We start from the raw sequence: 57671 nt of genomic DNA on the forward strand, positions 1-57671 counted from the left end.
TACCGCGCTGGCTTGTGGGATGGCCACGATTGTTGAAGGTCTGCTGGCCGGTTTTGTGCATATGAAACTGGGCAATCGCCGCATTATTACCCCGGGTAAAGCCCTGCTGACCGGAATTGTGGCTGAGATGATGCAGATGGTGATTATTCTGCTCATCGCCAGACCCTGGGAAAACGCTTTGGCTCTGGTTCAGGTTATTGCTTTGCCGATGATTCTGGCCAATAGTGCTGGCATAGCTATTTTCGTGGTGATTATCCGCTCTGTGGTTATTGAAGAGGATAGGATTGAAGCGAGCCAGGCCCAAAAGCTCCTGGGTATTACGGATCAGATGCTGATTCATCTCCAAACCGGGTTGACTGAAGCTTCGGCCACCGAGATATCCAAGCTGCTTTTGAAAACCACGGGGGTATCCGCTGTTTCCATTACCGATCATGAGAAGATTCTTTCTCATGTGGGAATTGGGGATGACCATCATCTTCCCGGTCACGCCGTATTGACGGAAGCGACCAAGCGGGTTTTGCAGAGCGGCAAAATGTCCATTCCCAAATCCATTGATGAAATTCACTGCCCGGAAAAAGGCTGCCCTCTGGCGGTGGCGATCATCGTGCCGCTGAAAAAAGCGGGTGAGGTGGTCGGGGTGCTTAAATTCTACTTTTCCAACCCCAAGCAGATAAAGCCGGTTGATGAAGAGGTGGCCCAGGGGCTGGGCAGGCTTTTGTCCCACCAGCTGGAAGTGGTCTCCGCCCGCAATCAGGCTCAATTGATCCGCGAAGCGGAAATTAAAGCCCTGCAAGCCCAAATCAATCCGCATTTTCTCTTTAATTCCTTAAATACGATCGTTTCCTTGATCCGGAGCCAGCCGGATTCGGCGCGCAAGCTGCTGATTCAGCTTGGGCATTTCTTCCGTCAGAATCTCAACGCTTCTCTCCATGAGTTTGTCACGCTCAGACAAGAGTTTGCTCACGCCCGGGCCTATCTGGATATCGAGCAGGCTCGCTTTGGCCAGCGTTTAAGCGTGAAAACCGAACTTAACCCTCAGCTTGAGGAGGTGCCCCTGCCGCCCCTTACCCTGCAGCCCTTGATCGAGAACGGGATCAGGCATGGTCTTAAGGGCTTGGAACGAATCGGGGAGCTCATTATCAGTGTTCGGGAAGAGGACGGATATGCGCTGATCGCTATTCGGGATAATGGGATTGGCATCTCTCCGGAACGAGTCGGGGAGCTTCTGCACAGCCGGATTCAATCTCAGGAGGGAACGGGATTGGCTTTATACAATGTCAACCAGCGGCTGATTCATCATTTTGGAGAGGAAGCGGGCCTGCATATCGAAAGCGAATTGGAAAAAGGGACTTGTATCTGGTTCAAAGTCCCAATACACAAAGCCTTAGATTTAGAAATGAAAACGCTTAATCAATATTAGGTAAAAGTACTATATTTTGCTCATAAGCATTACTAAGATCATTGTTTCTTAAATTTAACAGGAGCGCCAAGGCTAGGGGAAGCTATTCGTCTGGTTTGAGTAGAATCAAATTAACTATCAAATTAACTATGCTCTGAAGGATATTAAGAAATTGCAAAATATTCTTATAATGGCTATAATTAAGATGTTGCTTAAAGAGAGTACAACAATAGCTGGTGACTATTTTAGCAATATAAAAATGAGGAGTGAGAGAAATGGAATGGCTGACCCTAAGTATTGATGGGCGCGAAGTCAGCGTACCTAAAGGAACGACGGTGCTGGAAGCTTGCCGAATGCATGATATCACGATTCCTACCTTGTGCCACGACCCGGAGCTTACCCCTGCCGGAGCCTGCCGCCTGTGTGTCGTTCAGATTGAAGGCATGCGCAATCTGCCGCCATCCTGTGTTACCCAAGCAACCCAGGGCATGGTGGTTCATACTCAAAATGAGAAAGTAAGAAAAGCGCGCAAAACTATTTTAGAGCTGTTGGTGGCCAATCACCCCTTGGACTGTATGACCTGCCAGAAAATGGGCGATTGCTCTTTGGCTGAGTATGCCTATGAGTACGGGGTAAAGGGTGAAATATACCGGGGAGAGAGGCGGCGGCTTCCCATCGAAGATTCCAATCCTTATATTTTGCGGGATCTGAATAAATGCATCCTGTGCGGAAAATGTGTTGCCACATGTGGAGCTGTGGCAGAAAGAAGTGTCATCGGGTTTGCCAATCGTGGTTTTCATGCCAAAGTGGCTACCGTTATGGATACCGACCTGAAGGATTCCACTTGTGTCTACTGTAACCGCTGTGTGGCCGTTTGTCCGGTTGGAGCTTTAATTGATAAAAACACCCTTGGTAAAGGCAGAGCCTGGGAGGTCCGGAAAGAAGAAGTCATCTGCACCTTCTGTGAAGCAGGTTGTAAGTTCGAAATCAATTCCAAAGACGGCAAAGTCATCGCAGTTACTGCCAAATCAGCATCCAGTGGACGGCCTCTCTGTCTCAAAGGGCGGATTGGTTCTGATTTCCGTTATAACCCCGAGCGCAAAGAAAAACCCTTTGTCAATAAGGATGGAGAGTTTGTCCAAATTACCTGGGCGGAATTCCTGGGACTGGGGGATATTGCCGAGAAGCTTGCCTTGCTGGCGGAGTAACAGGCTGGTTGTTTGATACTGTTGACAGCATGATAGCATCTTTTGCAGACGGCGACTGGCGGATGTCAGAAGCCGTCTTGTTGTTCATACACCATATGGCTAATACTTTATCTATCCTGGGAGATCGGACTAGATGCTAAAGCTAACGGCCTGCATCTGCAGACCGTTTAGTTTTTCCGCTACTTGCCTCTGTGCTTAGCTTTGGCTTTAAGAGGTCGAAGTTGACAACACAAGGGGGGAGAAAGCTTGAGCAATTTGCCCTGGAGAACATGGTCATAAGGCAAACTATCCCAGACATATAGTATTAGAAAGGGAATGCCTTGGAGGTGAGGAGGGTGCTGTCCCCCAGCCTGGAAGATTACTTGGAAGAAATCTACCGGTTTTCTATGGAGAATAGTGTGGTAAGAGTAACGGATATCAGCAAGAAGCTGGGCGTATCTCTGCCCTCGGTGTCCAAGGCTCTGCATAAACTCAATAATCAGGGTTATATCAATTATCACCGCTATGGCGAAATTGTCCTTACCGAGCAGGGATGTCTGAAAGGCAATTACTTAGTGGAGAGAAACCAAATGCTGCAAGAGTTTCTGGCCCTGATTCAAAGCCAATGCGATATTCCCGCTGAAACCGAAGCCATCGAGCACTATATATCGGATTCAACGATCCAATCCTTACGCCGGCTGGTTACTTTTTTTAAGGAAAACCCAGCTTGTTATGAAGCTTTCCTCCGCTTTGAGTATGAACAAAATTAAACATAGACTTGAATAACGGTCAGGCTTTTGCTGAACGTTTCTTTTTTGTACAAAAATAGATAATAATTACTAAAAAATAATCCGATAAAAATTGTATAAATTCAACAATTGGATTATAATGTGAATATTGGTATTATACCCAGGGTTTAAGTCGAATTTTGATGATATGAGGAGGAATGAGATGAAGAAACGATTGTTGATCATGGTGCTTTGGCTGATAACAGCAGGCACCTTGCTGGCTTGCTCCCCTCAAACAGAGAATGCTCAGTTTGTTGAGGAGTCACAAACCCGGTTAATACCCGGTACATACCGCGCTGAGTTCGACCAGCCTGACAGCCGGGGCTGGACGCCATTTTTGGTTATGGAAATAAATGACGAAGGAAAAATAGCGGAGGTCAATTTTGATTACATATCTACGGAGGGAACCTTCAAAACCCAGGATGCCGACTATAACCAACGGATGACGGCTGCCAACGGACTAGGCCCCCAAACATATTGCCCGCGCTTTGCCAAGAATCTGATCATCTATCAGGATCCGGCTCAGGTAGACGGAATCACCGGCGCCACCTCCTCCTCCCAGGAGTTTAAACAGTTGGCCCAGGCAGCTTATGCTGCGGCGGAAAAGGGCAGCCAAGGAACGGTCTATCTCTCCCATATACCAGAAGGCGATCAGGGGAGCGGGGAGGGAGATTCATGAAAGCCATTGCTAATCTTAAGGTCAGTACCAAGCTGGTGATGAGTTTCTGCTTGCTGGCCTTGATCACCTTTGCGGTGGGAGGGCTGGGGGTCTTTAACACACTGCGCCTCCAGGAAATGGATCAGGAACTGTACACCTATCAGACCTTGCCTTTGCTGGAGCTGCGGGTAATTCACGGCTCATTCGAAGAAAACAGGGCGTACATCAGAGACATTATCCTGGAAGAAGATCCTGCTCAGATCGAAACCCACTTAAAAGCTATTGAGCAAAACCGGCAAATAATTGACCAGGCGCTGGCAACCTTTGGGCAAAGCCTGCGCACCGAAGAGGAGACGCTGCAGTTTACCTATCTGGACAATGTCCTGGAAAATTTCGATTACCATCTGGACCAAGTGATGGAACTTTGCCGCCATGGCAACAAAACCTTTGCTTATACCGTATTAGCTCAGGATGGCCCGAAACTCTCGGCCAATTTCAGCGCAGCCATCGATAACCTGTCGCTGATTAAGGAACAAACCGGCCATGAGGTGGCGGCTGCCAATAAAGCAAGAGCAGAATCCGCCTTCTGGCAGACGATAATTTTTGTGCTGGGGGCTGGAGTCCTGGCTGTGGTACTGGGTGTCACCATTTCCAGACTGATCAGTACCCCGCTGTCCGCTTTGGCCAAGGCGGCCAATGAGATCGCTTCAGGCAATTTGGTCAGTCAAATTCCGGCCAAGTACCGAACAGCCAAGGATGAGATCGGGCAGTTGGGTATGGTATTTCAGACGATGACTGAGAATATCCGGAATTTAATTCACCAGGTTCATGAATCGGCCGGAATGGTAGCCGCATCTTCCGAGGAGTTAAGCGCCGGCGCCGGACATGCTGCCGAGGCCGGCTCCCAGGTTGCCCATGCGGTCAGCGCAACTGCCGATGGCGCGCAAGTACAGGTTACCGCTTTATCTGAGACCATGGCAACCGTGGAAAATATGGCCAAAGTAATAGAGCAAATCGCGGCCAACAGCACCAGCGCCACGCTGATCGCTGAAAAAGCAGCCCAGGCGGCAGTTCAGGGCAGCAGCAAAATCGACACAGTGGTCGTCAAAATGGCGGACATTAAACAAAGTGTTGAACAGTCCGCTTTGGTCGTCTCAGAACTAGGGACCAGATCCAAGGAAATCGACCAGATTGTGTCAACCATTTCCGGATTGGCGGCTCAAACCAATCTTCTGGCGCTCAATGCCGCTATTGAGGCGGCCAGGGCTGGTGAAGAAGGGCGCGGGTTCTCTGTTGTCGCCGAGGAAGTCCGCAAATTGGCCGAGCAATCCCAACAGGCTGCCAAACAGATTGCTGTTCTGATCCAATCCATCCAGATGGATACGCAAAGGGCCATGACTGCTATGACGGAAGGGACTTCCGAAGTGCAGGCCGGCTATGCTGCTGTCAATGAGGCCGGTGGGGTTTTTGCTAATATTGCTGCCTTGGTTCGCACAGCATCCGATCAGATCATGGAGATATCGGCCGGTGTGGAAGGAATGTCTATGGACAGCCATAGTATGGTTAATTCAGTCAGCAAGGTAGAGGAAATCAGCCGGCAGACCTCCGACCAAACCCAGATGGTGTCGGCAGCTACCCAGGAGCAGTCCTCTGCCCTGACGGAAATTGCCTCGTCAAGCGGAGCCTTGGCTCAGTTGGCGGATCAGCTGCAGCAGGCAGTAAGCCGTTTTAAAATAACCTGATTCATAACCACTCACCTTACGGGGCGTTTTCTGTATAACTGCAGGAAACGCCCCTTTGCTGTTCCGGGGAATGGTGACAGCGGCTTTATTACTTAAACAGCATGGTTTCTTTACTAGCCAAGTCACACTTTATTTCCATCTTTAATACTGTATTAAAAAACATACTTCAAACCTGAAAAAAGGAATCGATTTAAAAGTTAACCCAGTCTAACAGTGAAGGGAGAGTTATGACTCATGGATACACAATCACTAGTTCCCTTATCCACCCTTAAGCAGGGGGAGAAGGCTTATGTAGTCGATCTTGAACTAAACGGCCTGTTGAGACGGAGAGTATTGGATTTGGGTATCGTTCCCGGAACCTCCCTCCAATGTGTCGGGACCGCCCCCGCCGGAGATCCCATCGCTTACTTAGTTCGCGGAACAGTGATTGCTCTCAGGAGTGAGGATGCCAGGTCGATCCGGGTCAATTCAACTTTAGTATAAAGAAAACCCAAGCAAGCGTGCGGTTAGTATGGAAAGTGTTGGAGAGTGAGTGCAATGAATTTAAAAATTGGGGATCAAGCTGCTCCCCTAATGCAAAAGGGAAGAATTCGGAGAGAAAGCTTTGGTATAAGCAGTGCAGCCGACCAGTGGATTATTGCTTTAGCAGGAAACCCCAATGTGGGTAAAAGTACAGTATTCAATGCTTTGACCGGCCTGCGCCAACACACCGGCAACTGGCCGGGCAAAACAGTGAACAATGCTCAAGGTTACTTTACTTATCACAATCAAAGCTTTATGCTCGTTGATTTACCGGGTACTTATTCCCTCCTGGCCCATAGTGTCGAAGAAGAGATTGCCCGGGACTTTATTTGCTTTGGTCAACCGGACGCCACCGTGGTGGTTTTGGATGCCACCTCCTTGGAGCGCAATCTTAATCTTGCCCTGCAGATTATGGAGATTACGCCCCGGATCATTGTCTGTGTCAACTTAATGGATGAGGCTCGCAAAAGAGGCATTGTCATTGATTTTGCTGCCCTGCAAAAGGAGCTTGGTGTGCCGGTGGTTGCCACGGCGGCCAGACATAACCAGGGGCTTGAGGAACTGCAACGAGCCATTTTTGATATTGCCGTGGGCAATCAAGCTACTCAGCCCAAACAAATTGTTTATTCTGAGGATGTGGAGAGGGCCATTCAGCTGCTCCAGCCCCAGATCGAAAAGGTGGGTATGGGCACTATCCTCAGCCCGCGCTGGCTCGCCCTCCGGCTTTTGGACAGTGATCCTGCCTTTATCGAAGAGATCGGCCGTTTCGTTGCCATGAATGGGGATCAAGAGATTGACCTGCAAAGGGAGGAGGGGAAGGTAGCGCTATGAGCAGTATTACTCCGGATCCGTTATTGAAGCTTTATCGGGATACGGAAACAATTCGCGAGGATCTTGGTCATTCCATCACGGATCGCGTGGTTACCGATATTTTTGCTTATTCGGAAAAACTCGCCAATCGGGTGGTCTGCCGGGAACAAGAGCAGGCAAGACGGTGGCGGGAGGGCGTTGATAAGATCGTGATCTCCAGAGCCTTTGGCTACCCCATCATGCTGGGCATCCTCGGGCTGATTTTTTGGATTACGATCGTGGGGGCGAATGTCCCTTCCCAGCTCCTGGCTACAACGCTTTTTGCCTTTCAGGATACCCTTACCCAGGGTTTTAATGCCTTAGGTGCGCCGGCTTGGCTTCATGGTGTTTTGGTATTGGGGATGTATCGGACACTGGCATGGGTCATTGCAGTGATGCTGCCGCCCATGGCCATCTTCTTTCCTCTGTTTACCCTGTTGGAGGATCTGGGATATCTCCCCAGGGTGGCCTTTAATCTGGACCATATGTTCAAGAAAGCTAAGGCTTGCGGCAAGCAGTGCTTAACCATGTGCATGGGCTTTGGCTGCAATGCGGCGGGTGTAGTATCCACCCGGATTATTGATTCCCCCAGGGAGAGATTGATCGCTATTCTAACCAACAATTTCGTGCCCTGCAATGGACGTTTTCCCACCCTGATTGCTATTGCCTCGATTTTTATCGCCGGTATGGCGGCTTTTTCCCAGTCCCTCTTAGCGGCAGGTTCGGTCATATTTATGGTGCTCTTCGGCATTTTGGTCACCTTTGGCGTGTCCTGGGGATTGTCCATGACCCTTTTAAAAGGGGAACCCTCCTCGATGGTCCTGGAGCTGCCCCCTTACCGCCGGCCCAAGGTCCGTTCTGTTCTGTATCGCTCCATGCTGGATCGCACCTTATTCGTCTTACGCCGGGCGGTCATCGTAGCGGCACCGGCCGGAGCAGCCACCTGGGTTCTGGCTAATGTATGGGTGGGAGAGGCGAGCATTCTTACCCATATTGCAGCCTTCCTTGATCCCGCAGCTAAGGCTATAGGGTTGGATGGATTTATTCTTATGGCGTTTATCTTAGGTATACCGGCCAATGAAATCGTGATCCCCGTTCTCCTGATGAGTTATTTGGCGACGGGACAATTAACGGATTTCAGTACCCTGGCGGAGTTGAAAGAAGTGCTCTTAGCCAATGGCTGGACTTGGCTGACCGCTCTGAACACCATGCTGTTCTCCCTCTTGCATTGGCCTTGTGCCACCACTCTCCTCAGTATGTATAAAGAGACCGGAAGCAAAAAGTGGACGGCTCTGGGCTTCCTTCTTCCCACGGCGATCGCCTTTATCATATGCTTTATGGTAGCCCAGACGGTTTACGCATTAGGGTGGGTATAGAGAAGTTTACTCAGTTATAGAAAATGTAAGGACAGATCCTTTGCTGCTGAAAGCAGCTAAGATCTGTCCTTGATTGTGATGAAAACATCATTGTGAAGGGTCAATCAACTCCAGACGCCCCAGTACATCGTATACCTTAAGGGCAATGTAAAGATTGGTTCGGTCGTAAGCTTTTTGGAAACTGGTATTGGTCAGCTCCTCAACTCTCTTTAAGCGGTAGCGCAGGGTATTGATGTGAAGAAACAACCGCTCGGCGGTTTCATTGATATTTAAATTAGCGTCAAAATAGCAGCGCAAGGTGTCCAGCAGCATGCTGTTGTTCACTTTATCGTGAAGGATCAGTGCGTTTAAGTATTTTTTATATAAGGATTTAAGCTGCTCCAGGCTATTGCTGAAGATCAGACTGTAGACACCTAAATCATAGATATGTCTGACTTGGTTGCCATTCCCGGTCAGCTCGGAGAGATGGATAGCATAGAGGGCCTCCTGGTAACTCAGGTGCAGTTTATCGATGAGGTATTTATTGCCAATGCCAAAGGTGGCCTTAAAATTAAATTTTTTGCGTACATCTTCATGATAACGGGTGATATTGTCCAGGGACTTTTTCCAGCCGCTGTCCACATCGAGAATTTTCACATCATAGTGGGTGGGGCAGATGTGAACCAGGTACTTATTATCCCAAACGGTGCAGAAAATATCCAGCTTGTTGAGCTTGAGCCAATCTCTGGTGTAGGCCAGGAGGGCTTGTTTTTCTATTTCCGTCAATATGCGGTCGGTCAGCATAATACAAACATAATACAGATTATTTAAGTCATAATTAAGGAGGAATGAATTTTGTTTGAGAAGCTCTTTGATATTGATATTGCACAAGAGAATATCGGCAATAAAGTTATTGGTATACACATTGTTAAGCTTTTCCATGGAATGGGCCAGGTTAAAATAGGTTTTAACAGCCAAGGAAGCCTTTTCTAAACTGGGGATCAATTCGTGGCATTCTTCTGAATGGGCCGGTTCGACGAAGATAAAACCATCCTTTTCACTGGTTCCCACTTTATAGCATAAAGTGAGCAGCTCTTCATCCCACAGATAAGGGCTGTCTCCATCCCAGTTTAAGATGATACTGAAAAAACTCTGGGGAAGTTGCTCCTGGTCCGAACCCAGACTATAGATCGTTCCTTTGTAATCCGAGATGATGACATTCCGCCCGGTGGATTCGCGCAAGTAGCTCAGGACATGCTCCAAATTATTCATTTCAAGAACTGAATGGGTCAAAGACACTTTGACCTCATCGGTATGAGCCATTTTTATGCTCCTTTGCAAATGAAAGATATGAAGTGATGTGTTGGGTAGACCGGCGCTGTCCTTAGAAAATATAAGTTTAGTATGTATTAGTATAGCTGCTTGTGCTTGTAATTACAATTGTATATTTGTCTGAAAAAAACCCGGCTATGTTTGTCTAATGCTACGAAGGAGAGCCATCCGGAAAGATAGAATGATTTGGCACAAGAAAGTATTGAACTTTCCCATGCTGGAAGAAAGGAGGATTGGAGTGGGCACAGGAAAAGAAGGACCTGCAGCACAATTTAAACTGGCTTTTTTGTTAGGATGCCTGCTATTTGTCTTCATCGCCGTAATGGGCTGTGACGGACAACAAGCGGCAAGTCAAACAAAGCCCCAGGGAGGTGCGGGAGAAGGCGGTCAAGCGGCCCTGGTGAACACTGGTGAGCAGGCCGATAATACTCATTCGAAAATGGGCCTGCAATGCGAACAATGTCATGAGCAAGGTGTGGAAAACCCGGTAAAACAGGAGCAATGCCTGAGTTGTCATAAAAGTATGGCAGAGGTTGCCCTGCTGACCAAGGAAAAGGAACCGAACCCCCATGGCCCTCACCACTATGACACAGCTGACTGCACCACATGTCATGCCATTCATGCCAAATCACAAATGATGTGTTCAACCTGTCATGATTTCCCCTGGATCAATGAACTGGATGAAGAGCTATGGACTAAACTCTAATTCTATTTTGAGAGGAGCTAACCCCATGACCCAAAAAGCAGTTGATAGAAGACAATTTTTAAAAACGATGGCTTTAGCCGGTGTATCCATTGCCGGTGTGGGAACCCTGGCCGGTTGTTCAGCAGGAGCAGCGAATCCGGCACCTCAGCCCGCCCAAGCCGGTCCGGAATGGAAGGAAGAGACCGATGTGGTTGTCATCGGCAGCGGTTTTGCAGGTCTGGCAGCTGCCCTGGAAGTCCTTGAGGCAGGTTCACAGGTCATTATTTTGGAAAAGATGCCTGTGAGCGGAGGGAACTCAGCTATTAATGGCGGAGATATGTGCTGTGCCAATACGAAGATGCAAAAAGCCGCAGGCGTTGAGGATTCGGTCGAACTTATGGTAGCGGACATGCTAAAGGCCGGCGGCAATATCAATCATGTGGATAAGGCCACCCTTGTCGCAGAAAAATCCAACGAAGCCTTGGAATGGTGTCAGAATTATCTGGGCATGAAATTCAGAGAAAAACTGAATTACCATGGCGGCCATTCTGTATTAAGAGCTCATCAATCGGAAGAGGCTTCCGGCTCAGGGTACATTAAGGCTATGCTGGCGAAGTTAGAAGGAAAAGGTATATCCGTTTCGAATAATAGAAAATTCGTCCGCTTCATTGAAAATGATGAGAAACGGATCATCGGCGTGGAAGTGTTGGATGGTTATAAATATGGCAACGAGAGCAGTGGGACACCGCTGCTGATCAAAGCCAGGAAGGCCGTCATTATCGCTTCCGGCGGATTCTCCCAGGACATCAGGATGCGTACCATTCACGATCCCAGAATCACTGACAAATTCTCCAGCACCAACCACCTGGGTGCTACGGGGGAAGCCCTGAGAGAGGCGCTGAAGCATGAAGCCATGGATGTGCATATGGATTGGATTCAGCTTGGGCCCTGGACCAGCCCTGACGAAAAGGGATTTGGCTATGTGCCCCAGTTCGTCGAACGGCTGGTTGGCTTTGCTCCCATGATCGACGTCAAAACCGGCAAGCGGTTTATTATGGAATCGGGGAACCGGAAGGTCAGAGCGGATGCGATCATTGCTTTGGGTGAACCCGGTATTCATGTGGCTGACGAATATGCTGTGAAGCTGCAGATTCTGCCCCAAATTCTCGAAGGAGCGATGGGGAACGGCTCCATTAAGAAATACGATACTCTCGAAGAAGTGGCCAAAGCCTACAATGTTCCGGTGGAACCCTTCCTGGCTGAAATCAAGCGTTGGAACTCCTTTGTCCTCAAGGGCAAAGATGATGATTTCAATTGCATGATTATGGAGGGAGCTAAACCCACTGAACAAGGACCCTTCTATGTTACCCGCATGTGGCCGAAGGTTCACCATACCATGGGCGGGCTTATGACCAATCTGCAAACCCAGGTGATCAATCAGGATTTTGAACCGATCAAAGGGCTTTATGCCGCCGGTGAAGTCACAGGAGGTATCCATGGTGCGGTGCGTCTGGGTGGAGTAGCGTGTACAGACTGCATTGTCAATGGCCGCATTAGCGGACAGGAAGCGGCCAAAGCCGAGGCCTGGGGTTAGAATTCAATTCAAGAGAGCGACTAAAAACAGGTGAGTAATTAGAAGATGAATAATTAGAAGAATAAAGGGCTGTATTCTATTTGCTGGAATATAGCTCTTTTCAATTTATACTGGATTAGTTTGAGAGCCTGACCGGATTGTGATACAATAGCCTCAAAGGTGTGCCTATGTATAAGGAGGAAGTCCAGTTGGCTGGTTTTTTTACTAAACTAAAAGAAGGATTGACGAAAACTCGGGATCAGTTTGTTACTAAAGTCGAAGAGATTTTAACGGGAAGACGGAAAATCGATGAAGAGCTCTATGAAGAGCTGGAGGAAGTATTGATTCGCTCCGATGTGGGGGTAAATACTTCCTTTGAGCTGGTTGAAGGGTTGCGTAAAGAGGTAAAGAAAAGAAAATTACAGGAGGCGGAAGAGCTAAAGATTGTTCTCCAAGAGCTGATTGCTGAACTGCTGGGAGAAGAAGAATCCATGAACTTTGCGGAACATGGTCCCAGCATCTTTTTGGTGGTGGGTGTCAATGGTGTGGGCAAGACCACGACCATCGGCAAGTTAGCTCATTATTTCCAAGGGGAAGGAAAGAAAGTTATCCTGGCTGCCGGAGATACCTTTCGGGCAGCGGCCATCGATCAGCTTGAGGTCTGGGGACAGCGGGCCGGTGTGGAAGTCATAAAACAAAAGGAAGGTGCCGATCCTGCGGCGGTAGCCTATGATGCTCTTCAGGCAGCGAAGTCCCGGGGTGCCGATCTGGTCATTATGGATACGGCCGGCCGACTACATAATAAGGTCAACTTAATGGAAGAGCTGCGCAAAGTAAAGCGGGTCATTGAACGGGAAATTCCCGGGGCACCTCATGAGGTTCTCCTCGTCCTTGATGCCACAACAGGACAGAATGCTCTCCAGCAAGCCAAGCTTTTTCAGGAAGTGGCCGGGGTGACGGGAATTGTGCTCACGAAACTGGATGGTACAGCCAAGGGCGGAGTGGTCCTGGGGATTCAGGGAGAAATTAATATCCCGGTGAAATGGATCGGCGTAGGGGAAGGGATGGAGGATTTGCGTCCATTTATTCCCCAGGATTTTGCCAGTGCTCTTTTTGATCAGACTCAGGATGATGAGGAGGAAGAAATCTGAATACCTTCGCATTGATCGGTGGAACAGGACTAGAGGCGGTTGCTCTGCTGGATCTCCGTACAGAAAGCATCGCTACCCCTTATGGAAAGGTAACGGTGGAGATCGGGCGTTTTGAGGCCCACGATGAGCCCATTGTCTTCATGAGCCGTCATGGCAAAGGGCATACGGTGCCCCCTCATTTGGTCAATTATCGGGCCAATATCTGGGCTTTAAAAGAACTTGGTGTCCGGAAAATCATTGCCACGGCTGCTGTGGGTTCCCTTTCCTCCCGACTCCAATTGGGAGATATTGTGCTCTTGGATCAATTTCTGGACTTTACCAAGAGCCGTCCTCAGACCTTTTATGAAGGGGGAGGACAGGGCGTACTCCATGTGGATATGACAGAACCCTATTGCCGGTCTGTACAAGCGGTGATTCGTGAAGCCGGAGAGTCCATAGGGGTGCCTTTGCAGGGCGGGGCTGCCTATGTATGTACAGAGGGGCCGCGCTTTGAGACTCCGGCTGAAATCAGGATGTACCAAATTCTCGGCGGAGAATGTGTGGGGATGACCAGCGTGCCCGAAGTGGTTTTGGCCAGGGAATGCGGTATGTGCTATGCTACGATCGCCATGGTTACCAATGAAGCGGCAGGAATAGCCGATCACCCCCTAACCCATCAGGAAGTCGTTGAAAGCTTGCAAGCTGCCGGAAAGAAGGCAGCCGGTTTAATACAAGAAACATTTCGGATACTTCGCCACGAACAGGATTGTCGGTGTCAAATGGCTAATGCAGAGGTCGGTAAGTTTTAGAAAGGCGGTACGAAGGTGAAAGCATTAGAGTGGATGGGAGATTCCTTAAAAATATTGGATCAGACCCGTTTACCTGTAGAAATTAAGTATAGAATGGCCACAACCTATGAGGAAGTGGCGGAGGCCATTGAAAAAATGGAAGTTCGGGGGGCACCGGCTATCGGCGCCGCAGCAGCTTACGGATACGCCCTGGGAGCAATAGGCTACTCAGGCGAGCTGGCAGGCTTGTCGGCTCATATGGAAAAAGTTCAGCACCGTTTGGCGGAGACCCGCCCCACAGCAGTCAATCTCTTTTGGGCATTGCGCCGTATGGAGGATCGGCTGCGGGATCAGCATGAGGCGAAGGAACTGGCGGAGATTCGCCAAGCCTTGGTGGCAGAGGCCGAAAATATAGCTGAGGACGATCGCCGTGTCAATCGTCTCATCGGGGAACATGGCAACGCAATTGTGACCGCGGAAGCCAATATTCTTACCCACTGCAACGCAGGTGCCTTAGCTACTGTGGAGTATGGCACTGCCCTTGGGGTAATACGCGCCGCCCAGCAGGCGGGCAAGAAAGTTCATGTTTACGCCGGTGAGACCCGTCCCTTCTTGCAAGGGGCCCGGTTGACAGCTCTGGAATTGATGAATGATCACATTCCCGTGACCCTCATCGCGGATAATATGGCTGGATTCTTAATGCAACAGGGAAATATTGATTTGGTCATCGTGGGTGCGGATCGTATCGCAGCCAACGGAGATACGGCCAATAAAATCGGTACATACTCCCTGGCTGTCTTAGCTCATGCTCATGGCATACCTTTCTACGTGGCTGCCCCTACCTCCACCATTGACTTGAAGGTTCCCAGTGGACAAGATATCCCTATTGAAGAAAGGAATCCTAAGGAATTAAGGGAGGTCTTTGGGGTTCAGGTAGCCCCGCCGGAAGTCCCCGTGTATAATCCTGCTTTTGATGTGACTCCCGCCAAATTGATTACGGGAATTATTACGGAAAAGGGTATCGTAACCTCACCTTACTCTGTGAATTTACTAAAGATGATGGTGCGCTCTTGATGCTCAAAGAGAAAATCCTGGAGATCGGCCAAAAAATAGCTCAGAGCGGCATGGTCGCCGGTACTTGGGGGAATATCTCCGCGTGGGATTCTGACCGCAATGGGTACTGGATTACTCCCAGCGGCATGGATTACTTCTCCTTGAAGGAAGAGGATCTGGTACTGCTGAGTATGGATAATACTGTGCTGGAGGGAAAGCGCAAGCCGTCTTCAGAGCTGCTGCTCCATGGGGAGATCTATAAGCAGCGGCCTGATGTTCAAGGAATCGTCCACACCCATTCTCCATTTGCTACAGCCCATGCCGTATCCCGCCTTCCCCTCCCGGGGATTGTGGAGGATTTGGTGATGATTGCCGGAGGTCAGGTGGCGGTGGCCCGCTATGAGTTACCCGGCACGCTGGAGCTTGCCCTTAGTGCTGTGCAGGCACTGGAAGACAAGAATGCTGTCTTTCTCGCTAACCATGGCTTGGTCGGGGTTGGCTTCTCCTTGGCTGAAGCATTTAAAGTGTGTCAAGTCGTAGAGAAAAGTGCTCAGATTCATATCATGTCCCGGCTCTTGGGTGAACCGGCGGCACTAAGCCCTGAAGACATTCAAATCATGCGCCGCGCTTATCAGGAAAGCTACGGACAACGAGCTTAGTGCTATTAGACCTCCAAATGGATTGGGGGTCTAAATCATTGGTTGTAAGGAGTGATAGTTGTGTCCAAGATTCTTATTCGCGCTATGGTATTGCCCATGACCGGGCCGGAGGATTTCTACCCCGAGGGAGAAATAGGGATTGAAAATGATCGGATTCTCTTTGTCGGGGAGAAAGGTTCTGCTCCGGACAGCTTTATTCCTGATCAGATCATCGATCTGCCTGAGGATGTGGTTATGCCTGGCTTGATTAATACTCATACCCATGCGGCTATGACCATGTTGAGAAGTTATGCCGATGATCTGCCCTTGATGCCTTGGCTGCAGACGAAGATTTGGCCTTTTGAGGATAAAATGTCCGATGAAGATATCTACTGGGGAACCTTGCTGGCTTTGGGGGAAATGATCCAATCCGGAACCACGACGATGCTGGATATGTATGCTTCTATGGATCAGGTGGCGAAAGCCGTTTTAGAGGCGGGAACCCGGGGGGTTTTATCAAGGGGCTTGATAGGCAACGCTCCTAATGGAGAAAGAGCTTTTGCCGAGAACATAGACTTGGTCAAGAATTATCATGGTGCAGGTCAGGGGCGGATTCAGGTTATGTTTGGCCCCCATGCTCCGTATACTTGTTCCGGTGAGTTTCTGCAGCGGGTTAAGCAGGAAGCGGACCGTCTGGGAGTAGGAATTCATATCCATGTGGCGGAGACGGAAGATGAGATCAAAACCATCAAAGAGCAATATGGCAAGACCCCGGTTCAATGGCTGGAGGAACTGGGCTTATTCGGAGGGCATGTGGTGGCCGCCCATTGTGTGCACCTGACTGAGGAAGATCAGGAGATTATGGCCCAAAACAAGGTTTTTATCGCCCACAATCCCGAGAGCAATATGAAATTAAACAGCGGCACGGCGCCGATTCCCGAACTCCGTTCACGGGGTGTTGTGGTTGGCTTGGGTACGGATGGCACTTCCAGCAATAATAATCTGGATATGTTCGGGGAGATGCGCTCAGCGGCCTTTCAGCAAAAGCTCGTCAAAGGAGCCACGGCTCTGCCCGCTTATGAGGTGCTGCAGATGGCTACAGTGGATGGGGCACGGACTCTGGGACTTCACGATGTGGGTGTGCTGGCACCGGGTTATAAGGCGGATTTGATCTCCATCAATTTTGATCAGCCTCATTTTTACCCGAGATTCTCCATTCCTGCCCATTTGGTCTATGTCGCCCACGCCGGCGATGTGCGTACAGTCATGGTCGATGGCAAAATTCTCATGCAGGAACGTCAGCTCATGACCATAGATATCAAACGGGTTTGCCGAGAGGTGGAAAAGCGGGCCAAAGGGATAGCACAAGGCTTATAGACTTTTTAAATTCTATAAAATATAATTTTTCCTTCATTAATATATGTGAATATAGGTGCAGTGTTCTTAAAACAGGAAATGCAAGTGTCGTATCAAGTGTTATATAAAGAATTGCTGTTTGAAAAATTACCTTTAAAAATTAAGTCCTTTAAAAATTACAAGTGCAGGAAAGTAAAATTACTTGACAAACTGATGAATATGCCCTAAAATAGCGCAGTAAAGTAAAAATCCTTTACGGGAGGCTTTTTGCATTGGAACGATTTGCAAAAATGGCATTACTGGCGGATTTTTATGGTCCTCTTTTAACTTCCAAGCAGGGGAGGATCTGGGATCTCCATTATGAACAGGATTTTTCCCTGGTGGAGATTGCTGATCTTGAGAAGATCAGCCGGCAAGCAGTGTATGACTTGTTGAAGAGGACGGAAAAGATCCTGCAAGGGTATGAGGATAAGCTGGGACTGATTCGCCGCTTTGCCGACGAGCAGCATAAATTATCCGAAGTTCACCAATTAGTGCAGGAATTCGAGCATAAGGATTTTTCCAACGAGAAAGCCTGGGAACGGCATCAATCCATAAGTCAAAAAATTGATGAAATATATCGGGATATTGAAGCTTCTTAGGTTGAGTCCGGAAAGTGAGGGCTGGTATGTTTCAAGGTCTAAGTGAAAAATTACAAGAAACATTCAAGCGGTTAAAGAGTAAAGGCAAGCTCACTGAGGCGGATGTCAATGAAGCGATGCGGGAAGTCCGTATGGCCTTATTGGAAGCTGATGTGAACTTTAAAGTGGTTAAGGATTTTGTCGCCAAAGTCAAGGAGCGTTCCATTGGACAGGAGGTTCTCGAATCTCTTTCCCCTGGACAGCAGGTGATTAAAATTGTTAATGAGGAAATGGTCGCCTTAATGGGCGGCGTTTCCAGCAAGATAAATATTTCCTCGAAGCCTCCTACAGTCATTATGCTGGTGGGCCTGCAAGGAGCCGGTAAGACAACCCACGGTGCCAAGCTGGCTAATATGCTGAAGAAGCAAGGCAAACATCCCCTCTTGGTCGCCTGCGATATTTATCGTCCGGCAGCCATCAAACAGCTGGAAGTCCTCGGAGAACAGATCAAGGTGCCTGTGTTTTCCTTAGGCCAGGAGAACCCGGTAAAGATCGCCGCTGCCAGTCTTCAGCATGCCAACAGCCAAGGCTTGGATGTGGTTATCATCGATACGGCAGGCCGCCTGCATATCAATGAAGAGCTGATGGGAGAACTTAGAGAGATTAAGTCCTCAGTGAAACCCCATGAAATCCTGCTGGTGGTCGATGCCATGACCGGGCAGGATGCCGTGAATGTAGCGGAAAGCTTCCATAACGAGCTGGGGGTTGATGGCATCATCCTGACCAAGCTGGATGGAGATACCCGGGGCGGGGCTGCCCTCTCCGTGAAGGCCGTAACCGGCTGCCCGATTAAATTTGCCGGTGTCGGAGAAAAGATGGATGCTATTGAGCCCTTTTTTCCGGAACGGATGGCCTCCCGTATTTTAGGAATGGGAGATGTCCTGACCCTGATTGAAAAGGCCCAGGAGGCCTTCGACGAAAAGCAGGCCCGGGAAATGGAGCAGAAGCTGCGCAAGCAGGAATTTACCCTGGATGATTTCCTGGATCAGATGCAGCAGCTTAAAAAGATGGGGCCCTTGAATTCTCTGCTGGAAATGATCCCCGGTGTTGGCAAGCAGATGAAAGATGTTCAGGTCGATGAAAAAGATATGGCCCATGTTGAAGCCATTATTCATTCCATGACCGCTGAAGAGCGCAGAAAGCCCGCCTTGATCAAGGATTCCAGAAAGCGTCGCATCGCCAAAGGCAGCGGGACCAGCATTCAGGAAGTGGGGCGTTTGCTGAAGCAGTTCGAGCAGATGCAAAAGATGATGAAACAATTTGCCGGTGGTTCAGGTATGGGGATGATGGGCAAGGGCAAAAAAGGTAAAAAAGGGAAAAAAATGGGCTTGCCCTTCCCTTTTAAATAATTTTCTAATTTTGCTTATCATTCTCAGGAGTGATAAGTATCCTGGTGAGGAGGTGAAAAACATGGCAACAAAAATTCGTCTTCGCCGCATGGGCGCTAAGAAGAATCCCTTCTATCGTTTAGTCGTTGCGGATTCCAATGCTCCACGCGATGGTCGTTTCATTGAGGAAATTGGCTTCTATGATCCTACGAAACAACCGGAAGTCCTGAACATTGATGAAGAAAAAGCAATGAAATGGTTAGCAACTGGTGCTCAACCTTCAGATACAGCGAAGTCTCTTCTTCGCAAGGCTGGGGTTCTGGCTAAGTACCATGAGTCCAAGAAGTAATTGGATTATTGGGGGTGCTCCTGTGAAGGAACTCGTAGAGGTCCTTGCGAAAGCTTTAGTCGATCACCCGGAGCAAGTTCTGGTTGCTCAATCGGAAACGGAGAAATCCGTTCACCTGCAGCTCACCGTTGCTCCGGAGGATATGGGCAAAGTGATTGGTAAGCAGGGAAGAATTGCTAACGCTATACGTACGTTAGTAAAAGCTGCTGCAGTCAAAGATGGCCGCAGAGTGCATGTTGACATTGATCAGTGATGTGTTGAGAAGGGCTTTAAGCCCTTTTTGACGTTAGGTGCTTGTAAGTGTCCGGGCTTGCATGCTTGCTTGGTGGGATCCATAAGGAGGGGAATGACGCCTTGTTTGGGCGGTATCGTTTAAGCTTTGCTCGGGTTGTGTAGCTTTACGCACAACGGTCTCTCCATAGCTCCGGGGCTGGTTCACTCGCTTTCTTAACAGCTACGCCAAACCTCAGGGTAATACCTGATGTGAACCGTGGCTGCGCTACGTTAAGAAAGCGACGTTCACCTAACCGCCCCTCCGCTAAATCCGTTCCCTTTTGTACGTAAAGCTACACTTCACGGGTCTGCTTTAGTTTTCCTTTGAGGTTTGGTTTAAGCCTTCTCTCAAGCAATTTGCCCAAGCGATTTATCAACCGATTCGCCGACCATGCCGCAAACGGCGTCGGCAAGACTAACAAAATGGCTAGGAGAAGGGCCTATAACACCTGCTCAGGCTGGAAAGCAGACTAAGCTAAGAGGCCTACAGCGCCTTGCCCACTCAATCCCGAGAAGCAGCCCAAGGATTTTGATTTACGGCAGGGAAGCGACTTTAAGCGAGCGGAAACAAAACTTCGCGAAAAGCCCACAGCGGAGAAAAGTTGGAAACAGGACGTTTCCAACCGGCTATGAGGCAGGAGCCGATTTAGCCGGGTACTTTTCGGATCGGAGGGCTTGAGCGTTAGTTTTGTCCGCGCAGCTTTCGGAGCGAACGGCGTAAATCAAAATCCTGGAGAGATCAGGCTTGCAGGTCGGTTTAAAGTATACTTTCCTCAAAAAAGGAGCAATGTTCTATGGATGAGGTCTTAATCGGTGAAGTCATAAAGCCCCATGGAGTCCAGGGGGAAATCAAAGTCTATCCCATTACAGATAATCCCAAGCGGTTCCGGAAGCTTAAGGAAGTGATCCTGGTGCAGAATCAGGAACAGCGTCGCCTTAAGGTTCTTCATGCCAATGTCCATCAATCGGAAGTGTATCTGACTTTGGAAGGGATTAATACCAGAGATAAGGCGGAAGCCATCAGAGGATGGGCTGTTAAGGCGGATCGGGACCAGGTCCCGCCGCTTAAGGAAGGCTGGTATTACTTCGAACTGGAGGGCATGCAGGTCTATGAAGGAGATGTGCTACTGGGGACTTTGGCTCAGGTGATACAGACGGGGGCCAATGATGTCTATCTGGTCAAGGGGGATAAAGGGGAGATCTGTGTGCCGGCTTTAAAGACAGTGGTGAAGCATGTGGATGTAGCCGGGAAGCGGATGGATGTGGAGCTGCCCCCTGGACTCATCGATGGTGAAGAACTAAGATGATGAAGTTCACTGTATTAACCCTGTTTCCGGAGATGTTTGCCCCCGTTCATGAGAGTATTTTAAAACGGGCTCAAGCAGCACAGCTCATCGAGGTAAGTTTAATTAATTTCCGGGATTACGCTGCCAGCAAGCATAAGAATGTGGATGATGTTCCTTATGGGGGAGGAGCGGGCATGGTACTCAAACCTGAGCCCCTCTTTGCGGCACTGCGGGACTTGCCGCCCAGCCCTGGCCGGCGGCGGATTGTGCTGCTTTCTCCTCAAGGGGAAGTGTTTCAACAGTGGAAGGCCGAAGAATGGAGCCGCTGGGATGAACTGGTCTTTATTTGCGGTCACTATGAGGGATTTGATGAACGCATTCGCAGCCTTGCTGATGAAGAAGTGTCTTTAGGGGATTTTGTTCTTACCGGAGGAGAGCTGGCAGCCATGGTGATGATGGATGCCGTAGCTCGTTTATTGCCCGGTGTTCTGGGAGAAAAAGCCTCCGCTGAGGAAGATTCTCATAGCGGAGGGCTTTTGGAATACCCTCACTATACCCGTCCCCCTGTATTTGAGGGGATGGAGGTACCGGATGTTCTTTTATCCGGCCATCACCGGCGTATTGAAGAGTGGCGCAGAAAGGAATCCCTGCGCCGTACTTTCTTAAAGCGTCCTGATTTGTTCGCTAAGGTTGAATTTCGAGCGGGCGATTTCAATTTATTGGAAGAACTGATTCAAGAACATCCTGAGCTGGCACAAGAGCGCTCACGCTGGGAACATTTAAGGCCTAAGCCCAAAAAACGCCGATAAGGAGGAGCCATTATGGGGGATCTGTATGTGGCATTGCTTCATGCACCGGTCTACAATAAAAATATGGAAACCATCGCCACCTCCATCACCAATCTGGACATTCACGATATCGCTCGCAGCACTACCACATACGGAGTGAAACGCTACTATATTGTCCATCCTGCTGAAGCCCAAAGAGCCTTGGCTCAACGGATAATGGGCTACTGGCAGGAAGGCTTTGGTGCCGAATATAATCCCAATCGCCAGGAAGCCTTTGCCCGGGTTAAATTAGCCAGTGAGCTTGCCGAGGTTGAAGAGGAGATTTTTAAGGAGCAAGGGAGAAGGCCTTTGAAGATAGCCACGGATGCCCGGAGATATCCCAATACCTTAGGCTATGCCGCCGTACGGGATAAAATCGAAAATGGGGAAGAGCCGTTGCTGCTGCTCTTTGGCACAGGTTGGGGCCTGCTCAGGGAGGTTATGGAAGAGTGCGATATCATTCTGGAACCGATCTATGGGCCCGGAGAATGGAATCATCTTTCCGTCCGCTCGGCAGCGGCCATTATTTTAGATCGCTTAAGAGGGCATTAAGCGAACTGACCAGCCTCGGAGCTATGGAGTGAGTGTTGTATGAAAACTACACGACCCGGACATTTTTTTAATTTTTAAAGTTGCACTCAGCTTATTGTTTGTGATACAATATCACGGTAAAACGGATGGTCCGCTCACTGTGAAAAGCTTGGTGATGAAACACCAGCTCAGTGTATGAACATCTAGGCAAGGAAGGGGGGAATCAATAATGGATTTTATTCGCATGATTGAAGAAGAACAAATGAAAAAAGATCTTCCTGCCTTCCGTCCTGGAGATACCGTACGTGTCCACGTTAAGGTTGTCGAGGGTACCCGGGAACGTATTCAGGCTTTCGAAGGGGTTGTCATCAAGATGAAAGGCGGTGGTCTGCGCCGGACTTTCACCGTGCGTCGGGTAACTTATGGTGTAGGAGTAGAGCGGACTTTCCCGCTGCATTCTCCTCGCATTGACCGCATTGAGGTAATACGCCGCGGTATCGTACGCCGTGCCAAACTCTACTACCTACGTGAACTTTCAGGTAAAGCAGCGCGGATTCGCGACCGTCGCTAGCAATAAGATGGGCTGGAGCTATCCGGCCCTTTTATTATATACAAAATCCCTTTCGCTTTTTTTGCACGGTCAGAAAGTATAACGACCTTGCATACTTTCATCCGGCATAAGTGCAACCAACGACTTCACCTTCCTGGATGGGTGATTAAAAAGCAAACAAGTGCGATAGCCTTGTCTTCGGGTGAAGTCGGGTTTTCTTTGTCTTGAAAAATGCTGTATGCTCCTCAAAATTTCTGCTCATACTAGTGTAGCGACACGCTCACGTTTCGCTTAATGATTTGTCTGAATTTCCATCTGCCGCGTTGTCGTAATCGGCGTAGCACCACTATGCCTCACTTCTTCGCCTTGCAGACTGAAAATTCATCCTGGGTCATTCAGCTGAAAGTGAACGCGCCACTACACTCGTGTAGAGTTTGAAACAGGGAGGAGAAATACGGTGAAGCATAAGACAAGAATCGGATGGTTAATCTGGGTCCTGGCAGCAGTGGTCGTTTGTGCTGCTCTTTTACGTTTGTTTGTACTTCAGCCCTATACTATTTCTTCAAATTCCATGGAGCCGACTTTGGTTCCAGGGGATAGAATTCTCGTGAATCGTTTTGCTTACCAATACGGAACCCCCACCCGAGGCGATATTGTGGTTTTTGCTTATCCGAAAGATACCAGCCGCACCTTTGTCAAACGGGTTATTGCTGTGGATGGTGAGACTGTTGAGCTTAAAGGCAATCAGGTTTATGTCAACGGCTCGCTGATTCAGGAGCCTTATCTGAAGCAAGGGGATTATTCACCCTTTGAACCTGAAACCATCCCTGCTGAAAATATTTTTGTTTTGGGCGACAACCGTCGGGAGAGCGGCGATTCAAGAGAATGGGGGGTTCTGCCCAGAAGTTATATCATTGGGAAAGCATGGTTTGTTTATAGTCCCTTCCAGAGAATTAAGTTCTTTTGGTAAAGGGTAGATAAGAAGGTGTTTCGTTGAATATTCAGTGGTTTCCTGGCCATATGGCCAAAGCAAAGCGGTTGTTGTTGGAACAGCTGCGTTGGGTGGATGTGGTCATCGAATTAGGGGATGCCCGTTTACCGGAAAGCAGCAGAAACCCTCTGCTGCAGGAGATGTTGGGGGATAAGCCGAAAATAATTATCCTGAACAAGGTGGATTTGGCTGATCCTTACTGGACAGAGATCTGGACACGTAAACTTCGTCAAGCCAATCCCGTCTTGGCGGTAAGCGCAACCAACGGTGCCGGAGTAGGCAAAATTGTTCCCGAAGTCGAGCGGCTCATGGCCCATAAGATAGAAAAATGGACGGCCAAAGGAATTCGTGCCCGCAGCATCCGGGTGATGATCGTGGGTATACCTAATTGTGGAAAATCCTCCCTGGTGAATAATCTTATTGGAAGTGCAAAAGCTAAGACAGGCAATAAACCGGGGGTGACCCGGGGCAATCAGTGGATTCGCATTCATGAGCGAGTAGAGTTGCTGGATACACCGGGGTTGCTCTGGCCAAAGTTTGAAGATCCTGAAGTGGGCAAAAAGCTGGGGGCCGTAGGTGCTATCCGGGATGAAGTGCTCAATCTTGAAGAACTGTCCCTCTGGGTACTGGAGCAGCTCAAGGAAAATTATCCGGAGGCTTTAACCCGGTATACTGAAGATGTTCAAAACCTGGATCTGGAGGGTATTGGACGAAAGAGAGGCTGCCTGGTTAAAGGGGGACAAGTGGATATCTTGAAAGCAGCTCAGATCTTCCTAAGGGAATTCCGGGCAGGTTCTTTAGGGAAATTCACTTTGGATCATACAGTGAAATAGCTTATAATAATCTTAAATGAGAGTTGATTTAAATTTCAGGTTTGTTTTGTGAATCGTCAGGATTCCAGTAAAAGAGAGAGTAGGAAAGAGGAGCATACGTTGAAAGGAATATCTCGAATGAGTATCCGTGAGGTGAGCGAGGTTCTTAATACTGAACCTTCGGAGGAATTTCTTAAAGCCTGTGCTCAGGACGAGCGCCTTGGGATACAGAATCTGATTGTTCGCTATTATAAGGAATGGGAAGCCCGCCTGGTGGAAGCAGAACGCATCGAAGCCCTGTTAAGGGAAGAAAAACAACTGTGGCTCAACGGGTATCTACATATTGCCGGAATTGATGAAGCGGGGAGGGGGCCTTTGGCAGGTCCCGTCGTGGCGGCTACCTGTATTCTTCCCGCCAAATTTAATTTACCCGGGCTTAACGATTCCAAAAAATTGACGGAGAGCAAACGGGAAAAACTGTTCCAACAGATCAAAGAGCAGGCTATCGGCTATGCTGTCGGCAGTGCGGAACCTGCTGAGATCGATGGTTTGAATATACTTCAGGCTACCAAATTGGCCATGAAGAGAGCCGTAGAGGGCTTAAAAGTGCGTCCCCATTTTTTACTGATTGATGCTTTGGAATTACCCAGTCTCAAGATACCCCAAAAAGGCATCATCGATGGCGATGCTTTAAGTGCCAGTATCGCAGCCGCATCCATTTTGGCCAAGGTCTCCAGGGATCATTTAATGGGTGAACTGGACAAACTTTATCCTGAGTATGGATTTGCTAAGAACAAGGGTTATGGTACCCGGGAACATCTGATGGCTCTGCGCCGTTGTGGCGTGAGTCCGATTCATCGCCGAAGCTTTGCTCCAGTTCAACAGCAACTGGATATTGTTTGAAAATATTTATAATTGGCATTCAAGATATTAGACATACATAATTGTTGACTATTCATAAACAAATATGGCACAATGGGTTTGGTTTATGGGAAACACAATTTTTTTTATGAAGGGAGGTAGGAAGATGTCTGATAATTTTGCTGCTGTGGGGATTGCTCTTGTGGTGGCAATTGCCATCAACTTAATTATGATGTTGATGCCAAAACTCTTAGCTCCGAAAAAACCGGTTCCTGAAAAGTTAACACCCTATGAAGGTGGTAACCAAACCATTGGACGTACTTGGTTAGGCTTCAAAAGCAATTATTTTCTTTATGCCCTTGTTTTTACGGCCTTTGACGTAGAAACGGTATTCCTGTTTCCGTGGGCGTTGTCGTTCCGCCAACTGGGAACCTTCGCTTTTATTGAAATGTTCGTATTCATTGTCATTCTTTTAGTTGGTTTCTGGTATGCTTGGAAGGAAGGTGCATTAGAGTGGATGTAGCAAAAGAGAAAGAACTCCGCGAAGCCGAAGCTCTTATGGAAAAAAATGTGCTGCTCACCAGTATTGATAAAGTTCTCAACTGGGGTCGGGGGCATTCTTTTTGGCCGGTAACCTTCGGTTTAGCTTGCTGTGCTATCGAAATGATGGCTGCAGGTGGTCCGCGTGTTGACATCTCTCGTTTTGGGTATGAGGTCTTCCGGGCGTCACCTCGCCATGCCGATGTCATGATTGTCGCTGGAACATGTACTCGCAAAATGGCTCCTCTGCTGCGGATGATTTACGACCAGATGCCTGAGCCGAAATGGGTTATTGCTATGGGCAGCTGTGCCAGTGCAGGCGGCCCTTTTGCGGATTCCTATTCCATGTTGACAGGTGTGGACAAAATAGTCCCCGTCGATGTCTATATTCCCGGCTGCCCTCCACGGCCGGAATCCTTAGTATATGGGTTGCTTCAACTTCAACATAAAGTGAATCACCCAGATAAGGTGAGGTTATTGAAACATGGGAAATAATGAATTATTAAAAAAACGTGTGGATGAGTTAGCATCCCGCGTCAGCGGAACTGTTGAAGAGATTCTTGACACCTTAGTGCTTACCGTCAAGGCGCCTTATATTACGGAAACTTTGACTGCGGTTAAAAGCTTCGGAGAAGTGCCTTGTGACTTTCTCCACGACATTGGGGGCGTGGATAAGCTGGATCATTTCCAAGTGGTCTATCAATTGACAAGCTTGCGCGGACCCCAAAAGCTGAGAGTCAAAGCGATTGTCGACCGCGACAACCCGGTGATTGATTCCGTAACCCGTATTTGGGCAGGTGCCGATTTCATGGAACGGGAAGCCTATGATATGTTTGGTATTCAATTCAAAGGACATCCCAATCTGAAACGGATTTATATGTGGGATGACTTCGAAGGGTTCCCGCTGCGCAAAGATTATGTCACAGAGCCTGCAGAAGTTCGAAATGTTATGCGTGTGCGCAGGGAAGATGATTAAGGGGGTAGAGCCATGACTGATTTATACAATGAAGGAACGGAAGAACTCCTTTTAAACATGGGCCCTCAACATCCGAGTATGCACGGCGTATTTCGTATGGTGGTTCGTCTACAAGGAGAAACAGTAACCGGAATTGAACCCAAAATCGGCTATCTGCACCGCGGATTGGAAAAGATCGCAGAAAGCCGTACCTATCCGCAATTTATTCCTTATACCGATCGTTTGGATTATCTTGCTTCACCTCATAATAATCTGGCTTATGTCCAAACTGTGGAAAAATTGATGGGCCTGGAGATTCCCGAGAGAGCGGAATACCTTAGAATTATCTTAGCTGAACTGGCCCGCTTCGCCAGCCACCAAGTGTTCATTGCCAGCGCCGCCTTGGATATGGCAGGATGGACGGCTTGGGGATATCCTTTCCGGGATCGGGAGAGAATTCTTGATCTGTTTGAAATGATGTCAGGCAGCCGTTTGACCGTGAATTGCATGCGCATCGGCGGCGTCAGCGCAGAACCTCCCGCAGAATTCTGGCCTGCTTTGGAATCCTTCCTGGACGATATGCCCGAGAAATTGGAAGAGTATTTCAATATCTATATGGGCAATGAGATTGCTCAGGCGCGGATGAAGAAGGTAGGGATCCTCTCCAAAGAGGTTGCGGAAAACCTTTGCATCACAGGTCCGGCTTTACGGGCCTCCGGCGTTCAGTATGACGTTCGGAAAGCTGAGCCTTACGGGATTTATGATCGTTTTGATTTTGAAGTTCCTGTGCTTTACGGCTGTGATACCTATGATCGCAATCTGATCCGTTTCATGGAGATGAACGAAAGCCTTAAGATCATTCGTCAAGCGGTGAGGGATATCCCTGAGGGCCCGATTATGGCGAAGGTGCCTAAAATTATTAAACCACCGGCCGGTGAAGTGTATCATCGTGTGGAAAACCCCAAAGGCGAACTCGGTTTCTATATCGTCAGCAACGGAACGCCGAAACCTGAGCGGGTTAAGATTCGGGCCGGTGCCTTCGTCAATCTTCAATGCTTAAATGAAATCGGTGTGGGCACCTATATCCAGGATCTTATCGCAAGCTTTGCATCCTTGGATGCAGTGCTCGGTGAAGTGGATAAGTAATACTCTCAATGAGGGGAGAAGAAGATGGAAGCTATACGTGCGTTAAATGAGTTGCCAAAAAATATTGCGGCTGCCATCCGCGGGTTGTTTGCGGATCCGTATTCGCTTTGGGCAGACTTGACCATGACCTTAATCGGGATGATCCTGATCATCGTGGTTATCGTCATTTCAGCACTTTTACTGATTGTTCTCGAACGTAAAATTGCCGGTTGGGGATCTCAGCGTCCCGGCCCAAACCGCTTAGGTCCACGGGGATGGTTTCAAACGATTGCCGATGCGCTGAAGCTGCTGGGTAAAGAAGACCTTACCCCTGCCAACGCAGATCGGATTATGTTTAAGATTGCTCCTATGTTTATTTTCGGTATTCCCATTTTGACCTTGACCATCATTCCATTTGGTTATGCTATGACCGTCATCGATCTGGAACTGGGTGTGTTTTTCTATCTGGGAATTACCTCCGTCTCCACCCTTGCTTTGTTAATGGCAGGCTGGAGCTCCAACAATAAGTATTCCTTGCTGGGTGGTATGCGCGCCGTTGCGCAGATGATCAGTTACGAAATACCCTTGATTTTCTCACTTCTTGGGGTTGTCATGCTGACTCAGACCTTTAACTTGACGAAAATCGTGGAAGCACAGGCGGCATTGCCCTTTATTTTCTTGCAGCCTATAGCATTTATTATCTTTTTGATATGCGGACAAGCGGAAGTCAACAGGGCGCCCTTCGACCTTTTAGAAGCTGACCAGGAAATCATCGCCGGACCCTTTACGGAGTACACGGGATTGCGCTGGGGATTGTTCTACCTTGGTGAGTACGCTAATCTTGTCGCCATGTGTGCCTTGGCAACTACCGTATTCTTAGGCGGCTGGCAAGGGCCTGGTGTTTTACCGGGCTGGGCTTGGTTCTGGTTAAAAGTAGGTCTCTTGATCTTTATCTCCATGTGGGTGCGCTGGACGTTCCCGCGGATTCGGATTGACCACTTGATGCATTTGGCCTGGAAGGTCTTGTTACCGCTCGCGCTTCTCAACATCTTGTTGACGGGTCTGGGGATTTATATCTATCAGCTCGTGATTGGAGGGTGACAGAGTGTTAGGTAAAGGATTATTAACGGGAATGGGCATCGTGCTCAAGAAGATGCTCGGACCAAATATCACAGAGTTCTATCCTGAGGTTATGCCGAATCTTCCCAAGACCGTTCGCAGCTCCATGGGACTGGAGCCGGATAAGTGCATCTCCTGCACATTATGCGCTTTGGCCTGTCCGAACAAGGTCATTACCTTAACCAGTGAAAAGGATGAGAACAATAAAAAAGTTCTCAAGACCTATCACATGGATGTAGGGCGTTGCTTGTTCTGCGGCCTCTGCACGGAAGCATGTCCTACGAATGCGCTGACCGTGACCCAGGAGTTTGAGAACTCCGTCTTCTATCCTGAAGATTTATATTGGGATATGATTGAGCGTTCGAAGCGTAATGGGAAGGAGGGCAACGAATGAGTACTATGGCGACCATTGTGTTCTTCATTTTCGCCATAATCGCCGTGGCTTCAGCATGGGGAGTTGTTACCTCGAAAAACATTGTCCACAGTGCGTTTTTCCTGGCTCTTTCCTTTGCCGGGGTTGCCGTCCTGTATGTCCTCTTAAATGCTGAGTATCTTGCAGCAGTTCAACTTCTCGTTTATGCAGGCGCAATTTCGATTATGGTGATCTTTGCAGTCATGCTGACCTTAAGGGGCGATGTGGCTGAAAGCAGCCCTGTCACCAAAAAATGGACCCAAGGGGCTTTAGTAAGCGCTCTTGTCTTCATTGTTTTGGCCTTGGTTATTCTGACCAATAGTGACTGGCGGATTCTTGCCATGCCTGCACTTGCTGGAGGGACCACAGTAGAACTCTCCAAACTGCTCTTGTCATGGTATATGGTGCCCTTTGAAGCGGCGGCCATCCTGATTACTGTAGCCTTGATTGGGGCAGTGATTATCGCGAAAGGAGGGCATGAAAGCAAATGAGTATAAGCGTTGGGCTTGGATCCTATCTTTTGGTTGGAGCGATGCTTTTTTGCCTGGGGCTCTACGGAGTTTTCGTGAAGCGAAATATCATTGCCATTCTCATGTCCATTGAATTGATGCTTAACGCAGTGAATATTAACTTCATTGCTTTTAGCCGCTTTGCCCCCTGGGCTAATCCCGGGACAAATCCCCTCATTGGACAGGTAGCGGCCATCTTCGTGATCGTAGTTGCCGCAGCGGAAATTGCCGTGGGATTGGCCTTGGTTATCGCCATCTATCGCAATCGCCGTACCACGAATGTGGATGAATTCAACTGGTTGAAATGGTAGAGAGTCTATGGAGAGGTAGGTGTTCAAGGAAATGAATGATCTTTTTCAATGGGCATGGTTGATTCCCTTTTTGCCCTTCCTGTCGTTTCTACTCATCGCCTTAGTCACAAAGCGATCCAAAAGACTGTCCTCCACCATTTCTATTTTGGCGATTCTTACTTCGTTTGGATTGTCCATAGCTATCGGTCTTGGTGTTATTCAGTCTGGCTCGCAAATCGTTGAAAACCCCGTGCTGACCACTGTGAACTGGCTCAGCATCGGCGGACTTCATATTGACTTTGGTACACTCATTGATCCTATGAGTGCGATGATGTTATTTGTCGTGACCTTGGTGGCATCCATGGTGCAGATTTACTCCATCGGATATATGCATGGAGACCCCGGTTTTTCACGTTATTATGCCTTTCAATCCTTATTCGCAGCATCCATGCTGGGCATGGTCTTAGCAACAAACCTTCTGCAATTGTTTATCTTCTGGGAACTGGTGGGACTTTGCTCTTATCTGCTCATCGGCTTCTGGTTCTTTAAGGTATCCGCACGGGAAGCGGCCAAAAAGGCCTTCATTACCACCCGCGTCGGAGACTTTGGTTTGCTCTTGGGGATTTTATTCCTCTACAATACCTTTGGTACTTTGGATTTCTATGGTCCTGGTTCCTTATCGGTGCAAATGGCGACCAGCTTCCATGATTTTGCCCTGATCGGCGGCGTAAGCTATCTTACCATCATGGCAATTTTGGTCTTCATCGGACCCGTTGGGAAATCCGGTCAGTTCCCCTTGCACGTTTGGCTTCCGGATGCCATGGAAGGTCCTACCCCCGTCAGTGCCTTGATCCACGCCGCTACCATGGTTGTGGCCGGGGTTTATCTGGTGGCGCGGATGTTCTTCCTCTTTGATAACGCATCTCCTTTTGCTCTGCAGCTGGTGGCAGGAATGGGTGCCTTTACAGCCATTTTTGCGGCCACCATAGCTATTGCGCAGGACGATATCAAACGCATCCTGGCTTATTCGACCTTAAGCCAATTGGGCTATATGATGTTTGCTCTGGGCGTTGGTTCCTTAACCGCTTCCATGTTCCACCTGATGACCCATGCCTTCTTTAAGGCCTTAATGTTCTTGGGAGCAGGTTCTGTCATCCATGCCCTGCATCACAAGCAAAACATTTGGGATATGGGTGGACTCTGGAAGAAGATGCCGATTACCGGCACCACTTTCTTCATTGGGGTCTTGGCTATTGCCGGTATTCCGCCCTTTGCCGGATTCTTCTCCAAAGACGAGATCTTGTTGGCGGCCTACCATGGTCACCCCATTATCTTTGCGGTAGGCTTGTTTACGGCCTTCCTGACCGCCTTTTATATGAGCCGTCTCTTCTTTGTGGCCTTCATGGGCGAAGAGAAACCGGAGAATCATCCTCACGAATCTCCTTGGGTTATGACCCTGCCCCTAATCATCTTAGCCTTCTTCAGTGTTGTCGGCGGCTGGGTTGCCTTGCCTGAGCATAACTTCGGATATTTCGTGCATTATGGTGAATTCCATCATGAAAGCATTAACTGGATGATTGCGACCATTTCAATCATTGCCGGAGTTCTGGGCATTGGCTTGGCCTACATCACTTATGTGACCCGGGCGATCAAGGCTGAGAATGTGGTGGCCCGTTTCCCTGGTGTCTATAAACTGCTTAAAAACAAGTACTATATCGACGAAATTTATCTCTGGTTCATTCATAAGGTTATGGATGGCATTGTGGCCAAAGTCCTTTACTGGTTTGACCTCTATATTGTGGACGGTATTGTTAATGGTCTGGCAGCCCTTACCCGGGGTTCAGGCCGCGCCTTGCGCCGTACCACCACAGGCCAGATGCAAACCTATGCTTTGGTATTCTTCGTTGCCATTGTGGTTATCTATCTTGTCTTCGCCCTGGGCGAAGGACAGCTTTCGGCGCTTAATCCCGCAGCTATGCTAGGAGGTGTTAAGTAATGTCGCCATTGGCACTTCAGCCTGAAGTAGGCTCCTTTATTCTGCCATTCGCACTGTTGGCACCGATTCTAGCAGCATTTATCATTGTTTTCCTTCCCAAAGAAGAAGGAAAAACGATCAAACTGGTGGCAGCACTGGGAACACTTACTTCCTTGTTGCTCTCTCTCTATGTATTCTTTGCCTATGACCGCTCTTTAGCAGGGATGCAGTTTAATCTCACGATTCCGCTGATTCCGGATATCGGTGTTAATCTGGCTTTCGGGGTGGACGGTATCAGCATTCCGATGCTCCTGCTCACGAACCTCATCGCCTTTACTGCCGTGTATTCTTCCTGGAACATCGAGAATCGTGTCAAAGAGTTCTTCGTGTTGCTCTTAATCCTGATTGCCGGGGTTATGGGAACCTTCATTGCCCGGGACCTGTTTATCTTCTTCCTGTTCTATGAAATCGTGGTTATTCCTATTTATATCATGGTTATCATCTGGGGAAGCACCAAACGGGTGACCAAAGAGTATGCAGGGATGAAGCTGACCATCTACCTGCTGCTGGGCTCCGCTTTATTGCTGGTGGCTATGGTTTCCCTGTGGGTCAATGCTACCAATCAGCTGGCGGCCATGGGCCAGGGACCGACCTTTATGTTCGATGAATTGGCAAGGCTTCAATATGACGAGACCTTCCAGATCATTTGCTTCGGTCTGTTGGCGGTAGGTTTTGGTTCACTGATTTCTATGTTCCCCTTCCATTCCTGGTCTCCCGATGGTTATGCCGGCGCTCCCACAGCGGTCAGCATGATCCATGCCGGAGTCCTGAAGAAGATCGGGGGCTATGGTTTAATTCGCCTGGGGCTTATGGTGTTCCCCTTGGGAGCAAAATTCTGGGCACCGGTGATTGCCGTCCTGGCGGTTGTTAACGTTCTCTATGCAGCCTTCATCGCTTTAGCCCAAAAAGACCTTAAGTATGTGGTCGGATATTCTTCCGTCAGCCATATGGGTTATGTTCTGATTGCCGTAGCGGCACTTAATATAACCAGCATCAATGGTGCAGTAGCCATGATGTTTGCCCACGGTGTGATGTCGGCTCTCTTCTTCTCCATGATTGGCTTTATCTATGAGAAGACCCATACCCGCAATATTGCGGAGCTGGGCGGACTGGCTCACCAGATGCCCCGTCTGGCCGTAGGCTTCTTGCTGGCAGGTATGGCCGGCCTGGGATTGCCCGGTACAGTGAACTTTATCGGTGAATTCACCATCTTCATTGGCACGGTTAAGGTATTGCCGGTCCATGCGGTGGTTGGTATCGCCGGGATTATCTTTACAGCTGTGTATTCCCTCCGACTCATTGCCAATGTCCTCTTTGGACCTCGCCGTAAGGAATGGGATCATCTGAAAGACCTGCGCGGTCCTGAGCTTGTTCCTTTGGTTGTCCTGGTCTTTGTCATCATCATAACGGGTGTCTTCCCGAACACCGTGCTGCAATTGATCGACACCGGGGTCCAATCTTCAGGGTTAGCTAAGGTGCTTGAAGCTGTGACTCAGGCGAAGATGGGAGGGTTGTTCTAATGATGAGTTTCGAATTATCTTTACTCTCAACGGAAATCATTATGGCAGTCCTTGGCCTTGGCTTATTCGCAGTAGGTCTCATCCTTCCCCGCGGGTCGAGACAAGGAATGTTCCCTCTTACCTTATTCGCCCTTTTGGGAACCCTTGCTTACGCTGTCTATGATTTCTTCTATGGTGGAAATGCGGCATTCCTGCAAGGAATGTATATGCACGACCAATTTGCAGGCTTTTTCAAGATTCTTTTCCTCGTTGCGGCACTCCTGGTAGTGCTTTCCACGAAAAACTATGTGGCTAAATTCCAGGCTTACCGCGGTGAGTTTTACCCCCTGCTCCTCTTGGCCGCTTTGGGCATGATGCTGATGGCTGGTGCCGGGGATCTTCTCACGATGTATGTAGGCTTAGAGTTGATGACCATCACCTTCTATATTCTCGTCGCTTACCATCCCAATGATCCCAAATCCTCAGAGGCGGGCATTAAGTATTTGGTGCTGGGAGCCGCCTCTTCAGCAGTTCTGCTCTACGGTATCAGCCTGATCTATGGACTCACCGGCTCCACTCAGATGTTTACTGTGGCCATGTCCTTAGGTGCTGAGGCGAATACAGTGACTATCCTGGCTACCGTGATGATGCTGGCTGGATTTGGCTTTAAAATCAGTTTGGTTCCTTTCCATATGTGGGCACCGGATATTTATGAAGGGGCTCCTGCTCCCATCACCGCATTCTTGGCCACAGCCTCCAAAGCCGCCGGTTTTGCGGCCTTGGTCAGATTCTATGTCCTGATGATGTACAATCATTCCATGGCTGAAGCCGGACTCATCCTGCTTCTGGTATTGGCCGCTATAACGATGATCATCGGTAACCTGATGGCCTTCCCCCAAAAGAATATCCAACGCTTGATGGCTTATTCGGGGATTGCTCAGGCAGGCTACATCATCGTTGGCGTCATCGCAGTCTCCATTGCCAGCTCGGTATCCCAATGGGGAGTCGATCCGGTCAGTGCTTTTGTGGATGGGATCAAAGGGGTATTGTTCTACCTGATGATTTATGTCTTTGCTAACCTGGGGGCCTTCGCGGTCATTACCCATGTGGCCCAGAGCCAGGGCAGCACTGAGATCAAGGATTACGCAGGTTTGGCAAAACGTTCCCCGCTGGCCGCCGCAGTTCTTACCTTATCCGTTCTTTCTTTGGCTGGGATTCCGCCCTTGGCAGGATTTGTGGGTAAATTCTACCTTTTCTCGGCAGTCATCAACCAAGGACATGTCTGGATAGCGGTGATAGGTTTTGTGATGAGTATGATTTCCGTCTATTACTATTTATCCATTGTTAAGATCATGTATCTGGGCGATGGGGAAGGATTACCTGAAGTGCCTGTTCATGGTGCGGCCAAATTTGGCATGATATTCTCCATGATTGTCACGATTGTTTTAGGTATTTACCCCACACCTTTGGCTCAAATGGCGCTTACCGCCGCTTCGAGCCTGGTAAAATAGAATACCATAATGTCTTTTAAGAGAGTCTCAGCTTATGCTGAGGCTCTTTTCGTAAGGAACTGCTCTGCTCTGGAAAGTTCCGGAAGCTTAGTCTCCAGGATTTTGCTTTACACCGGTCGCTCCATAAGCTGCGCGGACAAAACTAACGCTCAAGCTCTCCGCTCCGAAAGGTGCCCGCCCAAATCGCTCCTGCTCAATGGGCGCTTGGAAACGTCCTGTTTCCAACCTTTCTCCGCTGCATGCTTTTCGCGAAGTTTTGTTTCCGCTCGCTTAAAGTCGCTTCCCTTGTGTAAATCAAAATCCTTGGGCCTGTTTTTCGGATCTGAGCGAGTGAGGCGTTGTAGGAGATGTGTGGGAGGCCGCCTTATCTGAGCTGCTTTTTGTATCCTTAACGACACCCCTTGGACTACTCGAAGAAAGCACCAAGAAAGCTGAACAGCAGAGCTGAAGAAGACCCGCAAACTTGACTTTGAAAAAAGTCCCATAAGACGTAGCTTTGCGCACAAAAGAGAACGGCTTTAGCGGAAGGGCGGTCGGGTTAACGAAGCTATCTTAACGTAGCGGAGCCACGGTTAACATGTAGAAAGCAGCGGGGTTTGGCGCAGCTGTTAAGATAGCGAGTGAACCAGCCCTGGAGCTATGGAGTGAACGTTGTGCGTAAAGCTACGCGACCCAGGCAAAAGGCAACATGAGCGGTCGCCGTACTGTACAACAGATTCTTGCTGGGATAAAGGGACCTAATATGTTAAAATACCTAAAAACTTAGAGATCCAAGAAAATCAAAGGAGAGCTGCTTATGAGTGAACATCGGCAAGCATTGGGAAGATATGGGGAAGAACTTGCTGTCAAGCATATTAGGCAGGCTGGACTTACTGTACTGGAATGCAATTATCGCTGTCCTTTAGGAGAAATGGATATCATTGCCCGAGAAGGAGAGACGATTATATTTATTGAAGTCAGGACTCGTTCCACGGGAAGCCGGGGGTGGGGAGAAGAAAGCATTACGGCTAAGAAGCGGGAGCGGCTTTATCGCATAGCCACTCATTATTTAAAGTTCAGGAATTATAAAGAATGGCCTTCTTTACGTTTTGATTTAATTGCTATACGTTGCCAGAACCAGGAAGGCAAGCAGCCGGATATCATCTGGATTCGCGGTATCTAGTACTCTGTAACCTGATTACATTTCTGGCTGTTAAACTTTCCTATGACTGGGTTGTCGTCAATCACAATGCGAACGGTGGCGGGTATTTTGAAACGGGGAAGATGTGTTATTGATAGAGGTATGATAAAATGCAGATAGGACAAGATTGGAGGGAGGACGGCTATGAATGCGATTTTAGTAATTGATGATGAAGAACGTATACGTCATTTGGTTCGCATGTATTTGGAACGGGAAGGCTATGAGGTGGATGAAGCAGGCAATGGGCGGGAAGCTCTGGAAAAGTTTCAGAAACAGGACTATGCTCTGCTGATCGTCGATTTAATGATGCCTGAGATAGATGGCTGGAAAGTATGCCGGGATGTGAGAGAGAGATCCGATATCCCGATCATAATGCTCACAGCCCGAGGGGAAGAGTTTGATCGTGTGTTAGGTTTTGAATTGGGCGCAGATGATTATCTCGTGAAACCATTTAGCACCAAGGAGCTGGTAGCGCGGGTAAAAGCGCTTTTAAGGCGTTCCCGGGGGAATACGGCCATAAGTTCTTCAGACTTACTCTTCGGTCCCCTTAAAATTGAGAAGGATAAACATCGGGTGTCCATCGATGATGAACAAATTCCTTTTACGCCAAGGGAATTTGAGCTCCTTTACTTTTTAGCCAAAAACCCCAGCCGGGTGTTTTCCAGAGAACAGCTGATGGAAACCGTATGGGGCTATGATTTCTATGGTGATGCCCGCACAGTGGATACTCATGTCAAGAAGATTCGTGAAAAGCTGGCTGACCCTAAAGTAAGGAGCATGCTTGCTACGGTATGGGGAGTGGGCTATAAATTCGATCCCGAAGCAGTCAATGAATAGTACGCGCTCGAAAAGAGGAGAAAAAATTGAACTTTGACCTGCGTCCGCGAAGTATAAGTATGAAATTATGGGCTGCTATAACCGCTTTAATTCTCGCGGTTTTGGGCGGATTAGGGGTAACCATCACCTTGCTTTTTGGTGACTTTTACTTCCAGCAAACTTTGGATACTTTGGGGAAAGAAGTGGAGGAAATATCCCATTACCTCGGAGAGCAGCCTAATTGGTCGCAGCGCTTATTTGCCATTGATGAAATCCGTCTGTCCTCGGATACGCAAATGGTTGTCATTGACCGTTACAGCGAGATTATCGCCATTAAGGGCGGGAATGTGGCGGCAAGCTTCGGAACCAATGATCGTATCGGTTGGGGTGATGTTTCGGGGGAGATGAGCTGGCTGATCCGCTCCTTATACCCTTCGGATTTTTTGTCAAGGACGGATATTGCCGAGGTCCTGGCCGGAAAGGTGATAACGATTAAAGCGATTCCCAGGAATAAAACGGGACAAGCGATGCTCATTGCTGCAGCCCCTTTAGGCAATCCCAGTGAAGCTATTGTCGTTTTGGGAACGTCACCGGCCCCTGTTCAGGATAGTATTAATGCCTTTCGCCGGATGACTTTATATGTATCTCTGGCAGCTGTGGTTTTGGCCACTTTGGTAAGCTTAGTCTTTGCCAGACAAGTGACACGGCCCTTAGCCTTGATGCAGAAAGGTGCCAGCCAAATGGCCAATGGAGACTTTCAGCCTATTACCGGAGTGAGAAGCCGGGATGAGTTAGGCGAACTTGCCGATGTCCTGAACTCCATGGGAGAAAGCCTTAAAAATCACATGACTTGGCTGTCTGAGGAGAGGAATCTTCTGCTGGGCATTGTCGAAGGAATCAGTGACGGCGTCATTATGCTGGATGGGGAAGGGGAGATTCTCTACACCAATGAACCGGCTAAAGCTCTGTGGCAGGGCTCGGGATCGGAAGAAGAGTCTTCAGAGCGTAAAGAAACTCTGATGGCCTTTTTACGAGAATCCATGGAGGGTGTTGAGATCGATAAAAAGATCCATTTCAACTTAGATACCCAAGTGCTTCAAGTGGCTATGGCGACAACCCAATTTGAAGACGGCAAACAGGGCTATGTTGCCGTACTGCGGGATATTACCGCATCCTTAAGGGCAGAAAAAGAGCGGCGGGATTTTATGGCCAGTGTCACTCATGAATTACGCACCCCCCTTCACTTGATTCAAGGCTATTTGGAAGCTATCCAAGATGGAGTGATCGCTAAAGAGGAGCAGACGGAACACATCGATCTGGTACTGGAGGAAGCGAAGCGCTTAGCTAAATTGGTCATGGAACTTCAAGAGCTGGACCGTTTTGAGAGTTGGAAGAATTTTGAGAAAAAAGAAATTGATTTGGCCGGCTTTATCCAGGAATTGGGCTACCGTTTCCAGGGACGAGCCGATGAGTTAGGAATCCATTTGCAAATGGATAACGGTAAAGGAGTTATCCATGCCAATCGGGATCGTTTGCTTCAAGTCTTTATCAATCTCATCGAAAATGCCTTCCGCCACACTCCTGAGGGCAAAAGTGTCTACATTAGGATCATTGACAGTGAAGAGCATATTCAATTTAATGTAGAGGATCAGGGAGAGGGAATTCCTCCTCAAGCCCTGCCCCATATTTTTGATCGATTCTATCGGGTGGATAAATCCCGTTCAAGGAAGGAAGGGGGGATGGGATTAGGCCTATCCATTGTCATGCTGATCGTCGAGGCTCATAACGGGGAGATTAAAGTCGAAAGTGAAGTAGGCAAGGGAACAACCTTTAAGGTGATTCTACCCAAGTAAGAGAACGATGAGGGAGGGTAGTTTCTATGCGTATAGAGCAGCTTCAGCATATTATCGAAGTAAATAATAAGAAATCCATCTCGGAAGCGGCGAAAACTTTCTTTATGAGCCAGCCACAGCTTAGCCACTCTATGAAAAACCTGGAGGATGAGCTGGGCTATAAACTGTTCCGCCGCAATCGGGGAGGCTTGATTCCGACCTGCCAAGGGAAAGAAGTTGTGGGTTTGGCCCGTGAAATCATCAATACTATTGAAGAACTTAAGTCTCTGGCAAGTGGTGAAGCCAATCTGACCGGCAATCTCAGTCTGACTCTTGCCCCAGGAGCTTTCAACTCCTTTGCCGGTCTTTTGCTCACTCGTTTCAATGAAAAGTACCCTAATGTTAATCTAATGATTACTGAGGATATAGGCATTGCCATCGTGGATAAGGTAGCTATGGGAGCATGTTTAATGGGAGTGCCGGTGTGGACCAGCAACGATGACGATACCATGCGCAAGCTCCTCGACAGTAATGACCTGGCCTATGAGGAAATTATTGAGGATGATTTATGCCTGGTTATTGGCAAGCGACATCCTTTGGCCGCTAAAGAGAGCATAGAATTAGCTGATTTAGAAGGAATGACCTTTGTGGATTATTGTGGCAGGTATCGCAATTTGCTGCGCAATTGCGGAATTGATACGGCTAAGAGGGAGTTCCTGATTGTCTACAACCGTGAGGTCATGAAAACAATCATTGCCAAAAATCAGGGAATCGCCGTTTTTCCGCGTTTCTTCTTGCATAATGATTTATTTTTTGAACAAGAATTACTTAGCTATCGTGCCATCGAAAAGATAACCGATAAAGTTAAAATGAAAATGTACCTTATCTATTCCAGAACTGAACCTTTGTCTCATTCTGCGAAGCAGCTGAAGAAGATGCTCAGCGAGATAATTGCCGGCAACCCTAGTTAAAGGGGAGGTTTTATTCATGCGGGTAGAACAACTTGATCAAATCGTAAAAATTCATGAACATGGCTCCCTTTCCAAGGCGGCCAGTGCGCTTTTTATCAGCCAACCTTCATTAAGCGTATCCGTCAGTCGGCTGGAGGAAGAATTGGGACTGAAGATCTTTGAACGCAGTAATACAGGAGTTGCACCTACGGAACAAGGGGAAGCTGCCTTGGCGCTGGCAAGAACTATTCTGACCTTAAGTGAAAAGATCAAGGGCATGATGGACGGGAGAAAAGTTCTGATCCGTAATCTTCAGATGGCGATACCAGGAGCCTTTGCCAATGCTATAGCCCCCGATCTGCTGGTGAAATTTCATGAGATCTATCCAGAGGTTAATCTGCATATCCATGAGGCTCCCTATTATGAAATCGTCGAGAACATGGATCGGGGAGCCTATTCCATAGGCGTTATACCCTGTGGACAAGATGGCAAAAAGGATTTACTCAAGCAGCTGAATGACGTGGAGATCGAATGGGAGATCATCTCCGGTGGTCAGGCTAAATTATTGCTTTTCTTAAGCAGCAAAAATCCTTTGGCAGATAAAGAGCGGATCAGCTTCTCCGATATTAAGTCCATGAAGATGATTTCCTATAAAGAAAACTATATCCAAACTTCGCGAAATTTAAGATGTCCTCTGCATAAGCCGATTATTGTTGAGGATATTGAATTGCTGAAAAGGCTGATCAGCGCTGACTTCGGGTTTTCTATTTTTCCGGAGATATTGGCTTACAACGATCTATACATGAGCAGTGGAAGGATTAAGGCTATACCCATGCATGAGTTAAGTGAGCAGTGGGATATCTTTATCTTATACTCTCATCACGAATCCTTGTCATTTATCGAAAGAGAATTGCTGGCATTAGTTAAAGAACTGATTCGGGACAACCTGATCAGTCAGATAGAATAAGAGGTATAACCTAATAGTAAATATGCTATATATGCACAAGTAAGTGCATATATTTTTTTTCACATACCTGACATAACAAAACCTATATTATGCAAAGGGAAAACAATATCCTACAATAAGAGCAACCAATTGGTTCATCAACATTATTTATGTCAAAGGTCGGAAGGAAACAAAAAGGAGGGATTGTGAAAGTACGGTCTTTCTTCTTTGCGTGCGCTCTAATATTGTAGGTAATAAAATGTTCGATAGTTGTTGCGAAAAACTAGCTGCGGTAATGGAAATGATTCTAAGTATTAAAGGAGAGTGGAAATTATGGAGCCTGTTGCTGGTGCTGACAAAGTTACTGCTAGTAACAAAATAATATTACCTAATGATAAAAAAGTTTATATCCATTGCTTGATTGGTTTGGCTATTATGGCTATTTTTTGGTTTATGGCGCCGATTGAACCGATTACGCCAGTGGGGATGAAGGTCGTTGGCGCTTTTTTGGGCATGGTGTATTTGTGGTCAGCAGTCGGCAGTCTGTGGCCAAGCTTGCTGGGCCTGACCCTGATTGCTTTATCCGGCTATGGCGGGCAAGGCGCTGTCGGCTTTAAAGCCGTTTTCCTCAATGCTTTTGGCGCGGACACGGTTTTGCTGACATTGTTTGCGATGGTCTTGTTTGGCGCTATGGACGAAGCGGGCTGCACCAAATACATTGCGCGCTGGCTGCTGACCCGGAAGATTATCAATGGCCGTCCCTATGCTTTTATGGGTGTAGTCTGGTTTACCTGCTATGTCATTTCTACCTTGGTATCGCCGATCACCGGTTTGATCCTGATGTGGCCGATCACCTTGCGCATTATGGACACCCTGAAGATAGAACGCGGTGATAAAATCTGGCCCTTTTTCTTTGTGGGAATGTTTGCCGTGATGACTTTGGGCCAGCCCTTCTTCCCCTTTATGGGCGCTCAATTGATTGTGGTAAGTGCGTATGGCAGTATGACCGGTGTTCCCGCTGATTTGACACCGGTGCCTTATGTATCTTATATGGCGTTAAACTTTATTATGACGATGCTGCTTATGGTCACGTATATTATCATTTTGAAATTTATCCTGCGCCCGGATGTCAACAAGCTTAAGGGTGTCGATGCTGATCAGCTGGCCAGAGAACAGCCTCTGCCGCCGATGGTTTGGCCCCAGAAGACGATGATGATTATGATACCGTTGTACCTCATTATGCTGCTGGTGCCGAGCTTCCTGGATAAAAGCAATCCGGTGGTAAACCTTTTGGCAACTTTAGGGCCTTTGGGCGTGACAATTGTCTGGATTATCTTTTTTTGCATCATTCGCTACCAAGGCAAAGAAGTATTGAATTTTAAAGAGGTTTCCTATAAACAGTTTAATTGGGGCATTTTCTTCATGATTGCTGCCGCAGTTTACGGTGCAAATGCCTTGTCCAATGACGCTACAGGCGTTAAAGATTTCTTGCTGAACGCGCTGAACCCGATACTGGGCGGACAGTCAGAGATGGGCTTTGTAGCCATCATGTTTACAGTGGCTTTGATCCTTACCAACTTTGCCAACAACGCGGCTATGGCAGTGGTACTGATGCCGGTAGTGCTGGCTTTCTGCGACCAGATGGGCCTGAATCCGATGCCGGTGGCCATGGGCGTGACCATGATGGTCTTCGTGGCTATGCTGACCCCTGCCGCTTCTCCTCATGCCGGCATGATGCATGGGCGTACGGATATCTATAAAACCGGTGAGATTCTGCGCTTGGGCTTCCCGATCTGCCTTGTCACTCTGGTATATTACATCTTCATTGGTTATCCTTTGGCCAAGATGCTGTTTTAAACCAAGGTTGGAGCATGTACGGGCGGAATACCCTGGAAGAAATCGACTAAAAAATAACTCAATTGGTATAAGGAGTGTTGCATAATGAATCCGATCAAAAGTGAGCAGATTCCCCATATTATCCATAGACAAAAGGATTTGGAAGAAGCTTTTCTGGCTGAATTCTCAGCGGGTCACTATACGCTGGAGAATCCGCTGGTTAAGCTCAACCCTTATGATATTTGCCCCTTAACGGCCATGGTCTTATTTGAAACACCCGTAGCCACCGAGGCAACCATAATCGTTCGTGGCAAAGAGCACCCCGGAGATATCCGGCATACCTTCCCCGCCGATAAAAAACATATTCTGCCGGTTTATGGTCTCTATGCCGATTACGAAAATAAGCTCGAAATCGTCCTGGCCAATGGGCAGAAGAACACCATAACCCTTAAGACTGAGCCCCTTCATCCCGATGTCCCGGTGGCCACCTCGATCAAGACCACCCCGGAATACATGGGCAGCAACCTGATGTTTCTGACGGCAGCGATGAAGGCTATGCCTGTAGGCTATGACTATGCCGGAGAAGTTCGCTGGTATGCCACAAGGAACTTTGCCTTTGATCTCAAGCGTATGCCCAATGGACATATTCTCATTGGTACGGAGCGTTTGGTCAAATTGCCCTATTTCACCACAGGTCTTTATGAAATGGCCTTTAGTGGGAAGATCTGCAAAGAATACCGTCTATCCGGCGGATACCACCATGATCAATTTGTCATGGAAGATGGCAACATTCTGGTGCTTACTTTTGATTTCTACTCAGGTACGGTTGAAGATATGTGCGTGCTCCTGGATGCCAAAACGGGAGAAATTCTCAAGTCATGGGACTATAAAAAGGTCCTGCCCCAGGATGTAGCCGGTTCCGGAAGCCAGGATGCCCACGATTGGTTTCATAATAATGCCGTTTGGTACGATAAGAAGACACACAGCTTAAGCTTCTCCGGTCGTCACCAGGATGTGGTGATCAACCTTGATTATGATACAGGTGAGTTAAACTGGATCATTGGGGATCCTGAAGGATGGCCCCAGGACATGGTGGACAAATATTTCTTTACCCCGGTTGGGGAAGGGGAATTTGACTGGCAGTATGAGCAGCATGCTTGCGTCGTTTTACCTGATGGGGATATCATGCTCTTTGATAACGGCCACTTCAGAGCGAAGAAAAAAGAGAACTACTTGCCGAACGGCCAGAATTTCAGCCGTGGTGTGAGGTACCGTATTGATACCGAAAAGATGACCATAGAACAAGTATGGCAATATGGAAAAGAGCGGGGCGCGGAGTTCTTCTCTCCCTACATTTGCAATGTGGAGTATTACAATGAAGGCCATTACCTGGTTCACTCCGGCGGCATCGGCTATGAAAACGGTGAAACCTGCGAAGGTATGGCAGTTATGAAAGTCCTGCAACCGGAGTTTAAGGATAGTGTGTTTACCTTCAATTCCATTACCTGTGAGCTTAAAGATGACGTGCTGATGTATGAGTTGCAAGTACCGGCCAATTGTTACCGGGCTGAAAAATTGCCCCTCTACTATGCCCACGAAACGGCTGAATTAGGTGCGGGCGAAATACTGGGCAATTTAATTGAGACCCAGGAGACAAAGATGAAGATCAAGGCTGTGGAGACAGGTGAAAGAGTGCCGGATCATTATGAGGCATCCATCACAGAAGAAGAGGATCGGGTTCTCTTTAACGCCATCTTCGAGGCCGGGGAAATGGCTCAGCTGCTTTTGGTGGATGGAGACGGCGGGGTAAAGAGATATCCTGTCAATACTGTGCCTCAGGCCTTCCAAGCCATGTGTGTAGGGACGTTCCAGAAAGCTGACCCCCGCAATATCGATGTTTATATCAACAAGACCGGATTATCCGGAAAATATCAAGTAAAGCTCATCGCAGAAGAAAAACTCTATGAGACCGGAGTGTCTATTACAGCTTAAGTATAATAGGCAAAGAGATAGGCAAAAAACAAACGGCTGGAGAGCAGGGGATGACCCTATTCTTCAGCCGTCTGCAATTTCCGCTTGTCATGGGGTTGACGAGTGAGCCAGATGATGTCTTAAAAACAAAGAGGAAGAGTGAAGGAATCAGTGGGCACCAGGGCGGTCCAAAGCCCGGTACTGAAGGGCTTCAGCAAGATGGCGGGGCAGGATAGAGTCCTCACTATCCAAATCGGCGATGGTGCGGGCAACCCTGAGAATCCTGTCGTGACTGCGGGCGCTAAGGTGTTGACGATCGAACACATTGCGCAAAAGCTGTTCACCTGTAGAGTCGAGGCGGCAAAAAGCTGATGTTTCCTCAGCGCTCATTTCCGCATTGGTTCGGCTTTCTCCCAGGCGGGTCCATTGGTATTGGCGGGCCTTAAGAACACGTTTTTGAACATCTGCTGAGGTTTCGCTTTCCGGATAGCGGTGAAGTTCACCAAACTCCACCCGGGGAACTTCAATATGAAGATCAAGGCGGTCAAGCAAGGGGCCGGATATCCGGCCGCGGTAATGACTGATTTGCCATGGTGTACAGGTACAGACCCGCACCGAATCTCCGTTCCAGCCGCAGAGACATGGATTCATACTGCAGACGAGGCTCAAACGTGCCGGGTACCTGACACTGCCCCGCTGGCGGGTTAAGGTAAGTTCCCGGTCTTCCAGGGGTTGACGCAGAGATTCCAGGACTCCCCGGGAAAACTCCGGCAATTCATCCAGAAAGAGCACGCCATGATTGGCAAGAATGAGTTCACCGGGCTTAAGATCATGCCCGCCACCGAGAATTCCGCTTACAGTTGCCGAATGGTGGGGCTGCCGAAAGGGTCTCTTCTGGATAAGCTGCCCGTTATGGCCGAGCAAGCCGGCGATGCTGTAAATCTTGGTGACTTCCAGGCTTTCAGAGCGGGTTAAAGGAGGCAGAATGCCTGCATAGGCTTTGGCAAGCATGGTTTTACCAGAGCCGGGGGGACCTATGAGCAGAAGGTTGTGCCCACCGGCAGCGGCGATTTCTAAGGCTCGTTTGGCTTGCTGCTGTCCCCGAATACTGCTTAAATCGATAGGATGATCCGCAGTTACTTCTGGTGAGGAGGGTTTTGCCTGGGGATTGCCGAAGAGTTGATCCGTTTCCAAAGAATGGACCAGCTGGGCCAGATACGCTGCGGAGCCGCTTTTAATCTCTTCAATGAGGTTAGCTTCAGGAAGGTTTTCTGGAGGAACGATTAGATCATAGTCACTGTGCGGGGCTAAGGATACGGCCATGGCGAGAATTCCGGGGACCGGCCGCAACTGCCCTTCAAGGGATAACTCCCCGACAAAGACGGTATGAGAAAGACCTGCAAATGAACATTGTCTGGTAGCCGCTAAAATGCCGATGGCAATAGGCAAATCTAAACTGGAACCATCCTTTTTCAGATCAGCAGGAGCCAGATTAACCGTAATACGCTGCAAGGGAAAATCAAACCCTGAATTTTTGATGGCTGAGCGAACCCGCTCCCGGGACTCACGTACGGCAGCCTTGGCCAGCCCAACGATGCTGAACTCAGGCAAACCATTGGAGACATCCACTTCCACCCGTATTAAATGCGCCTGAATACCGGAAACCGCCATGCCATGAACAGCAGCAAACATCCAAATCCCTCCCATAGGAGGAAGAATTCGACAAAATACTGGAGTTTCCTTCCAAAATAGCTTGAAAATTTGTAAAAATTAGGCTCCTCCCCGTGTAGTCATTTTCACAGCCGACTATGGTGGGAGGAGCAGATTTCTCATTTTATTCGTTTAAGGTAAGCAGTTTCTATTTGCAGGATGTCAATCTTGGCTTCTATACGCTCTAAGGAGCGTGAAACATTCTGATTGACATCTTTTTGTAGTTCTCTGCTGTCAAATAAAGCTGTAATTTTTCTCGTTAAATCTTCTTCCATGCGAACCTGAGATTGTTTAAGGTTAGAGATATCTGTTTTCATATCGGTGATATCAGCCTTCATGGTGTTGATATCAGCCTGCATCACTTCTTGGTTGATTGCTAAGGTATCTATGCTTTTAGTGAGTGTACTCAGCTGCTGGATGACTAATTCCTGAAATTGGCCGTTATCCAACTTATCAACCCTCCTTATCAACTGGGCATCCCGCTCAAATTTGCTCTCCAGATAATCATATAAGACAAGCTTGGGGTTGTAAAGCGCAAAAAACAATTTCTGGAACATTATTAGGAAATAGAGGAAGTGAGAAGGATTGGTCGAATATCTAATCGTATATTTATGAATAGCAACGACTATGCTATAATTATTATTTAAGATTAATAGATAGGGTGTGTATGTCATTGATGGCCCGGTTGGAAACTTTAAAGGATAAAAAACCTGATTTTGACCCGCAAAAGAAGAATACTATGCAGGCAATTGCTCAATTAGTTCGTCCACGGCAATGGGTTAAGAATTCCTTTGTCTTCATCGGTCTCCTTTTTACTCAAAACCTTAACCAACACCTGATTCTAAAGGTCATCATTGCTGCGGTGGCCTTTTGTCTTGTTTCCAGCGCAGTCTATGTGATGAATGATTTTGTCGATCGAGATTATGATCGGAATCATCCGACTAAATGTAAGCGTCCCCTTGCTTCAAATCGGGTGACCCTTTCTGCGGCAGGCTCGGTTTTCGTACTGTTTCTGCTGGGGGGACTTCTCTTGGGCTGGCATGTGTCAAAAATTGCTGCCGGAATTCTTGTTTTGTATGTTGCCCAGAATTTGGCTTATACAAAGGGGCTTAAGCGGATTGTGCTGATCGATGTATTTATTATTGCCCTGGGCTTTATGATGAGGATTCTCATGGGAACCTGGGGAGTGGGAATTCCCCCTTCAGAGTGGCTCTTATTGTGTGGCTTTATGGTAGCTCTTTTTATGGGCTTCGGAAAGCGGTGTTCCGAATTGAACGAATTGAGCGTGGATGCCGGATTGCATCGGCCTGTTTTGGAACGATACAGCCCCGGGTTGCTGAATCAATTGCTGGGGATTACGGCTGGAGGGGTTATCTTTACCTACAGTCTATATACTCTCGATTCGGCAACGGTGGCTCTTCATCATACCACCAATCTCATTTATTCAGTGCCCTTTGTAATCTATGGTATTTTCCGCTATCTTTATCTTATTCATAAAGGTGAGGCGGGAGATCCATCCAAACTTGTCACTAAAGACAGGCATCTCATCGCGGTCGTTATGCTTTGGGTTCTCTATGTTTTGTGGACTCTTAAGCTTCATGATTTAGTATTAGGGGTGTTGTGATGTTCTGGATTCTGCTCATTGGTTTGCTGGCTGATGTACTGTGGGTCATGCTGGTACCCACAGTGCCTTTTTCGGATTTCTCATATTATCACCACTTAGCAACCCAAATTGCCGCTGGCGGACCATGGGGTGATACCTACACATCTGTCGGTTATCCTATTTTCCTGGGATTCTTTTATAAGCTGTTCGGGAGTTCGCTCTGGGTTGCCAAATGTTTAAATATTGCCCTGAGCACAGCAAATAATATCCTTGTCTATTTTCTGCTTAAAAAGATCTCCATCCCAGGGAGGCTGCGGAATACCTTCCTTTTGCTCTTTGTTTTATTCCCGATGAATGTTTACTACAATAGCTTAGTGGCTTCGGAAATTCTTTTTACCACAGGGCTGCTCTCGGTATTATTGCTCTACTTTTCCAATCTTCGTTGGAAGTATGTTGGGATTGGCCTGTTGACGGGACTCAATGCCATGGTGAAGCCCTTTTTTCCGGCCTTCGTTCTGGCCGTCTTCCTGGTCGAAGTTTTAAGCGAGAGGAATTTCCGGCAGAGCCTTAAGCGGTCTGGAATCGTGCTTCTCGTGGCGCTTGTCGTGCTATCCCCCTGGCTCTACCGAAATTCCAAGATATTTGGGGAGTTTTGCTATATTTCCAACAACAGCGGAATCGTTCTCTACATTAACAACAACTCTCAGAATAAAGTGGGAGGCTGGATGCCTGCCGAGGACGTTGCTGATTCTCTGGTTAAAACACCGGTCTATCAGGAAGCCAATGCCCTTGAAAAGAATAAGATGCTTAGCGCGGCAGCCAAAGAGTGGATCGCAGGCCATCCTGTTGAATTTGTCGGTTTGGGAATAAAGCGGCTTGCCCGCACCTTTCTGTTCTTCGGAGATATTAATTATGCCTTGCGAGGGACGGCGCTCGCAGTGCCAAGTATTCAAGTGTTCCTTACTGCTCCGGGGAGTAATTGGCTATCGTTTTTCTTATTCCTGACCTCCGAGCTGGTGCGGGCCCCCGTCTTCTGGCTGGGCTGCATCGGCATACTAAGTTATTCCTGGCGGGTTCTGAGAGGCCTTTTCCGCTCGGGTGGAGGTGGACCAAGAAGAATCAATAAAGAGAAACTTACCCTCTTGATAACATTCTTGATGTTTGCCGGCATCTATTTTATCACAGAGGGGCAGAGCCGTTACGCTTTCCCAACGGTGATGATGTTAATCTATTTCGCCCTTTGGCGGGTGTATCAATGGCAGGATGAGATGGGGGAATAAGATGTTAGGGCAAATTATCATCTCGGTGATTCTGGGAGCATTTGGCCAGATCCTCGTAAAAATCGGAGCAAAAAATCTTGAACTGGATTTTGCTCCTGAGAATTTACTGAGAAGCCTCGGTGCAATTATGCAAAACTTCCCGGTGATGTCGGGGCTGTTTCTCTACGGGGTAAGCTTCATATTATGGATTAAAGTGTTGACTAAGACGGAATTAAGCTATGCGTACCCTTTTGTTAGCCTGGGCTATATTTTTATCATGGCGTTTTCGGTTATGGTCTTTAAAGAGAATATTTCCTTTTACCGGGTGCTGGGAACGGTGTTGGTTATTGTCGGCGTTATTTTTATTTCCAGGAGCTAGGGCTCTGCAACACCTGGGAAGCCCCTTCGCTTGATTTAATTTGCTATGGGATAGAGATGTGCTCCTCTGACTGCAGTGGGTTTTTACTAACCTGACTGGGTTGGCGGAGCATTTTTTTTATTAAATTATATTTGACAAATAGGATAGGGGGGTATACTATAATTTCAGGAGGTGGACACTTATGGACAAAAAAATGGAACACTGTCCAGCTTGCCATGACTCAAATTCTCAGAAAAGTGAAAGACTAAGCCATCATAACGAAAAGACCATTCGTGAATTGGCCAACCGGATGAATCGCATCGAAGGCCAGATTCGCGGTATCAAAGGAATGATTGAAAATCATGCCTACTGTGACGATGTATTAAACCAGATTGCTTCGGCTCAAGCTGCTCTTAACGGAGTCTCCAAGCTTCTTCTGGAAAAACACATGAAATCCTGTGTGCTTGAGCAACTTCAGGAGGGCAACGAGCAAGTCATCGATGAGCTGGTCAAAACCATGCACAGAATGATGAAATAAGCGGCAGCAAGGACTTATAGCGGGATAGAAGCCGAGGGGGCGAGATTAATGAGTAAAAATACAGCAATCAAGGTGACCGGCATGACCTGTGAGCATTGCGTGCGCCGGGTAAAGAAAGCCCTGGAAAGTTTGCCGGAGCTGGAGAATGTCAACGTCTTTCTGGAGAACGGGGAGGCCAGCTTTGACTGGACCGGAGAAGGCTTAAGCATGGCAAGAGTGAAAGATGTCATCGAAGAAGCGGGCTATACAGTGATAGAGGACCAAGAAGCTCAGCAAAGGGTTCCGGTTCAGGCTCAGGGGATGCTTATGAAAGAACTGAATGTTTATGGTATGACCTGTGAGCATTGTGTGCGTAGGGTGAAAAAAGCTCTGGAGAACCTCCCTGAAGTGACCGATGTGGAAGTTTCCCTGGCGGAGTCAAAAGCCGCCTTTCGTCATAATCCGGCCATAACTACAGAGGCACAGATTAAAGAGGCGATCCAGGAGGCGGGGTATTCTACAGAAGTCACAGAAGCCACAGAATCCATTGAATCCATTGAAGTCACTGAAGCCTCCGTACCGGACATTCAAGAATCAGAAAGCCCTGCACAGGAATCAGTTAATGAGAAGAAGCAACTTAAAATAACCGGTATGACCTGTGCCAATTGTGCCCTGACCATTGAAAAGGGAATGGCCAAGCTGCCGGGGGTCAAAGCCGCTACGGTCAATTTTGCCTCAGAGAAACTTTCCTTGGATTATGACCCGGCACTTCTCGATGAGAAAACTATCCTTGAGAAGGTCAAGGATTTGGGCTATGGGGCTTATATGGAAAGGGATGAAGGAAAAGCCCAGTTTAAAGTGAGCGGTATGACCTGCGCTAATTGTGCTCTTACCATTGAAAAGAAATTGCGCAATACACCGGGGATTCAGACTGTAGCCGTTAATTTTGCTACAGAAAGCGTCACGGCAGAATATGATCCCAACCTGATCGATCTGGAGACCATCTATGAACAGGTCAGAGATGCAGGCTATACCCCCATTGAGAATAAAGAGGAATCCCATGAGGATAACCATGTGAAATCCCAGCGCAACTGGGTCATCTTCAGTGCAGTGCTGTCGGTGCCCCTGATGCCCATGATGTTTATGCCCATGACCCATGGCATCATGTATACTATGTTTATTCTGGCCACCATCGTTCAATTTACGGCTGGCTTGACATTTTATCGGGGAGCTTACCATGCCCTGAAGAACCGCTCCACCAATATGGATGTGCTGGTCGCTATGGGTATCACAGCTGCTTATAGCTATAGTGTGATGACAACCTTTCCCCATATTTTCTTCGAGGGGGATACCTTCTTTGACACATCGGCTCTTCTGATCACCTTTGTGCGTTTCGGCAAGTACCTGGAAGCAAAAGCCAAGGGACGTGCCGGGCAGGCCCTAAAACGTCTCCTTGAGCTGCAAGCGGATAGAGCCCGTCTGTTGATTAACGGAGAAGAAAAGGAGGTCCCCGCCTCCAGTGTCAAAATCGGGGATATCGTCCTGGTGAAGCCCGGTGAAAAGATTCCTGTGGATGGAGTGATTGTTGAAGGGCAAGCCAGCATCGATGAGTCCATGATTACAGGAGAATCGATACCTGTTGATAAAGGTGCCGGTGAAAATGTGATCGGAGCAACCATCAACCGTTCGGGAAGCATCAAAGTCTCCACCACCAAAACAGGCAAGGACAGTGTCCTTTCCGGAATTATTAAAATGGTGGAGGACGCCCAGGGAGTTAAGCCGCCCATTCAACGTCTGGCAGATAAGATATCCAATGTCTTTGTGCCCGTGGTGGTAGCTATCTCCATACTTACCTTCATCATCTGGTATGTATTCTTGGACAGTGCCTTTGTCTTCGCCTTCACCGCCGCCATTGCCGTCCTGGTCATAGCCTGCCCCTGTGCTTTAGGGTTGGCGACGCCCACAGCCATTATGGTGGGGAGCGGTGTCGGTTTAAACCGGGGGATCCTCTTCAAATCAGCTGCCGTGCTGGAAGGAATAGCCAAAGTGGAGGCTATTGGCTTTGACAAAACAGGCACCTTAACCAAAGGGAAACCGGAAGTAACCCATCTTATGGCCTATAAAGGATATGCCCAAAAGGACCTGCTCAGGATTGCTGCGGCAGGGGAGAACCCTTCCATTCATCCCTTAGCTCAGGCTATTGTCCAAAGAGCTAAAGATGAAGGGATCGAGGTGGAGGAAGTTCAGGACTATCATGAAGAAAGTGGTCATGGCACCCTTTGCTCTTACCAAGGCAAGAAATTGCTCATCGGCAATAAAAAGCTGATGCTCAAAGAGAATATTCTCACTGAAGCAGTAGAGAAGGATTTTCAGGAATTGGCCAATGAAGGAAAAACCACCAGCTTTGTGGCCTATGACGGGAAAGTCATTGGCATCATCGCCTTGGCCGATGTCTTAAAGGAGAGTACGCAAGAAGCGATTAAACGCCTGCACGGCCTGGGGATCAAAACCTTCATGATTACCGGGGATAATAAGAAAGTCGCCACCGTCATCGGCAATGAAGTAGGCATCGACGAAGTGGTGGCGGAGGTCCTCCCTCAGGATAAAATTGAGATCATCAAGAGGTACCAAAATGATGGCCTGAAAGTGGCCATGGTTGGGGATGGGATCAATGATGCCCCCGCTTTAGCTCAGGCCGATATCGGCATCGCCATCGGCTCAGGAACGGATGTGGCCAAAGAAACCGGGGATGTGGTCCTGGTGCGCAATGATCTTCTCGATGTGGAACGCGCCATTCGCCTTGGCCGCAAAACCTTAACCAAGATTAAGCAGAATTTATTCTGGGCTCTCATTTACAATACACTGGGAATCCCCATTGCCGCCGGAGTGCTTTTTCCGATTACCGGAGAGCTCTTGCCCCCGGAATGGGCGGGCCTGGCCATGGCCTTTTCCTCAGTGTCCGTAGTGACCAGCTCGCTGCTGCTCTCCAGGTATAGTAAAGAACTGGTTGATTAAACATTGTTATGTTCTCCTTCTACAGGATGGAGGAATAGATAAAGGGAGGTTAAGTACCATGAATCAAACCTTAAAAGTTACCGGAATGACCTGCAATCATTGCAAAGCCCATGTAGAAAAAGCCTTGCTGAAAGTGGGCGGAGTCCAACAGGTAGATGTGAATTTAGAAAAGGGTGAAGCAGTAGTCGCCGGATCAGCCGGACGGGAAGAGCTGATTAAAGCTGTGGAAGACGCCGGTTATAACGCTGAGTGATGCATGTTTTGCCAGGGGATTTGCCATACTAAGATTTGAGCAATACCAATCTTAATGAGGTGAGAATTATGGCATTAATTCCTAATGACCCTTTCCGGATGTTCAATCACTATTGGGATGAGATGGAGCGTAATTATCTTCGCGGCCGTGGCAAAGAGGAACTTTCCCAGTTTCTTTACCGGGTGGATGTGGAAGAAACAGCGGACCAAGTGTTCGTCACGGCGGAGATTCCCGGTCTTGAGAAGAGAGAAGATCTGCATATTGAGGTTGATGAAAAGCTTTTGACCATCAGTGGTGAGATCAAACGGGCTGCATCGACAAGTGAACGTTCTTCTCACCGCACGGAGAGATATTACGGGAAGTTCAGCAGGACGCTCACCCTTCCGGCAGTGGTAAAAGCAGACGGCTCCCATGCCAGCTACAAAAATGGGATTTTGGAATTGTCTTTTCTCAAGGATCGTCACCCGGCAGCCCGTACCATCGAAGTGGATTTTCATTAGAGTACCGGCATTTAGAAAGGGGCTCGTAAGATTCGAATCTTACGAGCCCTCATTACCGTCCTTGTCCTAGGACAAACGACCGGCCATATTGCGTTCGGCGATCTCAATGGCCTTTTTCACCATATTGCCACAATCCCGGGATGAAACGCCACTGAACCCTTCCTGATTTAAGGTATTCGAAAATCCAAGCTCCTGGGCTATCTGCTGCTTAAGGTTATCGGACATGGTACTGCGACGTCTGGACATTTGGATTCCTCCTTTCACCTTAGGGAAATACATCTCCTTGCCATTTAAGCAAGTAACACTAGTTTGCATCGCTTCCCTGAACTTTATGTGTGAGGAAAGAGTTGTTCTCAGATCTTCTTAGAGCTCCTTAGCTCAGATAAGGGATAAATAATTAGATGAAAGCCAGAAAAACTGTTGTGATAGACCCAATTTATGCCCAACAAAAAATAAAGCAACAAAAGGAGGAAGAGATGTGCCGCTTTTATTCGGGACGGCCGGGGTTCCTTTATCGGCCAAAGAACGTTCCACAGAAGCAGGGGTCAAGCGTGTCCGGGAGCTTCAGCTGGATGCTATGGAAGTAGAATTTGTCCAAGGGGTCCGCATGGGGGAAGAAAAAGCCCAAAAAATTGCTCAAATAGCTGTGGAAGAGAAGGTTGCCCTAAGCTGCCACGGCCCTTACTGGATTAACTTTAATTCTCAGGAACCTGAGAAAGTAGCGGCCAGCCGTGAGCGCCTTTTGCATAGTGCACGCATCAGCAAAATTTTAGGTGTTAAGAGTGTAGTATTCCATCCTGCTTTTTACCATCAGGATGATCCTCAGGTTGTCCTGGTAAGAACCGCTGGGGAACTCATGAAGGTTCGGGAGATTCTGGATGCAGAAGGGAATGATGTCATATTACGGCCGGAGACCACGGGGAAGCCCTCACAGCTGGGCACTCTGCAGGAGGTTCTGACCTTGGCGCAAGCAGTTCCAGGGGTCTTGCCCTGTATTGATATCAGTCATCTGCATGCCCGCAGCAATGGGCGGATCAATACCTACGATGAATTCTGTCAAGTCCTGGAGGCTGCGGCGGAATCCCTGGGGGACCGCTGGGTTAAGCATGTTCACTTTCATGTCTCCGGGATTGATTATGGTGTTAAGGGAGAGAAAAAGCACCTCATACTTGAAGAATCCGATTTGCGCTATCCAGAGCTAATGAAAGCCTTTCATACCTTCGGTGTGGAAGGATTGGTGATTTGCGAAAGCCCCAATCTTGAAGAAGATGCCCTGCTCCTGCAAACGACTTACCGCACTATGGCTTGATCTATCAGGCTAAGTTTGGTTATTCGGTGCGCAAGGCTTCCACGGCATCCTTTTGGGAGGCCAGCCGGGCGGGGATGTGGCCCCCTACTACGGTTATTACGGTGCTGAGGATGACTAAGAGAACAGCATGATCCAGCCTTAAATGGGAGGCATTGGTGAGGCCGGTCGACTCATGGATGGCTTGATTGATGGGGAAGGTGCAGGACCAGGCTACCATAACGCCGAGCACACCGGAAAAAACTCCGAGAATAAAGGTTTCAGCATCAAATACTCTGGTAATATCCTTTTTTCTGGCCCCCAGTGCTTTTAAAATACCGATTTCTTTGGTCCGTTCCAAAACACTGGTGTAGGTAATGATGCTGATCATAATCATACTGACCACCAAAGAAATAGCGGCAAAGGCGATCAGAACCAGGGTGATGCCATCCATAATTCCTTTCGTCAGACTGGAAAGGGTCCCGGCCAAATCGGTAAAGGTAATGACATCCTCTTCAGCTTTGCCCACATTATATTGCTCAATATAGTTGATGACTTCGTCCTTGGCGTCAAAGTCCTTAGGAAAAACCATGACCATATAGGGCGAAGGGTCACCCCCTAAATAAGCGAGCAGAAGTTCTTTGGTGTTTGCGTCGATTTTCTCCCTGGATAAAACATTATAATCAGCATCCCGCTGGGCGATCACAATATCGGAATCTATAGCGTTATCAATAACTTTTTGGGACAGCTGATCATCATAAGCGATCCCGGAGGCCAGCATAGACATACTGGTTCCGGCTTTAGGGCGAACCACACCGGAAATCCTGATGGTAAAACCCTGCTCGGAGGTATAGTTTTTCTCATAATCATTGGCCGGGAGATAGGTTCCGAAGGAGGTTTTCGTGTAGAAGTCGTTATTATGGATCACTCTGTACTCTGTTCCTACAACAGAGGAGAAGGCAATACGGTCACTTCCTTCTACTGCAAACCCTAAAGCCCCCAGGGTGCCCTTTTCGATTTGATTTTGATTATTTAATACCAGGACCACGTCTGTAAGTTGCCGGGGATAATCACCGGCCAGTAATTCATAATTGTCTGCCAGGTAACTATTATTCCCGGAAACAGCGCTGGGAAAGGAGGATAAACCTACTGAGCTTGAGGAGGTCATATTGCCTGAGGGAGGTCCATTGCTCAGAGTGATGGGAAGGTACTTATCTTCAGTCTTCCGTAAGAGGTTCATCTGGACCACCCGGGTATAGCCAATACTGCCCACAATATCCGGGGAGACATTCTCTAAGTAGTCGATAAACTCTTGAGAAAGATCGTTCTTATGAGTAATAACGTTTTTACTGGAATCGACGATCACAATTTCATCAGCAGTGGAAGTGGCAGGGGTACCATAAATCCGATCCCGGATTTCCAGGGTCATATTGTTCAGATCGTTGGCATTCATCTGTTGAGTTTCCTGGGAAATAATGATCGGGAACTCAGCCATGGCATCGAATTGAAATTCATCAATCTCGGAACGAAAGCCTGTGGATAAGCTTAAAATGACCGCGATCCCGATGATACCGATACTGGAAGCAAGAGCAGTGAGGAAGGTACGCCCTTTTTTGGTCCATAAATTTCGGAAGGATAAGTTAAGAGCAGTCAAAAAGCTCATTCCCGTTTTCTTGAGGTGAAAATACTCGGGTTGGGAGGGAGCTCCATAAGGGTTAGTATCGTCAATAATCTTGCCGTCGGAAAAGCGGATAATGCGGTCTGCGTAGGTTTTGGCCAACTGAGGATTGTGGGTGACCATAATCACCAGCCGATCCTTGGATACTCCTTTGATCAGATCCATAATCTGAACACTGGTAGTACTATCCAAGGCTCCCGTAGGTTCATCGCATAAAAGAATTTCCGGATCATTGGCAAGAGCCCGTGCTATGGCAACCCTTTGCATCTGTCCCCCGGATAGTTGATTGGGTTTTTTATGCAGATGCTCCTTAAGTCCGACTTTTTCCAGAATGTCCAAGGCCTTTTTGCGTTTGGCCTGTTTGGAGACTCCGCTCAAAGTCATCCCCATTTCCACATTAGCCACGATACTGATATGAGAAATC

General features: G+C 48.2%; 57 protein-coding genes and 1 pseudogene (2 of these 58 only partly in view). 53 read left to right on the forward strand and 5 right to left on the reverse strand.

All coding sequences use genetic code 11. The features are described 5' to 3' along the window. The 8 genes from DESLBE_RS24070 to DESLBE_RS24105 all read left to right on the forward strand — a co-directional run. Positions 1 to 1420 carry the 3' portion of a LytS/YhcK type 5TM receptor domain-containing protein gene (locus DESLBE_RS24070; RefSeq protein WP_243131375.1) on the forward strand. Its footprint begins 359 nt before the window's first position, so only the last 1420 of its 1779 coding nucleotides appear in the window; its start codon lies beyond the left edge, outside the window; the stop codon is at positions 1418 to 1420. 254 nt (positions 1421 to 1674) lie between these two features. Then, the gene (locus DESLBE_RS24075) at positions 1675 to 2607 is read left to right on the forward strand and encodes a 2Fe-2S iron-sulfur cluster-binding protein (RefSeq protein WP_072772710.1); all 933 of its coding nucleotides are present in this window, start codon (positions 1675 to 1677) and stop codon (positions 2605 to 2607) included. A gap of 335 nt (positions 2608 to 2942) precedes the next feature. Next, the gene (locus DESLBE_RS24080; RefSeq protein ID WP_015944779.1) at positions 2943 to 3356 is read left to right on the forward strand and encodes an iron dependent repressor, metal binding and dimerization domain protein; all 414 of its coding nucleotides are present in this window, start codon (positions 2943 to 2945) and stop codon (positions 3354 to 3356) included. 181 nt (positions 3357 to 3537) lie between these two features. Next, entirely contained in the window at positions 3538 to 4053 is a 516-nt protein-coding gene (locus DESLBE_RS24085; protein WP_035214187.1) for an FMN-binding protein, read from the forward strand. Continuing rightward, positions 4050 to 5774 carry a methyl-accepting chemotaxis protein gene (locus DESLBE_RS24090; RefSeq protein WP_144678427.1) on the forward strand — a complete coding sequence of 575 codons (1725 nt, stop codon included), beginning with the start codon at positions 4050 to 4052 and terminating at the stop codon, positions 5772 to 5774. Before DESLBE_RS24085 ends, DESLBE_RS24090 begins: the two co-directional genes overlap by 4 nt. A gap of 234 nt (positions 5775 to 6008) precedes the next feature. Next, complete coding sequence (locus DESLBE_RS24095; protein WP_005813176.1) at positions 6009 to 6257, forward strand: FeoA family protein; 249 nt, start codon at positions 6009 to 6011, stop codon at positions 6255 to 6257. A gap of 54 nt (positions 6258 to 6311) precedes the next feature. After that, positions 6312 to 7127, forward strand: a complete 816-nt coding sequence (locus tag DESLBE_RS24100; RefSeq protein ID WP_005813177.1) for a FeoB small GTPase domain-containing protein — start codon at positions 6312 to 6314, stop codon at positions 7125 to 7127. Beyond that, complete coding sequence (locus DESLBE_RS24105; RefSeq protein WP_005813179.1) at positions 7124 to 8521, forward strand: nucleoside recognition domain-containing protein; 1398 nt, start codon at positions 7124 to 7126, stop codon at positions 8519 to 8521. The genes DESLBE_RS24100 and DESLBE_RS24105 overlap by 4 nt, the downstream gene beginning before the upstream one ends. 87 nt (positions 8522 to 8608) lie before the next feature. Here DESLBE_RS24105 and DESLBE_RS24110 read toward each other — a convergent pair whose 3' ends face one another. Beyond that, a complete protein-coding gene (locus tag DESLBE_RS24110; protein WP_144678428.1) occupies positions 8609 to 9823 on the reverse strand; it encodes a helix-turn-helix domain-containing protein in 1215 nt (404 codons plus the stop codon). 247 nt (positions 9824 to 10070) lie between these two features. Here DESLBE_RS24110 and DESLBE_RS24115 point away from each other — a divergent pair, with 247 nt between their 5' ends. From DESLBE_RS24115 to DESLBE_RS24295, 37 genes and pseudogenes are all read left to right on the forward strand, one after another. Continuing rightward, positions 10071 to 10538 carry a cytochrome c3 family protein gene (locus DESLBE_RS24115; protein WP_243131376.1) on the forward strand — a complete coding sequence of 156 codons (468 nt, stop codon included), beginning with the start codon at positions 10071 to 10073 and terminating at the stop codon, positions 10536 to 10538. A 25-nt stretch (positions 10539 to 10563) separates the two neighbouring features. Next, positions 10564 to 12111: a flavocytochrome c gene (locus DESLBE_RS24120; RefSeq protein ID WP_144678430.1), complete on the forward strand. Its 1548-nt coding sequence runs from the start codon at positions 10564 to 10566 to the stop codon at positions 12109 to 12111. A gap of 167 nt (positions 12112 to 12278) precedes the next feature. After that, entirely contained in the window at positions 12279 to 13241 is a 963-nt protein-coding gene (gene ftsY / locus DESLBE_RS24125; RefSeq protein ID WP_144678431.1) for a signal recognition particle-docking protein FtsY, read from the forward strand. Between the two features lie 11 nt (positions 13242 to 13252). Next, a complete protein-coding gene (mtnP, locus tag DESLBE_RS24130; protein WP_144678432.1) occupies positions 13253 to 14029 on the forward strand; it encodes an S-methyl-5'-thioadenosine phosphorylase in 777 nt (258 codons plus the stop codon). 15 nt (positions 14030 to 14044) lie between these two features. Then, a complete protein-coding gene (gene mtnA, locus DESLBE_RS24135) occupies positions 14045 to 15082 on the forward strand; it encodes an S-methyl-5-thioribose-1-phosphate isomerase (RefSeq protein WP_144678433.1) in 1038 nt (345 codons plus the stop codon). Further along, positions 15082 to 15720 carry a class II aldolase/adducin family protein gene (locus DESLBE_RS24140; RefSeq protein WP_011460450.1) on the forward strand — a complete coding sequence of 213 codons (639 nt, stop codon included), beginning with the start codon at positions 15082 to 15084 and terminating at the stop codon, positions 15718 to 15720. Before mtnA ends, DESLBE_RS24140 begins: the two co-directional genes overlap by 1 nt. 60 nt (positions 15721 to 15780) lie before the next feature. After that, positions 15781 to 17076, forward strand: a complete 1296-nt coding sequence (locus tag DESLBE_RS24145) for an amidohydrolase (RefSeq protein ID WP_011460449.1) — start codon at positions 15781 to 15783, stop codon at positions 17074 to 17076. A gap of 251 nt (positions 17077 to 17327) precedes the next feature. Then, a complete protein-coding gene (ylxM, locus tag DESLBE_RS24150) occupies positions 17328 to 17696 on the forward strand; it encodes a YlxM family DNA-binding protein (protein WP_018307055.1) in 369 nt (122 codons plus the stop codon). Positions 17697 to 17722: 26 nt separating this feature from the next. Continuing rightward, on the forward strand, positions 17723 to 19084 hold the full coding sequence (gene ffh / locus DESLBE_RS24155) for a signal recognition particle protein (RefSeq protein WP_026198959.1): 1362 nt from the start codon (positions 17723 to 17725) through the stop codon (positions 19082 to 19084). 61 nt (positions 19085 to 19145) lie between these two features. After that, positions 19146 to 19412 (forward strand): 30S ribosomal protein S16, encoded by a 267-nt coding sequence (gene rpsP / locus DESLBE_RS24160; RefSeq protein WP_018307057.1) that lies wholly within the window; start codon positions 19146 to 19148, stop codon positions 19410 to 19412. A gap of 22 nt (positions 19413 to 19434) precedes the next feature. Next, the gene (locus DESLBE_RS24165) at positions 19435 to 19665 is read left to right on the forward strand and encodes a KH domain-containing protein (protein WP_011460446.1); all 231 of its coding nucleotides are present in this window, start codon (positions 19435 to 19437) and stop codon (positions 19663 to 19665) included. 622 nt (positions 19666 to 20287) lie between these two features. Continuing rightward, positions 20288 to 20495: pseudogene (locus DESLBE_RS27490) on the forward strand (hypothetical protein). Next, complete coding sequence (rimM, locus tag DESLBE_RS24170) at positions 20480 to 20992, forward strand: ribosome maturation factor RimM (RefSeq protein WP_005813199.1); 513 nt, start codon at positions 20480 to 20482, stop codon at positions 20990 to 20992. Before DESLBE_RS27490 ends, rimM begins: the two are co-directional and overlap by 16 nt. After that, a complete protein-coding gene (trmD, locus tag DESLBE_RS24175; protein WP_018307058.1) occupies positions 20989 to 21780 on the forward strand; it encodes a tRNA (guanosine(37)-N1)-methyltransferase TrmD in 792 nt (263 codons plus the stop codon). Before rimM ends, trmD begins: the two co-directional genes overlap by 4 nt. A gap of 12 nt (positions 21781 to 21792) precedes the next feature. Beyond that, positions 21793 to 22350: an RNA methyltransferase gene (locus DESLBE_RS24180; RefSeq protein ID WP_018307059.1), complete on the forward strand. Its 558-nt coding sequence runs from the start codon at positions 21793 to 21795 to the stop codon at positions 22348 to 22350. 208 nt (positions 22351 to 22558) lie between these two features. Then, positions 22559 to 22900, forward strand: a complete 342-nt coding sequence (gene rplS / locus DESLBE_RS24185) for a 50S ribosomal protein L19 (protein WP_005813207.1) — start codon at positions 22559 to 22561, stop codon at positions 22898 to 22900. A 436-nt stretch (positions 22901 to 23336) separates the two neighbouring features. Further along, positions 23337 to 23849, forward strand: coding sequence for a signal peptidase I (gene lepB, locus DESLBE_RS24190; protein ID WP_011460443.1), 513 nt, complete (start codon positions 23337 to 23339; stop codon positions 23847 to 23849). Between the two features lie 23 nt (positions 23850 to 23872). Next, on the forward strand, positions 23873 to 24703 hold the full coding sequence (gene ylqF, locus DESLBE_RS24195; RefSeq protein WP_011460442.1) for a ribosome biogenesis GTPase YlqF: 831 nt from the start codon (positions 23873 to 23875) through the stop codon (positions 24701 to 24703). A gap of 99 nt (positions 24704 to 24802) precedes the next feature. After that, positions 24803 to 25585 carry a ribonuclease HII gene (locus DESLBE_RS24200; RefSeq protein WP_011460441.1) on the forward strand — a complete coding sequence of 261 codons (783 nt, stop codon included), beginning with the start codon at positions 24803 to 24805 and terminating at the stop codon, positions 25583 to 25585. Positions 25586 to 25709: 124 nt separating this feature from the next. Beyond that, complete coding sequence (locus DESLBE_RS24205) at positions 25710 to 26066, forward strand: NADH-quinone oxidoreductase subunit A (protein ID WP_011460440.1); 357 nt, start codon at positions 25710 to 25712, stop codon at positions 26064 to 26066. Next, entirely contained in the window at positions 26057 to 26578 is a 522-nt protein-coding gene (locus DESLBE_RS24210) for an NADH-quinone oxidoreductase subunit B (protein ID WP_005813216.1), read from the forward strand. The genes DESLBE_RS24205 and DESLBE_RS24210 overlap by 10 nt, the downstream gene beginning before the upstream one ends. Next, a complete protein-coding gene (locus DESLBE_RS24215) occupies positions 26568 to 27059 on the forward strand; it encodes an NADH-quinone oxidoreductase subunit C (RefSeq protein WP_005813217.1) in 492 nt (163 codons plus the stop codon). Before DESLBE_RS24210 ends, DESLBE_RS24215 begins: the two co-directional genes overlap by 11 nt. A gap of 12 nt (positions 27060 to 27071) precedes the next feature. Beyond that, the gene (locus tag DESLBE_RS24220) at positions 27072 to 28184 is read left to right on the forward strand and encodes an NADH-quinone oxidoreductase subunit D (RefSeq protein WP_015944760.1); all 1113 of its coding nucleotides are present in this window, start codon (positions 27072 to 27074) and stop codon (positions 28182 to 28184) included. A gap of 24 nt (positions 28185 to 28208) precedes the next feature. Beyond that, entirely contained in the window at positions 28209 to 29264 is a 1056-nt protein-coding gene (gene nuoH, locus DESLBE_RS24225; protein WP_005813219.1) for an NADH-quinone oxidoreductase subunit NuoH, read from the forward strand. Between the two features lie 4 nt (positions 29265 to 29268). After that, positions 29269 to 29676 (forward strand): NADH-quinone oxidoreductase subunit I, encoded by a 408-nt coding sequence (locus DESLBE_RS24230; RefSeq protein ID WP_011460438.1) that lies wholly within the window; start codon positions 29269 to 29271, stop codon positions 29674 to 29676. Next, positions 29673 to 30185: an NADH-quinone oxidoreductase subunit J gene (locus DESLBE_RS24235; RefSeq protein ID WP_005813221.1), complete on the forward strand. Its 513-nt coding sequence runs from the start codon at positions 29673 to 29675 to the stop codon at positions 30183 to 30185. Before DESLBE_RS24230 ends, DESLBE_RS24235 begins: the two co-directional genes overlap by 4 nt. Then, on the forward strand, positions 30182 to 30514 hold the full coding sequence (gene nuoK, locus DESLBE_RS24240) for an NADH-quinone oxidoreductase subunit NuoK (protein WP_005813222.1): 333 nt from the start codon (positions 30182 to 30184) through the stop codon (positions 30512 to 30514). Before DESLBE_RS24235 ends, nuoK begins: the two co-directional genes overlap by 4 nt. Positions 30515 to 30533: 19 nt before the next feature. Beyond that, entirely contained in the window at positions 30534 to 32489 is a 1956-nt protein-coding gene (nuoL, locus tag DESLBE_RS24245) for an NADH-quinone oxidoreductase subunit L (RefSeq protein WP_011460436.1), read from the forward strand. Then, positions 32489 to 34048: an NADH-quinone oxidoreductase subunit M gene (locus DESLBE_RS24250; RefSeq protein ID WP_005813230.1), complete on the forward strand. Its 1560-nt coding sequence runs from the start codon at positions 32489 to 32491 to the stop codon at positions 34046 to 34048. The genes nuoL and DESLBE_RS24250 overlap by 1 nt, the downstream gene beginning before the upstream one ends. Then, positions 34048 to 35538 carry an NADH-quinone oxidoreductase subunit N gene (locus tag DESLBE_RS24255; RefSeq protein ID WP_015944759.1) on the forward strand — a complete coding sequence of 497 codons (1491 nt, stop codon included), beginning with the start codon at positions 34048 to 34050 and terminating at the stop codon, positions 35536 to 35538. Before DESLBE_RS24250 ends, DESLBE_RS24255 begins: the two co-directional genes overlap by 1 nt. A gap of 796 nt (positions 35539 to 36334) precedes the next feature. Continuing rightward, on the forward strand, positions 36335 to 36700 hold the full coding sequence (locus DESLBE_RS24265) for a YraN family protein (RefSeq protein ID WP_018210944.1): 366 nt from the start codon (positions 36335 to 36337) through the stop codon (positions 36698 to 36700). 162 nt (positions 36701 to 36862) lie between these two features. Then, a complete protein-coding gene (locus DESLBE_RS24270) occupies positions 36863 to 37555 on the forward strand; it encodes a response regulator transcription factor (protein WP_005813236.1) in 693 nt (230 codons plus the stop codon). A 26-nt stretch (positions 37556 to 37581) separates the two neighbouring features. Next, entirely contained in the window at positions 37582 to 39387 is a 1806-nt protein-coding gene (locus DESLBE_RS24275) for an ATP-binding protein (RefSeq protein ID WP_015944757.1), read from the forward strand. Positions 39388 to 39413: 26 nt separating this feature from the next. Continuing rightward, positions 39414 to 40337 carry a LysR family transcriptional regulator gene (locus DESLBE_RS24280; protein WP_005813240.1) on the forward strand — a complete coding sequence of 308 codons (924 nt, stop codon included), beginning with the start codon at positions 39414 to 39416 and terminating at the stop codon, positions 40335 to 40337. A gap of 16 nt (positions 40338 to 40353) precedes the next feature. After that, on the forward strand, positions 40354 to 41283 hold the full coding sequence (locus DESLBE_RS24285; protein ID WP_005813242.1) for a LysR family transcriptional regulator: 930 nt from the start codon (positions 40354 to 40356) through the stop codon (positions 41281 to 41283). A 312-nt stretch (positions 41284 to 41595) separates the two neighbouring features. After that, entirely contained in the window at positions 41596 to 43119 is a 1524-nt protein-coding gene (locus DESLBE_RS24290; RefSeq protein ID WP_005813244.1) for an SLC13 family permease, read from the forward strand. Positions 43120 to 43203: 84 nt separating this feature from the next. Next, on the forward strand, positions 43204 to 45090 hold the full coding sequence (locus DESLBE_RS24295; protein ID WP_005813245.1) for an aryl-sulfate sulfotransferase: 1887 nt from the start codon (positions 43204 to 43206) through the stop codon (positions 45088 to 45090). Positions 45091 to 45237: 147 nt separating this feature from the next. Here DESLBE_RS24295 and DESLBE_RS24300 read toward each other — a convergent pair whose 3' ends face one another. Together DESLBE_RS24300 and DESLBE_RS24305 are read right to left on the reverse strand one after the other, a co-directional pair. Further along, positions 45238 to 46761 (reverse strand): YifB family Mg chelatase-like AAA ATPase, encoded by a 1524-nt coding sequence (locus DESLBE_RS24300; RefSeq protein ID WP_144678434.1) that lies wholly within the window; start codon positions 46759 to 46761, stop codon positions 45238 to 45240. A gap of 137 nt (positions 46762 to 46898) precedes the next feature. After that, positions 46899 to 47228, reverse strand: coding sequence for a hypothetical protein (locus tag DESLBE_RS24305; RefSeq protein ID WP_018307065.1), 330 nt, complete (start codon positions 47226 to 47228; stop codon positions 46899 to 46901). A 227-nt stretch (positions 47229 to 47455) separates the two neighbouring features. On the opposite strand from DESLBE_RS24305, the gene DESLBE_RS24310 reads away from it, so the two are divergent. From DESLBE_RS24310 to DESLBE_RS24340, 7 genes are all read left to right on the forward strand, one after another. Further along, on the forward strand, positions 47456 to 48403 hold the full coding sequence (locus DESLBE_RS24310; protein WP_005813250.1) for a decaprenyl-phosphate phosphoribosyltransferase: 948 nt from the start codon (positions 47456 to 47458) through the stop codon (positions 48401 to 48403). Continuing rightward, entirely contained in the window at positions 48403 to 49662 is a 1260-nt protein-coding gene (locus DESLBE_RS24315; RefSeq protein WP_144678435.1) for a glycosyltransferase family 39 protein, read from the forward strand. Before DESLBE_RS24310 ends, DESLBE_RS24315 begins: the two co-directional genes overlap by 1 nt. A 1-nt stretch (position 49663) precedes the next feature. Beyond that, complete coding sequence (locus tag DESLBE_RS24320) at positions 49664 to 50020, forward strand: SMR family transporter (protein WP_015944750.1); 357 nt, start codon at positions 49664 to 49666, stop codon at positions 50018 to 50020. Positions 50021 to 50201: 181 nt separating this feature from the next. Next, positions 50202 to 50537 carry a metal-sensitive transcriptional regulator gene (locus tag DESLBE_RS24325; RefSeq protein ID WP_005813255.1) on the forward strand — a complete coding sequence of 112 codons (336 nt, stop codon included), beginning with the start codon at positions 50202 to 50204 and terminating at the stop codon, positions 50535 to 50537. A 48-nt stretch (positions 50538 to 50585) separates the two neighbouring features. After that, on the forward strand, positions 50586 to 53531 hold the full coding sequence (locus DESLBE_RS24330) for a heavy metal translocating P-type ATPase (protein ID WP_144678436.1): 2946 nt from the start codon (positions 50586 to 50588) through the stop codon (positions 53529 to 53531). 58 nt (positions 53532 to 53589) lie between these two features. Next, complete coding sequence (locus DESLBE_RS24335; RefSeq protein ID WP_015944748.1) at positions 53590 to 53784, forward strand: heavy metal-associated domain-containing protein; 195 nt, start codon at positions 53590 to 53592, stop codon at positions 53782 to 53784. Positions 53785 to 53852: 68 nt separating this feature from the next. Beyond that, positions 53853 to 54284 (forward strand): Hsp20/alpha crystallin family protein, encoded by a 432-nt coding sequence (locus DESLBE_RS24340; protein WP_005813258.1) that lies wholly within the window; start codon positions 53853 to 53855, stop codon positions 54282 to 54284. A 66-nt stretch (positions 54285 to 54350) separates the two neighbouring features. Here DESLBE_RS24340 and DESLBE_RS24345 read toward each other — a convergent pair whose 3' ends face one another. Then, complete coding sequence (locus tag DESLBE_RS24345; RefSeq protein WP_011460425.1) at positions 54351 to 54530, reverse strand: small, acid-soluble spore protein, alpha/beta type; 180 nt, start codon at positions 54528 to 54530, stop codon at positions 54351 to 54353. A 232-nt stretch (positions 54531 to 54762) separates the two neighbouring features. On the opposite strand from DESLBE_RS24345, the gene DESLBE_RS24350 reads away from it, so the two are divergent. Further along, a complete protein-coding gene (locus tag DESLBE_RS24350; RefSeq protein WP_011460424.1) occupies positions 54763 to 55593 on the forward strand; it encodes a TIM barrel protein in 831 nt (276 codons plus the stop codon). Positions 55594 to 55612: 19 nt separating this feature from the next. Here the strand turns inward: DESLBE_RS24350 and DESLBE_RS24355 are convergent, their stop codons facing one another. Beyond that, positions 55613 to 57671 carry the 3' portion of an ABC transporter ATP-binding protein/permease gene (locus tag DESLBE_RS24355; RefSeq protein ID WP_144678437.1) on the reverse strand. Its footprint extends 281 nt past the window's final position, so 2059 of the gene's 2340 nt are visible here — the last part of the coding sequence; its start codon lies off the right edge, out of view — the gene reads right to left on this strand; its stop codon occupies positions 55613 to 55615.

Source organism: Desulfitobacterium sp. LBE, assembly GCF_007830365.1.
Lineage (GTDB): Bacteria > Bacillota > Desulfitobacteriia > Desulfitobacteriales > Desulfitobacteriaceae > Desulfitobacterium > Desulfitobacterium hafniense.

What these genes read in the sequence shown, in the direction of transcription:
- DESLBE_RS24265 (WP_018210944.1), top strand. Translation starts at nt 36,335, where the DNA reads ATGAGTGAACATCGGCAAGCATTGGGAAGATATGGGGAAGAACTTGCT.
- DESLBE_RS24090 (WP_144678427.1), top strand. Translation starts at nt 4,050, where the DNA reads ATGAAAGCCATTGCTAATCTTAAGGTCAGTACCAAGCTGGTGATGAGT.
- DESLBE_RS24310 (WP_005813250.1), top strand. Translation starts at nt 47,456, where the DNA reads ATGGCCCGGTTGGAAACTTTAAAGGATAAAAAACCTGATTTTGACCCG.
- nuoK (WP_005813222.1), top strand. Translation starts at nt 30,182, where the DNA reads ATGAGTATAAGCGTTGGGCTTGGATCCTATCTTTTGGTTGGAGCGATG.
- DESLBE_RS24215 (WP_005813217.1), top strand. Translation starts at nt 26,568, where the DNA reads ATGGGAAATAATGAATTATTAAAAAAACGTGTGGATGAGTTAGCATCC.
- DESLBE_RS24345 (WP_011460425.1), bottom strand. Translation starts at nt 54,530, where the DNA reads ATGTCCAGACGTCGCAGTACCATGTCCGATAACCTTAAGCAGCAGATA.
- DESLBE_RS24290 (WP_005813244.1), top strand. Translation starts at nt 41,596, where the DNA reads ATGGAGCCTGTTGCTGGTGCTGACAAAGTTACTGCTAGTAACAAAATA.
- DESLBE_RS24140 (WP_011460450.1), top strand. Translation starts at nt 15,082, where the DNA reads ATGCTCAAAGAGAAAATCCTGGAGATCGGCCAAAAAATAGCTCAGAGC.
- rpsP (WP_018307057.1), top strand. Translation starts at nt 19,146, where the DNA reads ATGGCAACAAAAATTCGTCTTCGCCGCATGGGCGCTAAGAAGAATCCC.
- trmD (WP_018307058.1), top strand. Translation starts at nt 20,989, where the DNA reads ATGATGAAGTTCACTGTATTAACCCTGTTTCCGGAGATGTTTGCCCCC.
- DESLBE_RS24335 (WP_015944748.1), top strand. Translation starts at nt 53,590, where the DNA reads ATGAATCAAACCTTAAAAGTTACCGGAATGACCTGCAATCATTGCAAA.
- DESLBE_RS24300 (WP_144678434.1), bottom strand. Translation starts at nt 46,761, where the DNA reads ATGTTTGCTGCTGTTCATGGCATGGCGGTTTCCGGTATTCAGGCGCAT.
- ftsY (WP_144678431.1), top strand. Translation starts at nt 12,279, where the DNA reads ATGTATAAGGAGGAAGTCCAGTTGGCTGGTTTTTTTACTAAACTAAAA.
- DESLBE_RS24285 (WP_005813242.1), top strand. Translation starts at nt 40,354, where the DNA reads ATGCGGGTAGAACAACTTGATCAAATCGTAAAAATTCATGAACATGGC.
- DESLBE_RS24205 (WP_011460440.1), top strand. Translation starts at nt 25,710, where the DNA reads ATGTCTGATAATTTTGCTGCTGTGGGGATTGCTCTTGTGGTGGCAATT.
- DESLBE_RS24120 (WP_144678430.1), top strand. Translation starts at nt 10,564, where the DNA reads ATGACCCAAAAAGCAGTTGATAGAAGACAATTTTTAAAAACGATGGCT.
- DESLBE_RS24110 (WP_144678428.1), bottom strand. Translation starts at nt 9,823, where the DNA reads ATGGCTCATACCGATGAGGTCAAAGTGTCTTTGACCCATTCAGTTCTT.
- DESLBE_RS24095 (WP_005813176.1), top strand. Translation starts at nt 6,009, where the DNA reads ATGGATACACAATCACTAGTTCCCTTATCCACCCTTAAGCAGGGGGAG.
- rimM (WP_005813199.1), top strand. Translation starts at nt 20,480, where the DNA reads ATGGATGAGGTCTTAATCGGTGAAGTCATAAAGCCCCATGGAGTCCAG.
- DESLBE_RS24250 (WP_005813230.1), top strand. Translation starts at nt 32,489, where the DNA reads ATGTCGCCATTGGCACTTCAGCCTGAAGTAGGCTCCTTTATTCTGCCA.
- DESLBE_RS24295 (WP_005813245.1), top strand. Translation starts at nt 43,204, where the DNA reads ATGAATCCGATCAAAAGTGAGCAGATTCCCCATATTATCCATAGACAA.
- DESLBE_RS24315 (WP_144678435.1), top strand. Translation starts at nt 48,403, where the DNA reads ATGTTCTGGATTCTGCTCATTGGTTTGCTGGCTGATGTACTGTGGGTC.
- DESLBE_RS24075 (WP_072772710.1), top strand. Translation starts at nt 1,675, where the DNA reads ATGGAATGGCTGACCCTAAGTATTGATGGGCGCGAAGTCAGCGTACCT.
- nuoH (WP_005813219.1), top strand. Translation starts at nt 28,209, where the DNA reads ATGGAAGCTATACGTGCGTTAAATGAGTTGCCAAAAAATATTGCGGCT.
- DESLBE_RS24255 (WP_015944759.1), top strand. Translation starts at nt 34,048, where the DNA reads ATGATGAGTTTCGAATTATCTTTACTCTCAACGGAAATCATTATGGCA.
- DESLBE_RS24100 (WP_005813177.1), top strand. Translation starts at nt 6,312, where the DNA reads ATGAATTTAAAAATTGGGGATCAAGCTGCTCCCCTAATGCAAAAGGGA.
- DESLBE_RS24235 (WP_005813221.1), top strand. Translation starts at nt 29,673, where the DNA reads ATGAGTACTATGGCGACCATTGTGTTCTTCATTTTCGCCATAATCGCC.
- DESLBE_RS24325 (WP_005813255.1), top strand. Translation starts at nt 50,202, where the DNA reads ATGGACAAAAAAATGGAACACTGTCCAGCTTGCCATGACTCAAATTCT.
- DESLBE_RS24330 (WP_144678436.1), top strand. Translation starts at nt 50,586, where the DNA reads ATGAGTAAAAATACAGCAATCAAGGTGACCGGCATGACCTGTGAGCAT.
- DESLBE_RS24280 (WP_005813240.1), top strand. Translation starts at nt 39,414, where the DNA reads ATGCGTATAGAGCAGCTTCAGCATATTATCGAAGTAAATAATAAGAAA.
- DESLBE_RS24220 (WP_015944760.1), top strand. Translation starts at nt 27,072, where the DNA reads ATGACTGATTTATACAATGAAGGAACGGAAGAACTCCTTTTAAACATG.
- DESLBE_RS24270 (WP_005813236.1), top strand. Translation starts at nt 36,863, where the DNA reads ATGAATGCGATTTTAGTAATTGATGATGAAGAACGTATACGTCATTTG.
- DESLBE_RS24340 (WP_005813258.1), top strand. Translation starts at nt 53,853, where the DNA reads ATGGCATTAATTCCTAATGACCCTTTCCGGATGTTCAATCACTATTGG.
- DESLBE_RS24105 (WP_005813179.1), top strand. Translation starts at nt 7,124, where the DNA reads ATGAGCAGTATTACTCCGGATCCGTTATTGAAGCTTTATCGGGATACG.
- DESLBE_RS24320 (WP_015944750.1), top strand. Translation starts at nt 49,664, where the DNA reads ATGTTAGGGCAAATTATCATCTCGGTGATTCTGGGAGCATTTGGCCAG.
- rplS (WP_005813207.1), top strand. Translation starts at nt 22,559, where the DNA reads ATGGATTTTATTCGCATGATTGAAGAAGAACAAATGAAAAAAGATCTT.
- DESLBE_RS24180 (WP_018307059.1), top strand. Translation starts at nt 21,793, where the DNA reads ATGGGGGATCTGTATGTGGCATTGCTTCATGCACCGGTCTACAATAAA.
- ffh (WP_026198959.1), top strand. Translation starts at nt 17,723, where the DNA reads ATGTTTCAAGGTCTAAGTGAAAAATTACAAGAAACATTCAAGCGGTTA.
- DESLBE_RS24085 (WP_035214187.1), top strand. Translation starts at nt 3,538, where the DNA reads ATGAAGAAACGATTGTTGATCATGGTGCTTTGGCTGATAACAGCAGGC.